Raw genomic sequence first — 56,219 nt, forward strand, 5'->3', positions numbered from 1 at the left:
TGAAATCAGCCGGGTGTGAAAACAGGATTCCCCAGGAATCGCCTAGCCATTCATGAAAGCGGATTTCACCTTCAGTTGACTGCTGCACAAAATCAGGGGCGGTATCGCCCAAATGGATACTCATAATATGGTTTCTCCCAATAGTGGTTTAATAATAGTGGCCGGTATTTCATTGATGTTGCCTTGCAACAAATAGGACGTAGCCTGCTGCAATTGCCGAAACAGCTCCAGCCCAGCAGGCCACGGCCCAAATCCTGACTCAACATTGATATGGCCTGCCGCGCCGACATTAATCAAACGGCTTTCCCAGCGCTCCGCCCATACCGCCGCAGTGTCAAGGGGCATCCACGGGTCATTGGCGCTGGCGACCACAACGCTGGGAAACGGCAGGCTGTGTTGCGGCAACAGCGAGGCAATGCTGTAAGCCGCTGCAATATACGGCGAACCCGAGAGAAAGCCATTGGCGTTGAAGCGTGCCGGGTCAGCCGGAGCAACCAGCATGGCACCAACAATCCTTTCAGGGCGCTCCATGGCGGCGGCAATACCAGCCAGACAGCCAAAACTATGAGCCAAAAGCCATACTTTGCCGGGTAACCTGTCCATATAATCAAGAATGCTGTTCCGCCATAATGGGAGCGCCGGGTTATCCCATTCCGGCTGCTCAACCCTGACTGTATTGGGAATACGACGCTGAATCCAAGTTTGCCAATGCTGCAATTCACTGCCGTACAAACCAGGAATAATCAATGTATGGTTCATGCAGCCCACCCCTTCTGCCCAAGCGTAAACAAAGCAGCAGCCTTATCAGATGTGTGCGCGTGGTTTAAAAACCAGGTCAATAATGGTTGTTTGATGAAATCATGTATTTCCCATATATTGCGCCGTGTTTTCCATCTTCCGATATACCAGGCAAGCTGCTCCAACGCACGCTGATGCTGATGCCGGTGCTGAAGGAGATCAGGGTAAGCCGCCAATTTCATAGCCCGTTCTTCTTGGGAAAACTGCTTGCTGAGATGTTCCGCCAAGTCCCCGAGCACAACATTGATGCACTCGAAATTAGGCTTGGGTTCCGTAAGCAATTGATCCAAGTCGTGGTATAAGATAGCGAAACAATTATAATTTTGTTCCATATACGCTATACCAAAACGGGGATAATCGATTAAGGCTTCAGGGGCTTCATCACTCCCCATCAAAGAAAATGCTGGGTGCATACCGTATATCTCATCATACGTAAACAACGCTGACACTATAAAACGCCATTCCACCGCACCCAACCAAGAAAAACTGCAATGCTTATGAAGGATATTGGCAAAAATGAAAAATCAGGGCGACGCAGACGGCCTCAACGGACGGCGGCGGCATGCCCGCAGGCCGCATCCTCACACAGGATGACCTCAACCGTGACATGGCTCAATTCCCTGAAATCCGCCAGCAGGTTCCGGTAATGCTGGGCCGGGCGCGGATTGCCCGTCACCAGCGACACCATCAGCGCGTAATCGTCCGCCCCCACTTTCCAGGCATGCAAGTCGGCCACACGGTTGTCCGCATCCTGCTCCAGCGTGGCGCGGATCGCCTGTACCTTCCCGCTGTCCAGCGACCTGTCGAGCAGGATGCCGCTGGTTTCCAGCAACAGGCCATACGCCCAACGGCTAATCAGCACGGCACCCACCAGCCCCATCAGCGGATCCAGCCAATTCCAGCCCAGGTATTTGCCTGCCAGCAAGGCGACAATCGCCAGCACCGAAGTCAGCGCATCCGCCAGCACATGCATATAGGCCGCCCGCAGATTGTGGTCATGAGGGTGCCTATGATCATCGTCATGATCATGGTGCTCATGAAGATTGTGGTCATGGTCATGGTCATGGTCGTGGCCGTGGCCGTCATGCGCCGCCTGCCCATGCCCATGATGATGATGGTCATGCCCCTCGCCGCCCAATAGCCAAGCGCTCACCAGATTCACCGCCAGCCCGACCGCCGCCACCAGGATGGCTTCATTGAAATGGATGTCGACCGGGGAAAACAGGCGGCCAACCGATTCCGCCGCCATCATCAGCGCCACCGCCGCCAACGCCACGGCACTGGCGAACCCCCCCAGCACACCGACCTTGCCGGTGCCAAAGCTGAAGCGCGCGGATTGTGCATATTGGCGGGCGTAGCGGTAAGCGAACAGGGCGATGGCGAATGCCGCCGCGTGTGTCCCCATATGCCAGCCATCCGCCAGCAGGGCGACGGAGTTGAAAACGCTGCCTGCAACGATTTCCACCACCATCATGACCATGGTCAGCCAGAACACCATCTCGGTGCGCTTCTCCCCTGCCTGATGGTCATGAAAAAAGTCGTGCGGGTGCCGCCAACGTTGCAGGGTTTCAGAATGCATGGCTTGTCCTCTGTCCATCAAATGCCCATACCGGCAAGTGGTTTCCACACCACCCGCCGAAACAATTTCCCCCTACCGCTTGGCGCACTGATAAACACGCATGCCTTTGGGGGCAAGATAACTTTTTGCCGTCGTGTGCATCGCCATTCCAGAGACGCCTGACGGGTTCGGCGTCGGGTCAATGCAAAATTCGACGGCGTTTGGCCCAACCGCAGTATAACGGTAATTGCCGAACGGCGGCCCGCCATCCAGCAACTGCACCACCACCAGATCATAGCGGTTGAAATCGACTGCCTTACTGACCCGCTGCGCCATAATATCGGCGGCTTTTTGTGTATTCTTTACCCCCTGTAACCACTGGCCACGCAGCACCGTATCCTTGCGCAAACTTTCAGCCGAATCATAGCTGAAAACGCGTTCGCCGGAACCACCATCCGGGGTCGCCGCAAATGCAAAGCGCCAGTCCGTCAATTCATTGACCGCCTGGGGCAGGGCTGTATCCAGTTGGATTTCCTGCAACTGCGCCTGCGCGCCCCCGGACGGGCCGGAACCTGTAGAGGGGCCGTTTGTGACAGGCGGTGCTGCGCACGCGCCAACCAGAAGGCCTATGCCAATTGTCAACCCAATATGCTTCATAACCTTTTTCTCCTTGCGTGTTTAACATTGGCTTAGGAGCAGGATTCACGGCAAAAGTTCATCCATCCAGGTCACTTCCGGTTTTCCAGCAACGGTTCGTAACGCCGGTCAGTCAGGGTGCGCAGGAAAGCGACCAGCGCATCCACTTCCTTGTCCTTCAGCGCCGGGGCTTGGAAATCCTTTTCCTCCAGGGCAAGGTTGCGCGCCACTTCCGGCACCTCCCACGGCTGGCTGGTTTCCGGGTTGAGCTTGCGTCCGCTGTTGTTGAATTTGTCGTAAAACAGCACCACGGTTTTCAGGTCATGGAACACGCCGTTGTGCATATAGGGGCCTGTAACCTCCACATTGCGCAGGGTGGGAACCTTGAACTTACCGGCTTCCTTGTCGTCCTTGATGCCTTCCTGCCCCAGCAAGCCATTGTCGATGAAATCCACGCCCTTGCCATTGGCTTCCCGCACCGCTTTATTGGTCGGCACACCGAGGTTGTGGTATTCGTAATTGCTGAAGGTTTCGCCTTCGCTGCCGGGGAAAGTCTTCAACTGGTGGCAACGGTTGCAATTGGTGAACTGGTTGGAAAAAAACAGCGATTCGCCCAGTGATTCCTGATCCGTCAGTTCCACCTCGCCCTTGAGGTAGCGGTCGTACTTGGAATCGAACGGCGCAAACCGGTCAGTTTTTTCAAATTCGGCAATGCTTTCGGTCAGGGCGGCGTAAGCGGTTTCCGGCTTGTCGAACACCGTATCACCAAATAGCTGTTTGAAGGTTTGCACATACGCTGCGTTTTCCTGCAAGCGCGCCACCACGCTGGCCTTGTCGGGCATGCCCATTTCGATGGGATTAAGCGGCGGGCCACCAGCCTGCCCTGCCAGATCTTTTTCACGCCCATCGAGGAATTGCCCGCCAATGTATTTGCCCTGTTTGTTCTGGTGAAAATCAGGGCTGAAGCGGGCGTAAGCCGCCGACGGCGCATTGCGGTCGCCCAACGATTTGCCATCATCGCCGAGGGATACGGCCTTGCCGACAGCGGTTTCACGGTTGTCCACGAAGCCATAATCGGGGTTGTGGCAGGTCGCGCAGGATTGGGTGCGGTTTTTCGACAGGTTGGCATCGAAGTAGAGTTTTTCGCCCAGTGCGGCTTTGTCCGTGGCGAACTTGTCACCTCCCACTGCGGAACCGGCAGTCATTAACAACAGCAGAAAACAAGAAATATCGGCTCGCATGGCTCTGTCTATCAAGGTCATAAGCTTTAGAATATAAATGAGAAGACTTTTCATTACAATGAAGCGACGGGATACACTTGGACAAAAAAGGGGGCTTACGCCCCCGGATGTTTCAAGAGTCCATGAGAGGAACCAGGATTCCGGTCGGGCTGGAGTTATTTTTATCACCACTAAACCTGACCGCACGTACACACATTGACTCAGACAAGCTGCGGCGCATCAAACGCAACAGCGGGAGAATCCGACCGGCGGAATGGCAACACCTCCGCCCTTTGCGGCTGTTGGGAGCGGGAAAACCGCCGACAGTTGTCACTGCATTCCTCAAACAAGCCTTCCACCTGGCAACGGGCGTTGCGCGCGCATTGCGCCAGCAGCAGACATTTCACCAATTCCTGCTGCGCCCGCTGACAAGGGTTGCACAATTCTTGCAAGCAAAAATCCCCTTGATCTAGGCATGCCTGCAATTCATGCCTGTCAAACCGCGCCACAACTTCACCCGTATGGCGGTTATGCAGGCTGATGAACGGGTCTGCCCGATCCAACCACGCATTAATGTAAAAAGTCATCACGCACCTCCGCGTCATCCGGTTGCGAAAAGTGAGTCTGGCTAGCGCGGAGTTACGTGACACATGGCTTGACCACAGTTTGCCGTTTTTGAGGAGGGGCAATCTTGTTTTAACCAGCAATGCTCTCTCCATCCCCTTCCCGCCTGTTCCGGCACCACAGGCATTTGGAATTCATTTCATGAGTCAAATAATAACGATTCTCATTTTTGAGTCAACGACTTTTTAAGAAAACTTCTCATTTTCAAAAATAGGCTGAGAACCCCTTGTATTTGCAAACAAGAATGCTTATCATCCAAAACGTATCAAGAATGATTACTGTTTAGGGGAAGTGTATGTACGTTTGCATCTGCCACTCTGTCACCGACAAAGCCATCCGGAAAGCGGTCAAGCAAGGCCACGAAACCCTGGAGGCCATTCAGCAGGAGTTGAAAGTCGCAACCTGTTGTGGACGCTGCAAACATCACGCCCGCGAAGTAATCGAGGAAACCCTCAACCCTGAAACCTTTGACTTTAACCTGATGCAAGGTGCATTCGCATGATGACCGGAGCCTTGAGAATGACGGATGTGGAACCCCGCCGCATTAACCTGGAAGAACTGATGCGCGGCGGCAAGAAAATCATCCTTCAGCATGGCAAACGCCCTTACTGCCTGACCATTACCCGCCGGGGCAATTTGATCCTCACCTCGGCGGCAGAAGAGGCAGACAAACGGCCTGCCGCTGACGACCCGTCAGAACCCTCCAACCAGTAACTTTCCTGCAAACAAGCCAACGGTCAAGCCAGTCAGCCCTCCTGCTCCAGCCAGACCCGCCCCCTTCGGAGCTTACCCTATGAAACCCATCCGCCAGATCGTGTCCGCAGCCTTGCTGGGGAGCCTGTTAACGTCCGTCCCAACCCTGACGATGGCGGACGCCGTAACCGCCAAAGCCGTGGAGGAAAACTACGTCACCCTCGCCCATGCCGGATTCAGCGACGCACTGGCCGCCGCCAAAACCTTGCAGGAAAAGGTCGACGCCTTCATCGCCAACCCCACAGCGGAAACCCAGCAAGCCGCCAAGGACGCCTGGCTGGCCGCCCGTAAGCCCTATAGCCAGACGGAAGCCTTCCGCTTTGGCAACAAGAACGTGGACGACTGGGAAGGGCAAGTCAACGCCTGGCCGCTGGACGAAGGGCTGATTGATTACGTCAAGCAGGATGTTTACGACCACGAGGAAGGCAACAAATTCGCCAACGCCAATATCATCGCCGGAACCGCCCCCATCGACGCCGCCCTGCTGCAAAGCTTCAATGAAAAAGGCGGTTCCGAAGCCAATGTCGCCACCGGCTACCACGCCATCGAGTTCCTGCTGTGGGGGCAGGACTTCAATGAAAAACCACAGGATTCCGGCCAGCGCCCCTACACCGACTACGCCAAGGGCGATGCCTGCACGCACGGGAACTGCGACCGCCGCGCCCAATACCTCAAGGCAGTCACCGCCCTGCTGGTGGACGACCTGCAAACGATGGCCGACGACTGGGCCGACGGCAAGGACAACTACCGCAAGGCTTTCCTCGCGCTGGATGAAAACGAAGCCCTGCGCCGCATGCTGTTCGGCATGGGCAGCCTGAGCCTGGGCGAGCTGGCGGGCGAACGCATGAACGTGGCGCTGCTGGCGCATTCCCAGGAAGAGGAGCACTCCTGCTTCAGCGACAACACCCATAACGACATCGCGGAAAACTCACGCAGCATCCAGAACGTTTTCAACGGTGCCTACACTCGCATTGACGGAGCCAAAGTGGAAGGTGCCAGCCTTGCCCAACTGGTCGCCGCCAAAGACGCCAAGGCCAGCGCAACCCTGACCGGCAAACTGGCGGACACGCAGCAGAAAACCGAAGCGATTGTCACCGCCGCCAAGAACGGGGAAAATTTCGACCAGCAAATCGCCCCGGACAATACCGCAGGCAATAAGCGGGTCAAAGCCGCCATCGCCGCCTTGCGCAGCCAGACAGGAGACATTGAAGCCGCCGCCAAAGTCCTGGGGATCGACAACCTGAGCCCGGAAAACAGCGACTCCTTTGGTGGATAAATGCGCCCAACCCTAGCCATTGCCCTCGGCCTGCTTGCGACGCCGGGGCTAGCCAGCAGTGATGATGAAATGAACAACCCGCAGCAACATGAAGACTTTGCCGTCGGCGGCGCCTTCTTCCAGCAGCCATGGGTCATTGCACCCGCCTCCACCACCGCCCGCGACGGGCTGGGGCCTTTGTTCAAGGCCAACAGCTGCCTGTCTTGTCACATCGGCCATGGGCGCGGGCACCCTCCCCTGAGCGACGCCGAGCCGTTCCTGTCCATCGAGGTGAAGCTTGCAGTCCCCGCCGCCACCCCCGCGCAACAAGCGGAAGCGGCAACGCTCGGCGCAGCGCCGGTGCCGGTTTACGGCCTTCATCTGCAACCGTTCGGGATCAGGGATTTGCCCGGCGAAGGCACGCCGCACTTCACCTATACGCCCGTCACCGGACAGTTCCAGGATGGGACGCGCTACACCCTGCAAAAACCCGCCCTGCACATCACCGGCCTGCATTACGGCCCGCTCGCCGCTGACACGCAATTTTCCGCCCGTGTGGCACCGCCCCTGCCCGGCATGGGCCTGCTGGCCGACATCCCGGAAGCGGAAATCCTCGCCAACGCCGACCCCGACGACCATAACGGCGATGGCGTTTCCGGCAGGCCAAACACCGTCTGGGACATCGCCCAACAAAAGGACGTGCTGGGGCGCTTCGGCTGGAAAGCCAACCAGCCCAGCATCGCCCAGCAAAGCGCCGACGCATTCCGCAACGACATCGGCATCACCACCCACCTGTTCCCTGCCCAGCCGTGCAGCGCGGCGCAAACCGCCTGCCAGTCGCTGCCGGACGGCGGCCAGCCGGAACTGCCGGACGACCTGCTGGAAAAAGTGGTGTTCCACGTCGCCCACCAACCCGCGCCACCGCCGCGCGACACCGCCGACCCGCAGGTGCAATCTGGCCGGAAACTGTTCCAGCAAGCCGGTTGCGCCGCCTGCCATGTCCCGGCGTTCCCATCCCTGCCGCAATCGCCTTACACCGACCTGTTGCTGCACGACATGGGCGTGGCGTTGGCGGACAACCGCCCTGAATTCGCCGCGTCCGGCAGCGAATGGCGCACCCCGCCGCTCTGGGGCATTGGCCTGACCGAACAAGTCAACGGCCATACCCGCTTCCTGCACGACGGGCGCGCCCGCAACCTGCTGGAAGCCATCCTCTGGCACGGCGGCGAAGGCGAAACCGCCAAGCAACATGTGCTGGCCATGAACCCATCTGACCGGGACGCGCTGTTGCGCTTCCTCAACTCGCTATGACGGGAAAGCTGATGTTGAACAAACTATTGATCGCCCTGCTGCTCTTGCCCGCCCCCCTGCTGGCGGAAGAGGCCGCCCCGCCGCCGCCCGCCCAGGAAACCACTGGCGTTGCGCCCGGCTCCCCCTTGCCCGACGCCGACAAACTGCTGGCAAGCCTGGTGGATGGCGCCATCATCCCGCTGTACCGCGAACTGGACGCCGCCGCCGCCGCCCTGGAGCAGTCCAGCCAGCAATTTTGCGCCGCCCCGGACGCCGCCGGTTTCCAACGGGTGCGCGCCGCCTGGGGCGAAACCCTGCTGGCCTGGAGCCGCACGGACGCCCTGCTGTTTGGCCCAGCGGTGGAAGACCAGATCGATTTCCACATCAACTTCAACCCGCCGAAAAAAGCGGCCATCAACCGCCTGCTGGACGGAGACCAACCCTTGACGCCAGAACAGGTCGAAAAGGCGGGCGTTGGCGGGCAGGGCCTGATGACGCTGGAATTCCTGCTGTTCGACCGGGACAAACCAGAGGCCGAACAACTGGCCGCCTTCCAGGGGGATGCAGGCAAACGCCGTTGCGCCTACACGCAGGCCGCCAGCGCCCTGCTGCGCCGGGACATCGGCACAGTCGCCAACGGCTGGCTGCAAGACAAAGGCAGCTACGCCGCCGCTTTCCGCACCGCGCAAGCAGGCAACGCCACCTTCGCCAGCGCCCGGCAGGCGATCGACCTGCTGGTGGGCAAGCTGTACCAATCCGCCGAAAAAGCCGCCAAAAACCGCATCGGCAACCCGCTGGGCAAAGGCATCGACCTCAACAGCGAAGGCAAGCAGGAAATCCTGCTCCAGTCCAACGCCTATCAGCTCGAAGCCTGGCGCAGCGGCTATTCGGTCAAGGCAGTGCGCGCCAATATGGAAGGCATGCAGCGCATTATGCGCGACGGCGGGCTGTTCCAATGGCTGCGCGGACACAACCAGCACCAAACGGAAAAGCTGGTCGCCGACGCCATGGAGCAACGCTTCGCCAACTACCTCAGCCTGCCCATTCCCGCCACTGACCCGTTCACGCTGGTCAGCACCGGCCAGGGCAAGGAACTGGATGGCTACTATTACCTCGGCAACGACATCCAGATGGCCGTCAAACGCCAGTTGGCCCGGGTCATGGGCGTACAGCTGGGCTTCAACGACAACGATGGGGATTAATGCATGAACCGCCGCCAATTCCTGTTACTCGCCACCGCCGGGACATTGGGGTCCGCCATCGGTGCCAGCGCCTTGATGAAACACGCCGCCGCCGCTGCGCCGCAGTGCTTGTATTCCGCCAGCGACAATCCGGCGGGCGGGCATTTCCTCACCCGGCTGAATTTGGCCAGCGGGGAAATCCGCTCCTGCGCCACGCCGGTGCGCGGCCATGCAGTCCTGCCGCTGGCGGATGGCAGGGTGCTGATGTTCGGGCGACGGCCTGCCTTTGAATGTGTGGCGATGGATTTTGCAGACGGTGGCATGACCCCGATCCAGGCGACGGCGGGGCGGCACTTTGACGGGCATGGCTGCCTGTCCGCTGATGGCGGCGCCCTCTTCACCACCGAAAGCGCCTATGACGAAAAACGCGGCGTATTGGGCATCCGCGACCGCCAGACTTTCCAGCACCTGGGCGAATACGACACCCACGGCCTCGACCCACATGACATACACCTGATGCCGGACGGCAAAACCCTGGTGGTCGCCAACGGCGGCATCGAACAGCACCCGGATTTCGGGCGGCGCAAACTCAACCTCGACACCATGCAGCCCTCGCTGGTGTACCTGGATGCCGCCACCGGCAAGAAACTCGACGAATACCGCCTGCCTGACCATCAACTCAGCATCCGCCACCTGCTGGTCACGCCCGGCGGGGATGTCGGCGTCGCCCTGCAATACGAAGGCGACCTGTACCGCCACCAACCGGCTTCGCTAGTCGCGTGGCAACACCGTGGCGGCGCTCTGGAGCTGCTGGGCATCAATACCCAGGCCATTGCCCCGTTCAACGGCTACATGGCGGATCTGGCGTTTGACCCTGGCCGGGGCATCCTCGCCGTCACCTCGCCTCGCGGCAACCACGTCAGCTTCTGGAGTGTGGCGGAACAGCGTTTCCTGCATGCGGCGCCCTTGCCGGAGCCCAGCGGCATCGCCTTCCTGCCGGAACAGCAGGCGTTCCTGGCATCCGATGCAACCGGCAGCCTCCATACCCTTTCTTCCAACCGTCAACAGGCATCAGCCACTCTGCTACGCCAGTTCCCCGACCAACGTTGGGACAACCATCTGGTGATAACGTAAAGCAACCAGCCACTGCTGTTCACCCCACTGACCCCTTACACTTGCGGAGATTCCTGATGAAAAAACAAATACTTGCTGGCATGATTGGTGCTTTCCTGTCCGTCCCGTCACTGGCCGCCGAAGTCAGCGAGCAGTTGGAAATAACCGGCACGATTGAACTGGAATACGGTGCCAGCCGGGGGGATTCCGGCAACGAATACGGCACGGCGCTGGCGACTGGCGCACTGGGCGCGACCATCAAGCCCAATGACAAGTTCGACATCACCACCACCATGCTTTACGAAGAAGACTTGCATGGCGTCGCCACCCCAATGGGTACGGATGAAGCCTTCGTCGCCTGGCATGCCCTGCCGGATGCAAAGCTGGACATCCACGCAGGCCGCCAATACCTGCCCTTCGGCAGCTTTGACACCGCGATGGTTTCCGACCCGCTGACCCTGGAGCTGGGTGAAACCCGCCTCAACCGGGTGCTGAAAGCCTCCACCCAAAACGGTGCCATCCATGCGGCAGGTTACGTCTTCGCAGGCGAGGCCACCGAGCCGGGCAGCGACGACCAGCAGGGAACCGGCTTCGGCCTGCGGGCGGACTACGCCACCGAACAGATGAGCGCAGGGGTCGATTACCTGTCCAATCTGGCGGAATCCGACGGGCTGGATGGCAAGAACAACAGCGTGGACAAAATCCCCGCCATTTCCCTGCACGGCAGCGCCCAGTTGGGGCGTTTCAAACTGATTGGCGAACACCTGACGGCGATCAAATCGTTCCAACCCGGCGATGTGCTGGATGAGGACGGCAACAGCCTCACCGTGGCGGCCAAGCCTTCCGCCACCCACCTGGAAGCCAATTACGACCTGCACAATGACCGCACCGTCGCCCTGGCCTGGAACCAGACCAAGGAAGCGGAGGAAATCGGCTTGGCCAAGGAATATTACGGCGCAACCTACCGCCAGCCGATTTACAAAGGCATTTCCGGCGCGCTGGAGCTGATCCAGTCCAAGCAATACACCGGCGAACAGGACAAGGCCCTGACCGCCCAAATCGCTTACGAATTTTGATGACGGGGGCAAACCCATGAAACAACTGCTGTGGGGGCTGGTCATCGCCAGCCTGACGGCTCCAGCACTGGCGGAGGGCGAAGTCAACGTCTACTCCGCCCGCAAGGAGCAACTGATCAAGCCGCTGTTCGACACATTCACCGCACAAACCGGCATCAAGGTCAACCTGGTCACCGGCAAGGATGACGCCCTGCTGGAACGCCTGCGTCTGGAAGGCGACAACAGCCCGGCTGACCTGCTGATGACCGCCGATGCAGGCCGCCTGTACCGCGCCAAGGAAATGGAGCTGACCCAGCCGGTCAAGTCCGACGTGCTGGTCAAAGACATCCCTGAACACCTGCGTGACCCGGAAAATCACTGGTTCGGCCTGACCTCGCGCGCCCGGCCCATTTTCTACGCCAAAGGCAAGGTCAAGCCGGAGGAGCTTTCCACCTACGAAGCATTGGCAGACCCGAAGTGGAAAGGCCGCATCTGTGTGCGTTCTTCCGACAATATTTACAACCAGTCCATGCTCGGCTCGATGATCGCCGCCGATGGCGCGGACAAGGCGCAGGCGTGGGCAGACGGTTTCGTCAAGAACTTTGCCCGCCCACCAGAAGGCGCTGACAAAGACCAGTTGAAAGCCGTCGCATCAGGCCAGTGTGACCTGGCCATTGCCAACACCTATTACTACGGGCAGATGCTGGCGGGCAATGACCCCGAAGAACAAGCGGCGGCGGAAAAAGTCGCCATTTTCTGGCCCAACCAGAACGACCGTGGCACCCATATCAATGTCAGTGGCGCCGCCGTCACCGCTGCCGCCGGGCATGTGGACAATGCGGTCAAGTTGCTGGAATTCTTGGTCAGTGACGCATCCCAGCACTGGTACGCCGAAGCCAATCAGGAATACCCGGTCAAAGCGGACGTGGAACCCAGCGCCCTGCTGAAAGGCTGGGGTGAATTCAAGGCGGACAGCCTGAATCTGGCCGAACTCGGCAAACACAATGCCGAAGCCGTCAAGATCATGGATAAAGCCGGTTGGAAATAAAGCGCCATCTGTGGCAAACACTGCTGGTCGGCATGGCGCTGCTCACAGCCCTACCGATCCTGGCGGTGTTCGGCTATGTGTTCATCCCCGCGCCTGAAGTCTGGCGGCATCTGGTGGAAACGGTGCTGGCCGATTACCTGCTCAATACGCTGTGGCTGACGCTGGGCGTCGGCGCTGGCGTGCTGTTGCTGGGCTTGCCCACGGCATGGCTGAACAGCATGTGCCGCTTTCCAGGGCAGCGTTTCTTTGAATGGGTCTTGCTGCTGCCGCTGGCGATGCCTGCTTATATCATTGCCTACACCTACACCGGCATGCTGGATTTTTCCGGGCCGCTGCAAAGCCTGCTGCGCGAAGCAACCGGCTGGGGTTATGGCGATTATTATTTCCCGAATGTGCGCTCGCTGGGCGGGGCTATTCTGATGCTGGCGCTGGTGCTGTTTCCGTATGTGTATCTGCTGGCGCGGGCGGCCTTTCTGGAACAGTCGATCTGTGTGCTGGAAGTCAGCCGCACGCTGGGGGCAAACCAGTGGCAGAGTTTTTTCCGGGTGGCCTTGCCATTGGCGCGCCCGGCGATCATTACCGGACTATCGCTGGCGCTGATGGAAACGCTGGCCGATTTCGGCACGGTGCAATATTTCGGAGTGACAACCTTCACCACCGGCATTTTCCGTACTTGGTTCGGGCTGGGTGATCATGCAGCAGCTTCGCAACTGGCGGCCTTGCTGCTGGGTTTTGTGTTCGTGCTGATTCTGCTGGAACGCTGGTCGCGGCATAAGGCGCGTTACCACCATACTTCCAGCAAGTATTCACGGCTGCCACGCTATCAGCTGCGCGGAGGTAAAGCTGTCGCCGCCGTGCTGGTGTGCGCCCTGCCCTTGCTGCTGGGGTTTGCGGTTCCGGTCGGGCAATTGTTGTACTGGAGTGTGACCACAGCCGCCACCGGACTGAACAGCGATTTCCTGCAACTGGTCGGCAACAGCCTGTCGCTGGCGGGGTTGGCGGCATTGTTTGCCTTGCTGCTGGCGCTGATTCTGGGTTATGGCAAACGCCTGAGCGATGGCCCGCTGATCAATCTGACTGCACGGATTGCGGCGATGGGCTATGCGATTCCTGGCACAGTGATTGCCATTGGTGTGCTGATTCCGTTTGCCTGGGCGGATACGCAACTGAACGACCTCAGCCAGCACTGGCTGGGAAGCAAACCCGGACTGTTGTTGAGCGGCACGGTTTTTACTGTACTGTTTGCCTATAACGTGCGCTTCCTGGCAGTGTCGCTGCAAACGGTTGAAGCCGGTCTGGGCAAGATCAAACCGACCGTGGATAACGCCGGGCGTTCGCTGGGGCTGAATGCCTTTGGCGTGCTGCACAAGCTGCACCTGCCCTTGATGAAGGGCACGCTGCTGACCGCGATCCTGCTGGTGTTCGTCGATGTGCTGAAGGAATTGCCCGCCACCCTGATCCTGCGCCCATTCAATTTCAACACGCTGGCGGTGCGGGCGTATGAACTGGCTTCGGATGAACGTCTGGCCGATGCCGGGTTGCCTTCGCTGATGATTGTGGCGGCGGGGATGATTCCGGTGATTTTACTGAGCCGTTCGATTGGCAAATCACGGGCGGGAGAGCATTGAAGCAACCATGAGCAAACTGACGCTGCAAAACATCCATATCGCTTACGGTGACAATACTGTGGTGCATGACATCAGCCTGAGCGTGGAAGACGGCCAAATCGGCTGCCTGCTGGGGCCGAGTGGCTGTGGCAAGACCACGCTGCTGCGTGCCATGGCCGGTTTCGAGCCGGTCACACAGGGCACGATTACCCTGAAAGATCAGATTATCAGCGCCCCCGGCACGCACCTGCCGCCAGAGAAACGTAATATCGGCATGGTGTTTCAGGATTACGCACTGTTCCCACACCTGACAATTACCGACAACATCAGCTTCGGTATCCGCAAACAATCCGCCCGCGAGAAGGCACAGAGGGTGATGGAATTGCTGGAACTGGTGGACTTGCCCGGTTACGAAAAGCGTTACCCGCACGAGCTTTCCGGCGGGCAACAGCAGCGGATTGCGCTGGCGCGTGCGCTCGCCCCCCGTCCACGCCTGCTTTTGCTGGATGAGCCTTTCGGCAGTCAGGATGTGGAATTGCGCGAAATGCTGGCCCGCGAAGTGCGCGACATCCTCAAGCGCGAAGGCATGACGGCAGTGCTGGTGACACACGACCAGCACGAAGCGTTTGCAATGGCGGATGAAATTGGCGTATTGCAGGCCGGGCATTTGCAGCAATGGGACACGGCCTACAACCTTTACCATCAACCGGCGAATCAGTTCGTGGCGGGGTTTATTGGCCAAGGCGCGCTGCTTGCCGGTACGGTCATGGACGGCAATGCCGTGATGACGGTGCTCGGTGCGGTGCAAGGCGATGTGCCTGAAGCTTGCCCACTGGATTCCCCGGTGGCGGTGCTGATCCGCCCTGACGCGGTGAAACTGGCAGAAGATGCGCCGTATCAGGCCACGGTGCTGTCACAGGCGTTCCGGGGCGCGGAATACCTGTATACGCTGGAACTGGGGGATGGCAGCCGGATACTGGCGCTTGCCCCCAGCCGCCAACCGTATGCGCTCGGGGACAACGTCAGCTTCGGGCTGGACGCGCAGCGGCGGGTGATTTTGCCCAACGACGCTGGGGCAAAACAGGCCAACCCCCGTTAACCAACCGTTTTCTGCCTGATAAAATCTGGACTGCTGACAGTCTGCAAACCCTTGGCGACAAAACTGCCATCATTGGTCAGAATAAGGTCGCATCCAGCCTGTCTGGCCATCACAAACTGCAAGGTGTCTTCTAGGTCAACATAATCAGCATCCTGCTGCATCAACTGGATGGCCTCCGCCAACAATGCATTGTCAAACGGCGCAATCTCAAAAATATCATTCACTTGCGCCAGGGCTTCCAATGCCTTTTGCGCATCCTGGCTTTTGGTGGTGATGTAGTACACCGTCGTCACAATGTCACAACTGGTCACCAAGGCCACATCATGCTTGAGGCAATATTCGAGGCACTGGTAACTGGCCTCATGGAAGCGCCGCTTCTGGTCGTAAATGTCATTGATGATATTGGCGTCAACAAAGATCCGGCGACTCATCACGCACGCTCACTTTTCATCCGTTGAATGGACTGTTCATCCCCAATCAGCCCGGTGAACGCTCCCTTGAGACGCTTCAACTTGGTAAGCCGCAATTCGTTACGGCGTGTTTCAGATTCCTTGTGAATCAATTCCTGAATGATCTGGCTCTGTTTTTTATTCAATAACTTGGCCAGAAAATCCAGTTCGCGCACGGTTTCCTCACGCATGGTGAAATTTTTTCTCAGGGAGGGAAGCGCCTCCGTTTTGCTGGCAAGAGTCATGCTTTAAACCTCACAATACACAAGTTTCTATACACACTCTAACACAGAAAATTCGGCACCAATACAGATACACACTAAGCCAGCGCCACACCTGCACCCAGGCTGCCTGACCGCTGGCATCGCCCGCCAGTTCCCATTATTCATGCCGCAACGCTTCGATCGGGTCCAGCCGCGCCGCCCGTTTGGCGGGCATGTAGCCGAACAGGATGCCGATCCCTGCCGAAAAGACGAATGACAGCAGGTTGATGCCGGTGTTGAAGGTGTAAGGCACGCTCATCACCTGCGCCAGCAGCACCGAAGCCAGCGTCGCCAGGATGATCCCGACCAACCCGCCCAACGCGGCCAGCACCACCGCCTCGATCAGGAACTGCATCAGCACCTCCTGCTCCAGCGCGCCGATCGCCAGCCGGATGCCGATCTCGCGGGTACGTTCGGTCACGGACACCAACATGATGTTCATAATGCCAATGCCGCCGACCAGCAAGCTGACGGAGGCCACCGCCCCCAGCAGCATGGTGAGGATTTGCGTGGTGCCGGACAGTGCATCAGCAATCTGCCGGGTATCCTGCACGTTGAAATTGTCATCCTCGCCGTCTTCCAAATGGCGGCGCTCGCGCAGCAGTTGCGTCAAGTCATCCTTCACCCGGTCGATGTCGTTTTCACTCTGCACCGACACTTGGATGCTGGAAACGTCGCGGTTGCCGATCAGGCGGCGCTGCACGGTGCGGATCGGCATCACCACGATCTCATCCTGGTCGCGCCCCATCGACGCCTGCCCTTTGGAAACCAGGATACCGATGATTTCGCAGGAAAAATTTTTCACCCGCATGGTTTCGCCCAACGGCTGCGCGGTGCCGTACAACTCGCGGCGGATGGTTTCACCGATAATGCAGACCGTCTGCCCGCCCTCTTCTTCCGCCTTGGTGAATTCACGCCCGGCGGCCAGCGTCCAACTGCCTGCCGTAAAGAAATCGTTGGTCGAGCCAGTCACACTGGTGGACCAGTTGTTGGCGGAGGAAACCACGGTGGCGGTGCGGCTGGCTTCCGGCGCAACAGCGGCCAGCCCGGTGACGCGCTCCTGGATGGCCTTGACATCCTCCAGCGTGAACGAAGGCGCCCGCATCCCGCTGCCCGGCGGGCCGAACATGCGCTGGCCGGAACGGACTTGCAACAGGTTGCTGCCGAGGCTGGCGACCTGATCCTTGACCGCCTGGGTGGCGCCGTTGCCCAGCGTCACCATGGTGATGACCGCCGACACGCCGATCACAATGCCCAACACGGTCAGGAAGGAACGCAACAAGTTGCGGCGTATCCCCCGCAGGGCAAGCAAAAAACTGTTCCACAACATTACGCTGCCTCCCGCTTACGGACTTCATCTATCGCCCGGTTGCGCACGTCGGTGTCGACCCTGCCGTCAACGAAATGCACCACGCGCTTGGCGTATTCGGCCATTTCCGGCTCGTGCGTGACCATCAGGACAGTGATGCCCTTCACTTCATTGAGCGACACCAGCAATTCCATGATCTCATGGCTGCGCTGGGTGTCGAGGTTGCCGGTCGGTTCATCCGCCAGCAGCAGGGTCGGGTTGGTGACAATGGCGCGGGCGATGGCGACACGCTGCTGCTGGCCGCCGGAAAGCTCCGCCGAGGTATGGTGCTCCCACCCGGCCAGCCCCACCTGCTTGAGCGCGGCGCTGGCAGCCTCCTGCCTGACTGGTGCCGGTTCGCCCCGGTACAGCAGCGGCAGCTCGACATTTTCCTGCGCCGTGGTGCGCGCCAGCAGGTTGAAGCCCTGGAACACGAAACCGAGGAAGTTGCGCCGCAACAGGGCGCGTTCGTTACGGTCTAGCTGCTCCACATGCACATTGCGGAACAGGTATTCGCCGGTGGAAGGCACATCCAGGCAGCCAAGGATGTTCATGACGGTGGACTTGCCGGAACCGCTGGGGCCCATGATCGCCACGAAATCCCCTTCATCGATGCGCAGGTCAACCCCGCGCAACGCCAGGAAACTCGCCTGCCCCTGCCCGTAGGTCTTGGTGATGTTCTTGAATTCGATCAGCGCGCTCATCGGGAGGCTCCTGCCGGGCCACTGTTACCGGCACCTGCTGCGGCGCTGCCGATGATCACCGGCATGTCCGGCTGAAGGTCGCCGCTGACGACTTCGGTCATCTTGCCGTCGGTAATGCCGGTTTGGACCTTGACTGGGCGTGGATGCCCGTCTTGCAGTATCCAGACCCGCTGTTCGCTGTTGCCAACCGCCGCATCCGGCTTGGAAGGCTGGGTGCGTTGGCGGTTCATGCCGGGCGGACGCGGCATCAGTTTGGAAAGGAAGCCGCCGCCGGACTGATCGCCGGACGGCCTGCCACCGCCATTGCCACCAAACGTAGGCTTGAAGCGCAACGCGGCGTTAGGGACCAGCAAGGCGTTTTCGCGCGAATCGGTGCTGATGGTGGCGGTCGCCGTCATGCCGGGGCGCAAGGTCAGGTCGGCATTGGCGACAGACAGCGTGGTGGCGTAGGAAACCACATTGTCGGCAGTGGTCGAGCCTAGGCTTACGCGGGTGATGGACGCCGGGTATTTGCGGCCCGGCCAAGCGTCGACGGTGAATTCGGCTTTCTGCCCTTCCTTGACTTGGCCGACATCGGCCTCATCCACGCCGACCTCCAGCTCCATCTTCGACAGGTCTTCCGCCAGCGTGAACAGGGTTGGCGCGGACAACGAAGCCGCCACCGTCTGCCCCGTTTCAACTGAACGGTTCAGCACCACGCCATCGATCGGCGAGGTGATGATGGCCTTGCCCAGATTGGTTTCTGACGAACGCAGATCCGCCTCGGCGGAAATCACGGTCGTCTTGGACACCGCCTCATCGGCCAGGGCGCTATCCATCGCGGCTTGCGCGGAATCCAGGTCGGACTTGGCGGGCAACTTGCCGCCGGAAGACTGGTTCAATTGCAGCAGCCGGTTGAGGTTGGTGCGCGCCTCCTTGGACTTGGCGGCGGCCTGTTTCACCTTGGCCTGCGCGGAAGCCAGCGACGCCTTGCCCTTGGTGATGGTGTCCTTGAGCTGGGTGGTGTTCAGGCGCGCCAGCACCTGCCCTTTCTTGACTTGGTCGTTGTTGTCCACCAGCACCGCCTCGACCGTGCCGGACAGCTCCGTGCCGATGTCAACTTGGTTGAGCGGTTGCAGGTTGCCGGTCGCCGTCACGCTGACGCTCAGGTTGCCGCGCGTGGCGGGTTGGGTCTGGAAGCGTGGCTCACTGCTGGCGCTGGGCGATTGCAGGTAATACCAGCCGCCCGCCGCCACTGCCAGCACCACGACAACGGACAACCAACGCTTCCAAGCGCGGCCTTTGCCTGGGCGGCCCGTTTTTTGTTTCAGGACATCCTCAACGGAAGGGTTGGTGGGTGTGTTCATGGTCATGTTCCTTAGCTCCTTACCAAGCGCCGCCAACGGCTTTGTAGAGACTGATGATTGCCTGGGTGTTGTCCGCCTGGGCCGCCAGCAAGCTTTCTTGCGCACTCAAGGTGCTGCGCTGGGCATCCAGCACGTTCTGGAAATCGGTCGTGCCCGCTTCATAACTCAGCTTCGCCAGATGTTCCGCGCTGCGGGCCAGCTCCACGTTGTTCGTCAAGATCGGCTGTTGCTGACGGTTGGCTTGCAGGCTGGAAAATGCATTGGCCACGTCTTTCAGCGCGGTCAGCAGGGTCTTTTGGTAACTGGCGACTGCCTGTTCACGGGCGGCGTCGCGGCTTTCCACTTGCTGTTTCAGTTTGCCGCCGTCAAACAGCGGCGCACTGATGGAGGCCAGCAGGGAACGCGCCACCGTGGTCGGGTCGATCAGGTCAGCCAGGCTCAGGCTGCTGGCGCTGAGTGAGCCGCCCAGATTGAAACTGGGGTAAAGGTTCGCCTTGGCTTCGCCGACCCGCAAAGCCGCCGCCGTCACCTTGTATTCGGCAGCGCGGATGTCCGGACGCTGCCGCAAGGCGTTGGCCGGAACCGCGTTCGCCAATTGCGCCGCCGCCGTCGGAATTGGTTTGGCCGCCTCCAGCCGCGCCTGCAAGGCTGCTGGCCCCTTGCCGGTCAGGGTTCCCAAGGCGTTTTCGCTTTGGGTGATGCTGTCTTTCAGCGCCGGAATCTGCGCCTGCGACTGCCCCAGGCTCAAGCTGGCCTGGTCAGCCTCCAGCCCGCTGGCCAACCCGGCTTGCTGCTTGAGGGAAACCAGCCGCACGGTTTCGTTACGGGAAGCCAGGCTCTGCTGGGCGACGGCCAGCCGCGCCTGCGCCAGCCGCAAGTTGACGTAATTGCTGGCGACTTCGGCGGCGAGCGAGGCTTTCACATCCTCCACACCGGCTTGGGCGGCCTGCACATCCGCTTCGGAAGCGTCGCGGGCAAGGCGGTTGCCGCCGAACACGTCAGCTTCCCAACTGGCGTCGATGCTGGCGCCGTAATTGTCACTGCCGCTGTTGCGCCGGACTGAGCCGCCCGCCGACACGCTGGGCAGCAGGCTGGCCCCGGCGATCGCCCGTTGCGCCCGCGCCGCCCGCAAGCTGGCTTGGGCAGTCTTGATGTCGGGGTTGGCTTGCAGGGCTTCCTGGATCAGGCTGGTCATGATGGGGTCATTGAAACGCCCCCACCACGCCGCCTGCACCGGCGCACGGCTGGCCACCGCCGCGCTGGCCTGCAATTGGGTGGAAGCGCCCTGCGGCGCGGTATCCCGGATACTCGCGGCAGGGGAACAGGCAGTCAGCGCCACGCATACTGCCAGACTGGTCATCAGGGGAGCCGGTTTACGCAACATTATGTGATCCTTGATCGTTGTGTCTTTCAATGGGGTAAGTGTCGCGCACCTACCCGTAAAGATGGGTAAGGCGAATGTAAAGAAATGTAAAATTCCGCCTTACGCCACATGAACCGCCAAAACCGGGGGGAATTCAAGCAAGCCCACAGAACAACGGGCTTGACCGCCTAGCAGCCAAGCCCGTGTCATAGCCCTATTGGTATCCTGCGCCCTTATTGGGAACGTTTGCCGCCCATGCGTGGTAGACGCATCTGTTCAAACTTGGCTGCCTGCTCCGCCGTCAACGCCTGTTTGATCAGGGTTTGGGTTTCCGTGCGCAGCGCTTCCATTTCCGTGCGTTGCTGCTGCTGGATGGCTGCAATCTGGCTGGCTTGCCCGTCGCTAAGGCCCAGCACAGTTTTCATCCGTTCGGCCATGCGCCCCTGCATCGGCTGTGGAGGCTGGCCGCCCATACCTGGCCCCATCGCGCCATCTGGCGGTGGCGGGTTCTGGCCGTCCATACCCGGTGCCATCGCGCCATCTGGCGGAGCTTGGCGCTGGCCGCCCTTCATCCCTCCCGGTGGCCCGCGGCGTTGCTGGAGTTGCTCAAACTTGGCCGCCTGCTCCGCCGTCAGCAGCGCTTTGATCTGCGCCTGGAAACCTTCATGCAGCGCTTGCATTTTGTCGCGCTGGGCCGTTTCAATGGCGGTAATCTGGCTGACTTGCGCCTCCGTCAACCCCAGTTCCGTTTGCATCCGCTCCATCTGACGCCCCTGGCCCGGCGGCACATCGCCTTGCGAAGCCGCAATGGCCGCCCCGCTGCTGATCAGCACGCCAGCCAGCAGCGCCATCTTCAAAAAAGGTTTCATTATTGGTATCTCCTTCATGGATTGAATTATGGAGAGCAGAGTATCCGCCGGTTGTGCGTAAAAATGGGTAAAGCGTTTGTAAAAGAATGTAAAGCCGCTTTTGTCTGTATAAGCAATTGCTGATGATTGCCGCCATCACACAAGCTTTGACAACATGGAGATTAATCAATTATGGACACGACCACCTTACGCCGCTTTGCCACCCCGCTGGTCATCGGCTCTTTCATGCTGATGGCCGTCACTGGCGTCATGATGTTTTTCCACCTGGAGGCAGGCATCATCAAAGCCGCGCACGAATGGCTGAGTTGGATCATGGTGCTGGCGGTGGGCGTGCATGTCAGCATGCACTGGCGTTCGTTCAGCCGTTATTTCACCCAGAAACCGGCAGTGGCGGTGGTCGGCCTGTTCGCCACGGTGTTGGTGGCCTCGATGCTGATCCAGGGCGGCGGTGAGCGCCGTGGCCCTCCCGGTGGACAGATGCAGGCGGCGCGGGTGTTGCTCAACGCGCCGTTGAACCAGTTGGCGGGCGTCACCGGCAAAACCGTGGAAGCCTTGCAAGGCCAGTTGCAGCAAGTCGGCCTAAACGCCAGCGACGCCAACACGTCATTGGAAGACATCGCCCGCCAGAACCAGCGCAACCCTGTTGAAGTGCTGAACAGCGTGCTGGCCAACCAGCCGTAACGGATGAAATGTCCTTCCTTCCGGGTTTGGCTATTCATGGGCCAAACCCGTGTGCGTAGCCTCCCTGCTGGCAATCGCCCGGTCAATGATCCCGAACAGGGCATCAGCATCAAACGGCTTTTCCAGAAAATCGAAAACACCCGCTTCCTTGGCCTCATTCCTGGCTGACTGGCCGCCATGCCCGGACATAATAATGACGGGAATGTCTTGTTCGCGCCGCCGCAAGCGCTGCACCAGTTCAATGCCGGTAATCCCCGGCATCCGCAAATCCGCCAGCACGCACCCCGCCTCCGCCAAATCAAGCCCACCCTCAAAGGCGGCTTCAAAGGCAAGGGCGGATTCATACGTGGACACGGTGAAATCCCCTGCTTCCAGCAGGAACTGGATCGAGGCGCGGACTGCATCGTCATCATCAACGATGTAGACAGTTTTTTTCATTGGCATGCACCTCATGCAGACATCTCAAACAGGCAACACAATCCGGAAGCTCATGCCGCGGTCAGGGTTCGGAAACGCGGACAACACGCCTCCATGCGCCTCAATGATGGTTTTGGAAATGGAAACACCCAAGCCCATCCCTTTCGTTTTGGTAGTAAAGAAAGGGTGAAACAGCTTTTCCAGCTCCTCCTCCGACATGCCGGGGCCTGAGTCCCTGATAATTATCTCAATATTTCCGTCCTGATTCTGCCGGGTCTGCACGGCCAATTCCTGTGGCTGCCCCTTGCTTTCCGCCATTGCCTCAATGGCATTGTGGATGAGGTTCAGCAGCACCTGCTGGATCTGGATGGCGTCCACGGCAATGCCGGGCAGGGCCCCGTCCAGCTCATAGCTGACCTGGATGCCAGCAAGCCTGGCCTCGGGCTGCCATAATTGCGCGCTGTCACGGATCAGCTGGTTGATGTCCTCCGGCTTTTTGGCCGGATGCCCGGTCTGGATGAACTCCCGCAAACGGTGAATGATGTCACCCGCCCGGTTGGCCTGGACACTGAGCTTGTCGAGCACGGGGATCAGTTTGTCCACCGCCACGCCATCGTGCTCCAGCAAACGGCGCATCCCCTGTGCGTAGTTGGAAATGGCCGCCAGCGGCTGGTTGATTTCATGCGCCAATCCGGATGCCATTTCGCCAGCGATGGCGACCCGCCCCAGATGGCTCAACTCGGCCAAATGCCGCCGCGCCTGCTCTTCGGCTTCCTTCCTGGCGGTTATGTCAATACAGGTGACGATGTAACCCAGGAAATGCCGACTGCTGGCCAGGCGAGGCACGCCGCGCCCCAGCAGCCAGCGATAGCCGTTATTATGCTGGTGCAGCCGCCATTCCACCTCAAACTCCGCCCTTGCCTGCACAGCACCCTGGAAAATCGCCAGAAAACTGTTGCGGTCATCAGGGTGGATCAACTGCGTCCAGTCATTGCCCAACTCCTCTTCCAACGAACGCCCGGTGAAATCAAGCCAGCGCTGGTTGAACCACTGGCTGTCGCCGTCCTCGTCACACAGCCAGATGAACGCCGGGGACTTGTCGCTCATGTGCCGGAAACGCTCTTCGCTTTCGCGCAGCAACGCTTGGTTGCGCGCCCGCTCAACCACCCGGCCCAGTTCAGTGCCGACCTGCTCCAGCACATCCAGCAGCTCCACCTCTTTCGCCAGCGGTTCCGGGTGGAACAATTCGATGACCGCAAACGCCTCCCTGCCCACCAACACCGGGAACGCCGCCAGCGTGTTCAGGCCGAGCTGGTGCAGGATGACGGAGCGGCTACAGCTTTCATCCAGTTCGCCGCCGCTGAGCCAGTAGCTCTGCTTGTCGCGCAGCACCCGGGCCGGCATGGATTTTTCTTCCCCCAACGCCAGTTCCTGGGTCGCCTCCAGCAATGGCCGGTAACGCTTCTCCGCCTTGGCCGACCACAGGCCCGCGTGTTTGAGGTTCTGCTCCTTGTCGACCGTCAGCATGTAGGCGTGGGCCAGCGGCCAGCCCAATGCGGAACACAGGCGGTTGATGATGGCCTCCACCGCTGGCGCAATCGCCTCGGCGTGGTTGGCGAGCTTGGCCACATCGCGCAACAGGTTGGCGTAACCGGCGCGTTTCGCCACCCGCACTTCCAGCGTTTGGTTCATTGCCTGAAGTTCGTTTTGCGCCTGCTTCAACTGGCTGACATCCGTCCAGGTGATCAGCACGCCATCAATGCGGTTGTCCTGGGTGCGGTAAGGCACCACCCGTTGCAGGAACCATCTCCCCTGCGTGGTCTGCACTTCCCGTTCAACCGTTTCCAGCCTGTCCAGCACCCGCTGCGCATCCTGCAACAAACCGGAATCGATCACCAGGGTGGCGATGTCCTCCACTGAACGGCCAATATCGGAGGGGATCAGCTTGAACAAGCGCGTGGTGTAAGGCGTGTAACGCTTGATGCGGAACTGCGTGTCCAGGAACAGGGTGGCCAGATCAGTGCTGCTGAACAGGTTGCTCAGGTCGTCATTGGCGGCGGCCAGCTCGGCCACCTTGTCCTGCAACTGGGTGTTGACGGTATTGAGCTCTTCGTTGACCGACTGCAATTCTTCCTTGGAGGTTTCCAGTTCCTCATTGGTGGATTGCAGTTCCTCATTCATCGACATGACTTCTTCATTGGAAGCCTTGAGCTCCTCGTTGGAGCTTTCCAGCTCCTCGATGGTGCTCTGCAAATCCTCGCGGGTGCCCGCCAGCTCCGCTTCCAGTTGATGCACGATGTTTTCATCGATATCGCCATCGTGATGCTGTTCACTGACACCGCTGCTGATGTGCTCTCCCGGAATGAAAGCCACCAACAGCAGGCCATCATCCGGGCGCGAGGAACTCATGACCGGGCTGACCACAATGTCCGCCTGATGGCGGCTTTTATCCGCATGCTGATAATCGGCCGTCACCTGCACCCGGCAGCTTTCACGGCGCGCCTTGAGCACCGCCGAACGCAGCTTGGTGCGCAAACCGTCGCGCGCCATGTAAACCAGGTTCTGGGTCGGCTCCCCCGTCGGCTGGATAAGATACTCGCCGGTAGCGCCGTAGTAATACAGGATCTGGTCATTGCGGTTGACCAGCACCGCAGCAGGGGCAAACTCTTCCAGCAACGCTTGTTGCGCCAGGGCGGCGGAGGTCAATTGCGGCGTATTGGCGCGGATCGGCAAAACCGGCCCCTTGCCCTGCTCGGACAAAATCGGGAACTCCAGCCCACCGGGATGCCGTGAGCCAATACGCTGGTAGACACGGAATTTCTTGTTGACGGTATCGAACAGGCCGCTCTGCTGGCCGATGGTTTCCGAGCCGCCCAGGAACAGGTAGCCATCCGGCTTGAGCGCGAAATGGAATAGGGAAAACAGTTTCTTCTGGATTTCCGGTTTCAGGTAAATCAGCAGGTTGCGGCAACTGATCAGATCCAGCCGGGAAAACGGCGCATCCCGCACCACATTCTGCGAGGCGAACACGATCGATTCCCGCAGCGGCTTGACCACCCGGTAATGCTCGCCGACTTTCTCAAAAAACTGTTCCAGCCGCCGGGGCGAAACATCCGAGGCGATACTGTCGGGGTAAACGCCATTGCGGGCGGTTTCCAGCGCCACTTCATCGATATCCGAGGCGAATATCTGCAACTGCGCATTACAATTCCTGGCCTGTAGGCGCTCCATGAACAGGATGCCGATCGAATAGGCCTCTTCCCCGCTGGCACAGCCCGGCGCCCACACCCGCAACACATCGTCGTTGTGGGCATACTCCACCAGCTTGTCGACAACGTCCTCTTCCAGAATCTTGAAGGCGTCCTCATCGCGGAAAAAACTGGTGACGCCGATCAGCAAATCCTTGAACAACTGGGTCACTTCATCCGGCTGGGAACGCAGGTAATGGATGTAGTCTTCCGGCTTGTCGATCTGTTTCAGCCCCATGCGGCGCTGGATGCGGCGGGTCAGCGTGCCTTTCTTGTAGCAGCGGAAATCGTAATTGGCGCGCGCGCGCAAAATCCCCAGGATGGTTTGCAGGTAATCCTCCTCATCCTCTTTCAGGGAAGAGGAGGCGTGGCTGACATACGGGTGCCGGATGTACCGGACCAGGGTCGCGGCCATGTCCTCCACATCCAGCACTTCGTCCACCACGCCGGTATTGATCGCATTGCGCGGCATGCCGTCATACTGGGCGCTGGCGGGCGACTGCACCATCACCATGCCGCCATTTTCCTTGATGGCCTTGATGCCCTGGGTGCCGTCGGAACCCGTGCCGGACAGGATGATGCCGATGGCTTTTTCCTGCATGTCCTCCGCCAGCGAGCGCAGGAAAAAATCGATGGCCATGCGCATGCCGCGCCGCTCCACCGGGTCGGAAAGCTTCAAGGTGGCATTGCTGAGGAAAAGGTATTTGTTGGGGGGAATGACATACACATGGTTCGCCTGCACCACCGTTTCCTCCCGGATCTGCACCACCGGCATGGAGGTGTAGTTCGACAACAGGTCGGCCATCAGGCTTTCATGATTGGGGTCAAGATGCTGGATCAGGACGAAACAGACCCCGGTATCGTCCGGCAAAGTCCGGAACAGGCGTTTCAGCGCTTCCAGCCCACCTGCTGACGCGCCTATCCCTGCGACAACGGGTATGGCTGCTCGGGTCGTATGATAATCATTGGGGGGTTTGTTGTCCGGCATGACGCATCTTGTCTCGCTTACCCGCTACACTACGGGCCGACAAATCAATGTCTGATGAAAATGAGCTTGCTTCAAGAATAGTCGATCGCCTAGCCGCGAACCAGCCAAATCCTCTTTTTGGAGAAACAACAGGCACCTGCCTGCCTGTGCAGCAAATCGCCGCTGACTGTCACGCGGCCTTGCCCGGAAACCCAGCCAGCAGTTTTTCCAGTTCATCTATATCGACAGGCTTGGGCATGTGGCGGTCAAAACCGGCTTCCTGTGATTTTTTGCGGTCTTCCGCCTGGTTGTAGCCGGTCACGGCGAAAATCGGAATGTCGCAAAAACCTGCGCCACGGATCGCCCGGCAAGCGTCATAGCCATTGATGCCGGGCAGGCCAATGTCCAGCAAGATGGCGGTGGGCTTTTCCTGCAAGGCCAGGGCGATGCCTTCCTTGCCGTCAAACGCCATCAGCACTTCGTGGCCAAACAACCGCAATAGCATGGCCATGCTGTCAGCCACGTCCGGGTTGTCCTCCACCAGCAAAATACGGTGCCCCATACGGGATTTCGCCGCCTTGCTGGCGCTTGAATCCGGGCAAGAAGCCGGTTTCCTATAAAGCTGCTGTCCCACTAACAAAGCGACCCTCCTTACCAACGACCTCGCAGTAATCAACGGAATACTGACGGAAAAATTATTGTTGTTCCGACCGCTCCACCATCCGGAGCCAATATTCCCAGCAAAATATTAGACAATAACATCGCTTTTTGCCCAATTCATTTATACCGAAAAAAATTATCACCAAGTGGCCAGCAATTCCTCCAGCACATCCACGTCAACCGGCTTGGCCAAATGCTGGTTGAAACCGGCCTCCTGGGCTCTTTTACGGTCTTCTTCCTGCCCGTAACCGGTCAAAGCCACGATCATGGCGCGGGTCAGGCCAGCCTTGCGCATGGCGCGGCAGGCTTCATAGCCATTCAGGTAAGGCAGGCCAATGTCCAGCAGCACCACGTCAGGCTGTTCGCGCAAGGCGATGCTCACCGCTTCCCGGCCATCGTAAGCAATGATGATTTCGTGGCCAAACAACTTGAGCAGCATGGCCATGCTGTCGGCCACATCCGGGTTATCGTCCACCAACAGGATACGTTTGCCGCGAGTCGGCATCTCCTCTGCATCAACCGCCATACCTTCCCCTGATTGTTCGGGCCGCAGGCATGGCAAATGGATGACAAACTCGCTGCCCTTGCCACGCCCCTCGCTGAAGGCTTCCACATGGCCACCGTGCATGGCGGCCAGGCTTTTGACCAGATACAGGCCGATTCCCAAACCGCCTTCAGCGCGGTCGAGGTTGCGGTCCACCTGGTAGAACATGTCAAACAGGTTCTCCAGTGCGGCTGGCTCCATCCCCCTGCCGTTGTCCTTGACGCGGATGAGGGCTTTCCCGCCAACAGAGCCAGGGCGTTGCTCCAGCATCAGGGAGATATGGCCGCCTGCATCGGTGTATTTCGCGGCGTTGTTCAGCAAATTGCTGATAATTTGCGCCAGACGGGTGGAGTCCCCATCGACGCAGATTTCCGCCTGCGGCAGGCGGACCTTGAGCTGGTGGTTGCGGGCGTCGATCAACGGGCGGCTGGTTTCAATGGCCTGACGGATAATGTCCGCCAGGTTGACCCGCTCTTTTTTCAGCTTGATCTTGCCACGGGTGACCCGCGACACATCCAGCAGGTCGTCCACCAGCCGGACCAGATGCCTGACCTGCCGCCCGACCATATTGGTGGTCTGTTCTATCTCCGGATTGCCCTGCTGCGTGATGCGCAGGATCTGCACAGCGTTGCTAATGGGTGCCAACGGATTGCGCAACTCATGTGCCAACATCGCCAGGAATTCATCCTTGCGGTGATTGGCCTCCAGCAGGGCCAGCTCCGCCAGCTTGCGCTTGGTGATGTCCTGGGTGATGCCGAAACCGCCCAGCAGGACACCACTGTCATCCAGCTCCAGATAGGCTTTTTCCCGCACCCACTTGACCTCGCCATACGCCACGATCCTGTGCTCAATGTCGTAAGGTTCGCCATGCATGCCCGCCTGCCATTGGCGGTCGACATAATCCCTGTCATCGGGGTGGATGGCGTTGAGGAATGATTCATAGGTCAGCGCCGTCCCTTCCGGGACGCCAAAAATGCGGTAGTTTTCATCCGACCAGGTCAGCACGTTATTTCGCACGTCCAGACGCCAGCTACCGATCTGCCCGACCGCCTGGGCGCGTTGCAGATCTTCCCGGCTTTCCCGCAACGCTTCCTTGGAGCGCATCCATTCGGTAATCTCCTCCGTCGCCACCAGGATGCCGCCCACTTGCCCGTTGCTGCGCTTCCACGGGATGATTTCCCACTTCACCCATTGGGTGGAACCGTCTTGCCGGACAAAGGAGTCCTCATCCCCGCGCAAGGTTTCACCGTTCAGGCCGCGCTGGTGCACCGCCTTCCAGCGCTCAGGGATGTCAGGGAACACCTCGTAATGCGAACGCCCCAGCAATGGCTCATCCAGCGGCAGCCGGAAATCCTGCTTCCAGCGGTTGCTGACCGCCAGATAACACATGGCATGGTCAAACATGGCGATGCTGGTTGGTGCATGTTCAATGAACAGCCGCAGCAGCGCCTCGCTTTCCTTCAGCCGGTCTTCGGTGCGCTTGCGTTCGGAAATGTCGCGCAGGATCGCGGTGAAAGATTTCTCCCCATTGATGCTGACCTGGGAAATGGAAGCCTCCACCGGAAACTCCTCCCCATTCGCCCGCCGCCCGACAACAATGCCCAGATTGCCCATTTTGCGGTTGGCCGTCCCAGTCCGCCCGAACATGGCGATATGCTCCCGGTGGCCATGTTGAAAACGCTCAGGAATAAAACGGTCCACCGCATCGCCGATGACTTCAGCGGCAGTGCAGCCAAACATCTTTTCGGCAGCGGCGTTGAAAAACACAATCTGCTGGCTGGCGTCGATAGTGATGATGGCATCCATCGCCGACTCAACAATCCCGGCGTAACGGCGCTGGCTTTCCTTTAGCGCGCGTTCGGTTTGCTTCTGCCGGGTGATGTCCTGGGCAAGGCCAATCAGGTGCGCCGGTTTGCCCCCTTCATCAAACTCCACCCGGCCACTTTCATGCAACCAAACGGTGGAGCCATCCGGCTGGAGAATACGGAATTCGTTTTCGTACAGGCCATCCTGCCGCGCCAACGCCGCATTGACATTGGCGATGAAACGTTCACGGTCATCAGGGTGCACCGCTTGGCAGACGTCCTCAAACGTGTCTGGCCGCCCTTCCGGCGTCTGCGGCAACGCGGGTGAAGAGGAAACAGAGCGGCGGATTTCGTTACGCCGGATATCCCATTCAAATGAAATCATGTAGGCGGATTCCAACGCCAGCCGCAAGCGCAGCTCATTCCGGCGCAAGCGGGCTTCTTCCGCAGCCGGTTGCTGCCCCTCCCCGCCCTGGGCGGGCGGCTGCCCAGACGATGAAACATGCATTTGCTCAGGCGGGGCTGCGGCATCCTCTCTCATAGTATGCTCCCATAAACACCAACCGGTTCGTCGCCAACAATACCAGCATACTGCCACATTCCGCCAACCCAACAAAAAACACCCCATTAACCACCGGCCAGTGAGGGTGCCCATGCATTTATGCCCCAGCGAACACGCTTACCACTGCTGGTTGCGGCCACCGCCAAAACGTTGCGGCGAACGCATCTGCTCATACTTCGCTGCCTGCGCAGGCGTCAGCACCTGGCGGATTTGGGCGCGGGTATCATTCTGCAATGCTTCCATTTGCGCCCGGTCACCCTGCTGGATGCTGACGATTTCCCGCGCCTGCCCGGCGCTCAGGCCGAGTTCCTGCTGCAAGCGTTGCGCCATGTCGCCGCGCCCACCCTGTTGCCGCCATTGGCCATCCTGGCGCGTGCCGCCACGCGGGAACTGCTGGCCGTCATTGAAACCACGCTGGCGCTGTTGCTGCATCTGGTCGTAGCGTGCCGCCTGTTCAGCAGTCAGCAGGCCCCGGATGCGCGCTTGGGAGCTGTTGCGCAAATAATCCATCCGGTTGCGTTGCGCCTGCTCAATCGCATTGATTTGGCTGGCCTGCATCGGCGTCAGCCCCAATTCAGCCTGCATCCGCTCCAAATGGCGGGAGGCTGGCGCCCCATCCTGCGTGGCGGGTGCCACACCGCATCCAACCAGCGCCGCCGCCAGCAAACTGATGCCGAGTAACTGTTTCATTGATGATTCTCCAGTCTTGTTATTGGAGTTCATAGTATCCATCCCCTGCCTGTAAAGATACGTAAAGCCACATGTAAAGAAATGTAAAACCCTGCGCCTCCCCCATAGGTTCGCCGTATCATCCAAGCTATGCAGAAACCCGAAAAGGCAGCCATGAGCAAGTTACTACTGGTCGACGACGACATTGAACTCACCAATATGCTGAAAGAATACCTGGAACGCGAAGGTTTCAGCGTGGACGCCGTGCATGATGGTGAATCGGCCGTCCGCGCCGCCATGAACGGCGGTTACGCGCTGGCGGTGCTGGACGTGATGATGCCCGGCATGAGCGGCATCGAAGCCCTCAGCCGCATCCGCACCCACAGCCAGATGCCGGTGCTGATGCTCACCGCGCGCGGCGACGACATCGACCGCATCATCGGCCTGGAGCTGGGCGCGGACGATTACGTGCCAAAGCCCTGCATGCCGCGCGAACTGGCCGCCCGCATCCGCGCCATCCTGCGCCGTTCCAACCCGGAAACCATCGCTGGCGGGCACGACCCCTTGCAGGTGGGGGAACTGATCCTATGGCCGGAAAAACGGCAGGCCGCCTGGCAGGACGCGCCGCTGGAGCTGACCAGCACCGAATTCAACCTGCTGGAAGTGCTCGTCCGGCAGGCAGGCCAGACCGTCAGCAAAACCGATTTGTCATCCCTTGGGCTGGGCCGCAGCCTGACCCGTTACGACCGCAGCATCGATGTGCACATGAGCAGCATCCGCCACAAGCTCGGCAACCTGCCGGACGGGCGTTCCTGCATCCAGACTGTGCGTGGCGTCGGCTACCAATTGGTGTGGGAGTGAGGGATGGGAAGGCTGTTCTGGAAAATCCTGCTCACCTTTTGGCTAACCCTGCTGGCGGCAGGCGGCGTGGCCGGAGCCACGGTCTGGATGCACCGCAGCGCCCTGCAAGACGTGGAAAAGGATGTTGTCATCCGCCCCAGCTCCATCCTGGCGGTGAAGGCGGCCGCCAACACCTTCCTGTATGGCGGCGCGGCGGCCTTGCACAACATGTTGCAAGAACAACGGGATGAAGCCCCTGGCGACTTGCAAATCTACGCGGTCGACGTCGACGGCAAGGAATTGCTGGGGCGCGCCGTTTCCAGCGACACCCTGCAACGGGTGCGCGACAGCCTGAAAGGCAACCTCAAACTGCCGATCGTGCGCCAAGTGCAATCCGGCGTGGAAAATTTCATCCTGTTTGCGCCGCTGGCCGGACAGTTCCCCCAATTCCAGCAAAAGCAGCGCCTGCCGCCTGCGTATCACTTCCCTCCGGCAGTCCTGATTGTTTCCGGCATCGTCATCAGCTTCATCTCCAGCTTCCTGCTGGCGTGGTACTTCTCCAAGCCCGTCCAGGTGTTGCGCCAGGCATTCGGCGCGGTCGCAACCGGCGACCTGAGCCAACGGGTCACGCCTGCCATCGGTTCGCGCCGGGATGAAATCGCCGACCTGGGCCGCGCATTCGACGACATGACCGCGCAATTGCAGAACCTGATGGCCTCGCAGCGCCGCCTGCTGCATGACGTTTCCCACGAATTGCGCTCCCCGCTGGCGCGCCTGCAAGTCAGCATCGGGTTGGCGCGCCAGCAGCCGGAAAAAATGAGCGGCAGCCTTGACCGCATTGAACACGAAGCGGCGCGGCTGGACACATTGGTTGGTGAAGTGCTGACCCTTTCCCGCCTTGAATCCGGCACACCGCAGGCTAAGGACGAGTACATCGACATACTGGAACTGGTGGATGCGGTGATTGACGACGCCCGTTTTGAGGCCAAAGCCCTGGACCGGCGCGTCTCCTTCCATTCGGATCTGGAGGAAAACCCCATCATTCAGGGGCATGGCGAACTGCTTTACCGGGCGCTGGAAAACGTGGTGCGCAACGCCATCCACCATACCCCGCCAACCACCATGGTCACGCTGTCCATCCACAAGGACACCGCTTCCGCCCTGCACATCACGGTCGATGACCAAGGGCCGGGGGTGCCGGAAAGCGAGCTGGACAGCATTTTCAACCCATTCCAACGCAGCAGCGCTGGCAGCTCCACCCGCAACGGGCATGGCCTTGGCCTGGCAATCGCCCGCCGTGCGATTGAAAGCCATGGCGGCAGTATCCGTGCCACCAACAGGCCGGAATGCGGGCTGCGGATCGCCATCACCTTGCCCTTGCAACAACAGCCAGCACTATAAACGCAAGTCCCTTACCCTAGTTTCCATACGAAAAAGGCGGGTTTATCACCCGCCTTTTGCAACTGTATCCCCTGTTTTGCCGATTATTTTTCGGCAATTGTCACGGCTGGCGCCACCTGCGCTTGCTGTTGGACAGAGGCCTGCTGCGTTTGTGCATTGGCCTGCACCTGCGCGGTTTTCTGGATCTTGGCGTTAGTTGCCGCACCCATGCCGCCGATTGCGATAGTCAGCAGGAAACCAAGCGTCAATGGATCAATAACCCCACGCATTTTTTTCATATTCATGATATTCACCTATTTGTTACAATTTAAGAAGATTCTGAAAAACTAATATTCTTCAGCGATTGGCAGGCAGCTTACCGTGCAATCGTCAAAGCAAAGTCAAAAAACACAGGCTTATGGAAAAATTCCGGCTCACATTATTCGGGGGGTTCCAACTGGCAGACGCCGCAGGCAAGATGCTGACCCCTGCCACCCGCAAAGCCAGGGCACTGCTGGCGTGGCTGGCGTTGACGTCTGACCGCGAACATCCGCGTGAAAAAATTGCCGCCCTGTTCTGGCCCGACAGTGACGAATCCCAGGCGCGTCACAGCCTGCGCCAAACACTGGTTGAACTGCACCGGTTGATTCCGGAAGATTACGCAGCGTTGCGCACCACGCGTGACTGGATCAGTCTGGACAGTCAGTTGATCAGCATTGATGCGCAAGCGTTCAACACTGCGCTGGCGCAGGGCGATGAGCATTCACTGGACAAGGCGTTGGAACTGTATCAGGGGGAATTGTTGGAAGGCTGCAACCCGCGTTCCGATATGTTCAGCGCTTGGCTGGAAACCTACCGCAACGATTACAGCCTGCGGGCGGCCGCCACCCTGCGGCAACGTCTGAACATGCTGCTGGAACAACAGGATTATCCCCGCAGCCTGCATTACGCCACCCAACTAATGGCGCTGGATCCCTTGCAGGAATCGGCTTACCGGGCGCTGATGCAGGCCCACCACGGGCTGGGCGACCCCGCCGCCGCGCACCGCTGGTATCAACACTGCCGAAACGTGCTGCAACAGGAACTGGGGGTTGCCCCTTCCCCTGAAACCGAGGCGTTGCTTGAGAAAATAGCGGCCTCGCAGGCAAGCCCCACCGCCAAAATGGATTCCCACATCCCGCAGCAATGCGGTTGCGCCTCCCCCAAGATTAGGCCCGACAGCAGCGAGCGTATCTTGTGCCTGGTGAAAAACGCCCTCAATGGCATTGTATGCAACCGCTTGGGGCACAGTTTCCTGATCCGGGGCGGCAATGCCCAGACCAAACACCAATTGGTGGAAAGTATCCTGACCGTCGCCCAAGAACATGGCTTCAACTGCCAACGCAGCGAAATCCCCCCTTCTGGCGCTGGCGGCCTTATTCCTGCGGGATGCCCCAATACAGCGCAACCTTGCCTATTTGTTGTGGAGCATATTCATTTGGCGAAATTGGCCACCCTGAAAGCATTAGCCGCCCTGATTTCTGCGGCGGGTGGCGGCGGAGCCTTGTTGGTGATGACGTCCCGTTTGGAAGGGGAGCCGCTTGACCCGGCTTGGCGTGGCGCAATGCGGGGTGCGCCCCTCACCACCATCGATTTATAAAACCTTTTGGAAAACCGATTCCCCTGCAATAACCCCAGGGCAGCAATCAGTAAACAGAATGATAAAAACCTGCGGCACATCCGGTTATTGTGCAGTGCCGTAATTTAACCCGTGCGCATATTAACTTACATTTTGCTAAAAGCTGCGGCAATATCATCCACAGTCAAAGGACGCGGCTGGTTAAGCACCTCCTGCGGCACTTGATATTCTTCGGGTATATCCAGCGTCAAACTCCAGGTTTTGGCATTGAAAGACGCCAGCTCCTTAGAAAGCTCCACTGATTTGGGAAATTTGAATAGCGCCGAATAAAAACAGATTTTGTAGAATCCGGCTTGCTGTTTTATTTTCCGGGCGTTAAACAAGGTTTCGGATGATTCTTCGACTTGCCTGAAGGAAATTTTCCCCGGCTCGCTGGTGTCGAACTCCAGCCAATCCCCTGATGACCAACCCAACTTCCTGAATAGGCCAGCGCCAAACGACAGACACAGATTGTTTCTTCCTCCGATATGCTCCATACCCAGGAAAATATCAAAACTTCCTGACGAAGGTTTTTTGCTCATTTAGTTCCTCAACTGACCTAATTCAAAAACAGAATTATGGGGATTTATAGATTTTGTTTTAAGCTGAATGCAACGTTGAATATTATTGAAGGGAATACTGCCAAAAAAAGACCGGCAATACTTGAATTAAACATAGGTGGCTGCTTCAGCAAGAAACCTGGTTAGATTAACAGGCATACGTAAAAAATAAAAGGGCTTGTAGAATTGCTACAAGCCCTTTCACTTTTATATGGTGCCGGCACCCGGACTCGAACTGGGGACCTACTGATTACAAGTCAGTTGCTCTACCAACTGAGCTATACCGGCTTAAGGAGTGCAAATTCTATAGAATAGATTTTTGGCGCGCAACAACTTTTTACACCACTTGCCGCCAATATTCCACCCTTCATCATAAAGAACCAACCCTTCCCCATCCGGGTCAGTCACATGCACCGCGCAGGCAATGTGAACATTGGTGATGTTGTCCTCCCAGCAGAACCATCATTATGCTTATCCTGTATTGGAGCCAGCACGGTTGCAGGTACACAGCATTGCGCTGGCCAGCGGCGCTCCTTTTTTTGTCAGACCGGGAGGATACGATGGAAAATAATAGAAATTATGATGAGTTACCGATGAATTGGGTCGGGGACTGGGCGGGTCGGCGGGCAGCCCTGACCCCTGAACGTACCGCTCTCTACGATTCAGCGACACAAAAATCCTACACTTTTCAGGCGATGAATGAGCGGGCCTGTCGGGTAGGGAGCTATCTGGCTGATGTGTTGGGCCTGGGCAAAGGCGATGTGGTCGCGCTGATCTGCCGCAACCGCATTGAGGCCATTGATATTTATCTGGCCTGCGGCAAATTGGGCATCATCCTGGCACCCTTGAGCCAACGCCTGAAAAAGCCGGAACTGGGCGATTTGCTGTCGCGCCTGAACCCCCGCGCCCTGTTTCACGAAAATCAATTTGCTGAACTGGTATCGGCTTTACCGATGCCCGCTTCGGTCAAAGCCGTGATCAATGTCGATGGCGAACAAAACGCCTTTGAGGACATCATCCTCAAGACCGAACCGAGGGAAGTGAATATTCCCCTGGCGCTGAGTGATCGCTGTCTATACGTCCATACCGGAGGCACGACGGCTGTACCGAAGATCTGCATAGTGTCCTATCGGCAGATGGTGTGGAATTCCTTCGACATTCTTACGACCGGCTTGGTGGGAACCTTCCGCAAGGTGCTGATTACCTTCCCATTCTTTCATATCGGCGGCTGGAATACCTTTACCCCAGTGTTCCACGCCGGGCTTACCAGTGTCCTGCTGCGCGAATTCGACCCTGGCCTCATCCTGCAACTGATCCATGAAGGACGGGTCGAGAACTTCGGCGCGGTGGAGGCTATGCTGCAATTCCTGATCGCGCATCCGACATTCAGGGAAACCGATTTTTCCCAGGTGAAAGCCATTACCACCGCCGCCGCACCCTGCTCAAAAGCGGTGATGCAGGCTTTCCTGGACAAAGGCGTCCCCATCAGCCAGACCTATGGCATGACCGAGGCAGGCCCATCCAATTTCGCCTATATCGCCCGTTCGGAATCGCTGGAAGAGTTGTTGACGAATGCAGCCAGCATCGGGACGCCCATGTTCCATTGCGACGCCAAGATCATTGACCGGGAAACGCGGCGCGAGGTTGGAACGGGCGAGGTGGGCGTGTTGTGCCTGCGCAGCCCGCATAATTTTGATGGCTATCTCAATGATCCAGAGCGGACGGAGACGGTTCTGGACGCAAACGGCTGGGTCTACACCGGCGATCTGGCGATGCGCGACCAGAATGGCATGGTTTTTATCCAGGGTCGGGCCGACAACATGTTCATTTCCGGTGGGGAAAACGTGTCCCCGGAAGAGATCGAGCAGACGCTGATGAAACACCCGGCGGTCGCAGGCGCGATTTGTGCTGGCGTGCCTGATCCCCAGTGGGGGCAAACGCCGGTGGCGTTGGTGGTGTTACATGCCGACCAGAGCGTGACGGAAGCGGAACTGAAGGATTTTTGCCGGGACTATTTGGCAGCTTACAAGGTTCCCAGGCAAATCCGGCAGGTGTCCCAGTTGCCGCTGACTGGAGCTGGCAAGCTGGATCGGCAGGCTGTGGCAGGGATGTTTGCGTATTGAGCAGTTTTCAGTAGCCAACAAAAAAGAGGGCGCACACTGGGTACGCCCTCTCCTTTCAGCACCAGACCAGCAACGGCTATCCTCTCCTCAAACTAGCCACCACCCGCCTGATAGCAAAAAACACTAGCCCAACACGGCATTCAACTTATCCATGTGTCATTACCGCACTTGCACCTTGATCAGCTCTTCCCCATCCGGGTCGGTCACATGCACCGCACAGGCAATGCACGGGTCGAAACTGTGGATGGTGCGCAGGATTTCCACCGGCTGTTTCGGATCGTGCAGTTCGTGACCCGCCAGCGAAGCTTCATACGCACCCGGCTGGTTCTGCACGTCACGCGGCCCGGCATTCCAGGTGCTGGGCACGACCGCCTGATAATTGTCGATCTTGCCATCCTTGATCACGATCCAGTGCGCCAATGCGCCACGCGGGGCTTCCATATAACCCACGCCCTGCGCCTTGGATGGCCAACTGGAAGGCTCCCACAAGGTTTCGTTGAAAGTCTTGGTGTCGCCCGCCTTGATATTGGCGACGAGATTGTCGAACCAGGTCTGCATCTTGTCGGCAATGACCTTGGTTTCCAACGTGCGCGCGGCAGTGCGGCCTAAGGTGGAATACAAAGCTTCGATCGGCGCATCCAGATACTTCAGGCTGTAATCGACCAGCGCCTTGGTGTGTTCGTGGCCGGTGGCATACAACATCAGCACCCGCGCCAACGGCCCAACCTCGACCGGCTGGCCTTTCCAGCGCGGTGATTTCATCCAGGAATAGGATTGATCCACTTCCAGTTGGGTATACGGCGGTTTCGGGCCGGAATAGTTGAGTTCGGTTTCGCCCGCGTAAGGATGCAAACCCTGCTCCTTGCCACCGCTGTAGTCGTACCAGGAATGCGCGACGAATTCCTGAATCTGATCATCTGCATTCAGATCAACCGGATGAATCGTCGACAGATCACGGTTAAGAATGACACCGGACGGAATCAGGAAGGAAGCCGGGTCATCCATGCCCTTTTCCGGGAAATCGCCGTAGGTCATGAAGTTGCCCAAACCTTCACCCTGCTTGAACCAGTCCTTGTAGAAACTGGCAATGGCAAGCGTATCCGGCACGTATACCTTGTCGACGAAATCCTGCATTTGCTTGATGATGGTCTGCACCTGCGCCAGACGTTCCATATTGATGGCAGAGTCGGAATTCACATCAATCGGGCAAGGCACACCCCCTACCAGGAAGTTCGGATGCGGGTTCTTGCCGCCGAAAATGGCGTGCAACTTGACCACATCACGCTGCCAAGCCAGCGCTTCCAGATAATGCGAAACTGCCATCAGGTTAGCTTCCGGCGGCAGCTTGTAGGCCGGGTGCCCCCAATAAGCCTTGGCGAAAATACCCAGTTGCCCGGACTCGACGAACTTCTTCAGCTTGGTCTGCTGATCAGCGAAATAACCAGCGGAAGAATTCGGCCAGCTCGGGGAAATCTTCTGCGCCAGCTCCGAGGTCGCTTTGGGGTCAGCCTTGAGCGCAGATACCACATCCACCCAATCCAGTGCGTGCAAATGATAGAAATGCATCACATGGTCATGCACGTATTGCGCGGCGATCATCAGGTTGCGGATCAGTTGCGCATTGGGCGGAACGGCGTAATTCAGCGCATTTTCCACCGAACGCACCGAAGCCATGCCATGCACCAGCGTGCACACACCGCAGATGCGCTGTGCATACGCCCAGGCGTCACGCGGATCACGCCCGCGCAGGATAATTTCGATACCCCGCACCATGGTGCCCGCAGAGTAGGCCTGCTCGATGGTGTTGCCGTTCATTTGCGCCTCAATGCGCAAGTGGCCTTCGATGCGGGTGATGGGGTCTACAACGACACGGTCTGCCATATTCTTGTCCTCAAATGTCGTTCAGGAACTGCTCAAGGAAGCGGTACTGTGCCTCGCTTTCCTCGTGCATGGTGGCGTCAGCGGACTCGATCATGCCGCAGGTGCGCGCCATGCGTGCATTGGCGGCGGCTTCCCAAGCGGGAGCCTTGGCTTGCTTGGCTGGAGCAACCAGCGCCGAAGCTGCCCGCGCAACGAAGTAACCTGCCTGCGCCTGCCAATCACTGTCAGCCCCGCAACGGGTATGGCTTTCCAACGCAGCCGCCTTGGCATTCTTGAACGCCAGCGCCAGTTCATCCTCGCCTGCTTCTTCGGCATTGGCGGCAACATCCACCACCTTGGCGACAGCAGGGTCAGCCGTCAGCGCCAGCACATTGCGCACAAAAACCGCCCCTACCCGGCGCTGCTGAACCAAGCTCAGTTGTTCCAGTTCCTTGCGGAAATCGGTGTCACTCATGATCATGATGCACCTCCCTTGTCCTCGCGTTCCACCAGATGCTCGGCAATCATTTCGGTCAGGCCGACCACCGGGAGATCCATCTCGTTCTCTTCCAGGCCTTCCTCCAACTGGATGCGGCAGTTGGCGCAAGCGGTCACCAGCGTGTCGACCTTGAGCTCATCCAGCTGCTTTTTCTTGCGCTGGAAAGCCTTCATTTTCACTTCGTTGGCGTCCTCGTTGGCGGAAACGCCGCCACCCGCGCCGCAACACCAGTTCATGGCACCTGCATCCGACATTTCCACGAAGTTTTTCGCCACCAGATTGAGCAGGTTACGTGGCTGCTGGATAACCCCACCACGACGCACCAATTGGCACGGGTCGTGGAAAGTCAGCTTGGCCTCTTCAAAGCCTTCGGTTTGCAGCAAACCTTGGACACGCAATTCGTCCAGCACTTCAACAATGTGCTTGGCGGCAAATGTATAAGGCCGCCCAATAAGGTTGGGGCCCTCCCAACGCAGGGCCGTGTACGCATGACCACACTCAGGACTTATGACAGTCTTGACTTTCAGCTTCTCGGCAGCATTTACCACTCGGCTGACAAGCTCCCTCGCAATGTCTGACGATCCTATTTGGATGCCCGAGTTGGTGGCTTCGAAACAATCTGTGCTCAACGTCCAGGTTTTGCCTGCGTTGGTGAGGATTTTACCAACAGCCTCCAGGTACTCTGGATAATTCATGATTTCCATCGACGACAGCATCAGCAGGTATTCCGCGCCCTCCTTATCGAAAGGCACTGCCATGCCGGTCGCTTTCTCGATGTGTTTGACCTGCGCCTGCAAGGCAGGCAATTTGACCCCCATCGGGCTACCGATCTGCACCGCGCGGGTGGATGCGCCAATCAGCCCTTCCGGGGCGTGGCCGGAAGCCACCATGCCTTCGCGCATCTTGCGGATCATGTAGGTGATGTCATTGCCCACCGGGCAGACTGCGGAACAGCGCCCGCATAAGGAACAATTGTTGTAAACCAGCTCCTGCCATTCGGCGAGTTCGGCGTCCGTCACTGGCTTGCCCAGCCCCAAGGCTTTTTTCAGCTTGCCGACCAGGGTGTATTCCTGTTCCCACACCCGGCGCATCGGCTCCAGCTTGTAGATGGGCGTATGCCGTGGGTCGGGGTTTTCGGTGTAGAACAGGCAGGCTTCCGCGCACATCCCGCAGGACACGCACGAGGAAAAGAAACTGGCCATCGGCGCGTCGAGTTGCGCCTTGAATTCGTTGATGCCGCGTTCGAGAGTCAGTGCGCTCATGACTTCACCCCCCGCATCCCCATGGATGCGCCGTTATACCAGCGGGACAGGAACAGCGTGAACGTGTGCATCAGCTTGGTGAAAGGGAAAATCACCAGCAGGAATTCCACGCTCAGGATATGCAGCGCCAACATCAGTTGCGGCGACAGCAGCAGATGGTGGTAAGCCATGTAGCCGGTCAGCAGCGGCAGGAAAGTCGCCCCCCACACCACATAATCTGTCGGCGTGGACAGGAACCGTTTCACCGGATGGCGCAGGCGATGCGCCAACACCGCCAGCAACGCCAGCATGGTGATCACGGCGAACGCATCCACCAGCGGCGTCGGCAAATTCGGCCAGCCGAAGCCGATGACGCTCCTGATCAGCGCGATATGCGCCCCCAGCAGCAGGATCACCACGAACAGGCCGATGTGGAACACATACCCGCCCACGATGGTGAACAAGGAGCGCTGGAAGGTAGGCTTGTCCACCGGCAGGGAACGCCGCCAGATTTCGCGCAGGCCGCCCTGCATCGGGTTGCCCTTGGGGACGGCGAAATTCTGCTTGCGCCCCAATGACAGGATTTCAAACAAACGCAGCGCCACGCCCGCGATGAAAACCACAGCCGCGAACGTAAACGCAGGCCCTTTCACCCACAACAGGAAATCGACCTCGTTCATGACTGTGACTCCTGGTTCAGCTCCTCGACGGTGACGGTCTTGTGCAAACCGACGGCGTCCGTCTTGCCCTTCTTGTTCATGGCACCGACGGCGACCCCGGCAGCAATGCCGGTTGCCGCCGCATACACCACCGTTTTGCCCGACACCCCGGACGGGATCGACAACGCCCGGTAAAAGCCGCCAAAATCCCAGAAATCAGGTTCAGAGCAACCCAGGCAGCCATGCCCGGACTGGATCGGGAAACTGACGCCCCCGTTCCATTTGGTGGTCGCGCAGGCGTTGTAGGTGATCGGCCCCTTGCAACCCAGCTTGTATAAACACCAACCGGCTTTCGCCCCTTCGTCATCGAAGGTTTCGGCAAACAGGCCGCGCTCATAGAACGGGCGGCGGTAGCAACGGTCGTGGATATTCTGCCCGTAAAAAGCCTTCGGGCGACCCAGACTGTCCAGCTCAGGCAGCCCAAAGGTTAGGAAATGGGCAATCACGCCGGTAATCACCACCGGGATCGGTGGGCAACCGGACACATTGATGATCGGCTTGTCCTTGATAATGTCGGCGACGGACACCGCCCCAGTCGGGTTCGGGTCTGCCTTGGGCAAGCCACCAAACGCAGCACAAGTGCCGACCGCAATGATGGCCGCCGCACCCGCCGCCGCTTCTTTCAGCATATCCAGGTTGCTGACCCCGGCAATCGTGGAAAAGCCGGGGTTATCCAACGGGATGGAACCATCCACCACCAGCACATAATTGCCGTAATTGTCCTTGATCGCCGCTTCACGCGCCTCTTCCGCACCATAACCGGCAGCCGCCTGCAAGGTGTGGTGGTAATCCAGCGAAATGGCGTCAAAGATCAGCCCTTCGATGCTGGGGCTGTGGGAACGGGTCAACGATTCAGTGCAGCCGGTGCATTCCTGGAAGGACAACCAGATCACCGACGGGCGCTTGGCCTGCTCCAGCGCAGCCGCGATTTTCGGCACCATCGCGGGAGCCAGCGCCATGCTCGAGGCCAGCAGGCCGCAGAATTTCAGGAAACCGCGCCGCGAAATCCCCTGGGCGCGCAGGTGCTCGCCAACCGTTTGCGGGAACAGGGAATCAGGCTGTTTCGTTCTCATTTTCTTCCTCCATTGCCAGGACAGTCGTCATGACGGCCAGCCCTTCCTGGATGTCATCGCATTGGGAACGCAGGATTTCAGGGACATGGCCAACCTCGATAAAGTAACCAATGCGCTGGCCATCATCGTCAAAATGCTCCACCCGCCAGACCCCGGCGTAACCGCTTTCGCGCAGACGGGTTTTGCCCAGCACCGTGAGGGTGATGTCCACCTCGCCATCGCCTAGAAATTCCTCCAATTGGGTAAATTCCTGCGGGGAAAACGGCAGGCCGTGCAGGTCAATCATGCCGTGGGTTCCGTGCGCCGCCAGCTCGCCCAGCGCATGATGGATTTCATGCAGCAGCGGACGCAGGTTGCCGGTTGCAACCGTTTCAGTGTGGACGGGAATAGCGTTCAACGTCATTTGGCGAGCTCCAATTTGGGTGCGTGGCGTTGCTGGCAGGGAAGGTGTTCCTCCACCGCCCACTTCTGCAACAGGTTGGCGGCAAGCCTTCCGGCCAGCGGAATGTTTTCTTTTACGGTTGGCGTCGGCTCTTCGCCCCAGCCAAAGACCCCATACTGGATGCCGACCAAGGCGCGGCGTTTTGGCAGATGGCCGGACAAGCGGGCGATGTCCATCAAATCCAACAGGCCGACTTCATGGGCACTGCGTTTGGCGGTGCCGAGAAAATAATCCATCGCCTCATCCTCGTAACAGCACAAGGCACCGGGCGGGGCGTGCAGCTCCACTGCGTCCAGCACCAGCAGGTGGTCATGGGTTTCAATTTCACCGGCAAGGGTGAAACTCAAGGTTCCGCCATCCAGGTAAGTGACGCCCGGCAGGGCGGCAAAATGCTTTTCCATAAATTTCAACAGGTGAATCCCAATGCCCTCATCCTGTAACAAAATATTGCCAACGCCTAACACCAACATTGTTTTTCATTTACCAGTTCCATTGTGAACAGCCGTCATTGTCCACCCATTTCCCCGCAATCATTTGACATGGGTCAACACAATCCAGCTTCAGGCCGGTAAGATCGGGAAACATTGACCTGAACGGGGAAAAACACCATGTGCCTGGCCATTCCGATGCAAGTGACCGCCATCGGCGGCGACGGCCTGAGCGTGCGCTGCGAAGCCCGCGGCGTCGTGCGCGAAGCGGGCCTGCTGATGCTGCCGGAGGAAACCGTAGCAATAGGCGACTATGTCATGATCAGCCTGGGTCAGGTCATGCAAACCGTGACGGCGGAAGAAGCCGCCGCCGTATGGGCGCATTACGATGAAATTTTTGCCGCCCTAGATCATAAATCCGGCTAAAAAACTGTACTTTCCTCCTATATGCGTAAATTCTTATATGCTAAGATGCGCCCCCATTCCGGCTTACTGAGGCGCACGCACGATGAAACACCTCTTCCTGCCCTTTCTGGCTTGGTTTAAGCAAGTCAATGGCGATACGCTCAAAGCCGACCTGTTCGCCGGATTGACCGGGGCGGTGATTGTGTTGCCGCAGGGCGTGGCGTTTGCCGCCATCGCTGGCCTCCCGCCCGAATACGGCCTTTACACCGCGATGATCACACCGATCATCGCGGGTTTGTTTGGCTCCTCGCTGCACCTGATTTCCGGGCCGACCACCGCCATTTCCCTGGTGGTGTTTTCCACCATCAGCCGCTACGCCGACGCAGGCTCGCCGCAATTCATCCAACTGGTGCTGACGCTGACCTTCCTGGCGGGCGTCTACCAACTGGCGCTGGGGCTGATGAAAATGGGCAAGGTGGTGAACTTCGTCTCCCACACCGTGGTGATCGGCTTCACCGCAGGCGCCGCCATCCTGATCGCCACCAGCCAGACAAAACATGTGCTGGGGATCAAGATCCCACAAGGCGAATCCTTCCTGCATACTTGGCTGGACATCGCGCTCGGGTTTCCCCAGATCAACCCTTACATCCTGAGTGTGGCCAGCTTCACCATCCTGTCCGCGCTGGTCATGAAACACTACCTGCCCAAAATGCCGCACCTGCTGTTCGGCATGGTCATGGGCAGCCTCGCCAGCATTGCGCTGGGCGGGGAATACCACGGCATCAAATACGTGGGTGAAATTCCCGGCCATCTGCCGCCGTTCTCACTGCCTGAACTGTCGTTCGAAACCTTGAAGCAACTGGCCTCCGGCGCTTTCGCCGTCGCCCTGCTGGGCCTGATCGAAGCGGTTTCAATCGCCCGCTCCATCGCCACCAAAACCCACCAGCGGCTGGACAGCAACCAGGAATTCATCGGCCAGGGCTTGTCCAACGTCATCGGCAGTTTCTTTTCCAGCTATGCAGGCTCCGGCTCCTTTACCCGTTCCGGCGTCAATTTTTCATCCGGGGCCAAAACCCCCATGTCAGCGATCTTCGCCGCCATCTTCCTGGCGCTGATCGTCATCCTGGTCGCGCCGCTGGCCGCCTACCTGCCAGTGGCCGCCATGGGCGGCGTCATCCTGCTGGTGGCCTACAACCTGATCGACACCCATCACATCAAGCACATTCTGGAAAGCAGCAAATCCGAAACCTCGATCCTCGCCACCACCTTTTTCGCCACCTTGTTCCTGGAGCTGGAATTCGCCATCTACATGGGCGTGATCCTGTCGTTGGTGATTTTCCTGATGCGCACCTCCCTGCCCAACATCTCCACGATGGCACCTGACCCCAACGAACCCCGCCACAAAATGGCGGAAGTCGCCGACATTGGCCTCAAGGAATGCCCCCAGCTCAAGATCATCCGCATCGACATGTCCATCTACTTCGGCTCGCTGAACAAGGTGCAGACCGAACTCGCCATGATCTCCGAACAGCAAGGCATCAAGCACATCCTGATCATTGGCGAAAGCATCAACTTCATCGACCTGGCCGGGGCGGAAATGCTGATCCAGGAAGCCAAACGCCTGAAAGCCATTGGCGGCGGCCTGTACATCCAGGGCGTCAAGAACAAGGTTTTCGACTTCATGGACCGGATCGATTTCCTGGCGGACTTTGGCGACGGCAACGTCTTCTCCAGCAAGGAAGCCGCCATCCATTCATTGACGCTGCGCCTGAACCATTCCATCTGCTCCAACTGCCGCCTACGGATTTTCCGCGAGTGCCGCCAGTTGCCTGGGGCTGCTGCCTGAGGGCACACCGCATCTGGTTCCGACCCGAATTCGGGAGTAAACTTCATTGGGAGGGTTAACTGAAAACAACAGTTGGAGCTTAAATCATGCACGTAAAGCAAACAGTTCTCTGCGCGGCCTTGGTCGGTGGGTTCGCAGCGGCAATTCCCAATGGTTACGCCGCCTCGCTCTACTTCGAAAAAACTCCAGTCAATGCATCGTCGGAGAAGACATGCCTCTCGTTTGCCAGTAACGTGAGCAGAGACATGCACTTCGCTAATGGTCACAAGAGTCCAGAGGAGGTTGCGGGAGAAACAGGCGGTGCTTATGTTGCGATCACATGTGTGGCCCGACCCAGCCAAAAAGCGACTGCCATCGTGATGTCGGTAGCGGATACTTTCGATGTTGCAAAGCGTGTTGGCCAGGATGCCGCGAACCGGATCAGAAAAGTGGTTTGCTTCGATAGCCCATGCTGAGTATGACCAAGCCGCTGCGGCTGGCTGGTTTGAAAAGACAGCATATGAGCTGGCGGGGCTTGCACCATCACAGTAACGGCTGTTGATATTCAAACAATAATCCACCTGTTTCCCGGTTTATGAGCCGGACACGTCCGCCCAACCGTCTGGCAATTTCCTGACTGATCGCCAGCCCCAGCCCATTGCCCGGTTCAATACTTACACCCACCCGGTAAAACGGCTCGAATACGCGCACCAACTCGGCTTCCGGAATACCGCACCCCGAATCTTCCACCTGCAAAATCGCCTGCCCCGACTGTGCAAACAGGCTCACATCCACCTTGCCGCCAGCAGGCGTATAGCGAATGGCGTTTTCCAGCGCATTGCGCACCAACACCCCCAGACTGCCCGTTATATCCTGTACGGAGAGCGACTCGTTGCGCAGCATGCCGAGGTCAATGGATTTGCTTTCAGCCAACGGGTACAACTCGGCAATGGCAAGCTGCACGACTTGCCGGAAGTCCGTTGTCTCAGGTTCAGCGCGGCTTTCCCCCTGCAAACGGGCCAGATCAAGCAAGTGGGCAACCAGAATGCGCAACCGTTCCAGCCCCTCCTGCACAGGGGCAAGCCGCTCGCGGGACTCCTCCAGTGTATGGGCGTTAGCCAGGTTTTCAGCTTGCAGGGAAATGGCCGCCACCGGCGTCCGCAGCTCATGCGCGGCATCCGCCACAAACCGCTGCTGCTGGGTAATAGCCGCCCGCAGCCGCGCCAACAGGCGATTGATGGAATGGGTGAAAGGCAACAACTCCTGCGGAACCCGCTGTTCCGGCAAATCGTCAAGGCGGTTTTCGTCACGCTTGTCCACAGCACTGGCCAGCACCCGCACCGGCCTGAAACTCCGATTGACAGCGAAACTGACCATTGCCATCAAGACCGGGGCCAACAGCAATATAGGCAGCAATGTGCGCAGACCACTGCCCCAGGCCACCTCGTCGCGGGCTTCGGTTTGCTGGCTGACAGCGAAGCGCCCTCCCTGACTACTTGCCGCAGGTGATGCGGTGTAGACATACACCCGCCAGCCAATACCCGCAAAATCCAGCGTATGCAACCCATCCGGCAAATTCGGCGGGATAGGCAGACTCTGCCTGTCAGTATCCCCCAGGCGCTGCACCACCAGCGTATCTTCCGGGTCAACATCCACCGGCAGGCTGATACTGCGTGCCCGGTTGGCAACCAGCGCCGCTACCTGTTGCAACAGGGAATCCTGCAACTCCCGCGCCTCATCGAATGCTGTCCAGCCGGATACAGCGCCAGCCAGCAGGGAAAACACCAACACCGCTGACAGCATCCAGCGGTTCAGATTCTGCTGGAGCGAGCGGTTTACCGGCCTTTGGCTACCATCCATCCCACACCCCGCACATTCTTGATGGCGTCACTGCCCAGCTTTTTGCGCAGGGAATGGATGATGAATTCAACGGCATTGCTTTCCACCTCTTCGTTCCAACCGTAGATACGGTCTTCCAGCTCCGTGCGGGAAAGTATGGTGCCGGGGCGCATCATCAACGCCTGCAACAGGGCGAATTCGCGGGCGGACAGGGTAACGGCATTTCCTTCCCGTGTGGCCAAATGGGTGGCGGGGTCCAGTTCGATCACACCATTGTCCAGCACAGGCTTCCCGCTACCCTGATGACGGCGGGCAACGGCGCGGATGCGGGCCAGCAGTTCATCGACTGCAAACGGTTTGACGAGGTAATCATCCGCCCCGAGATCCAAACCCTGAATCCGGTCTTCCAAAGCATCACGGGCAGTAATGATGATAACCGGCACAGCCTGCTGGTGTTGCCGCAACCGGGTCAGAACCGCCACGCCATCCAAGCGCGGCAACCCCAGATCAAGCAGCATCAGGTCATAGGTTTGTGCGGCAATGGCAGTCAGGGCGGACTCGCCATCTTGCACCCAATCCAGCGCATAGGCTGCATCTTTCAGAGCCTGCTGGATAGCTGTGCCGATTAGCCGATCATCTTCGGCAAGCAAAATTCGCATGGCTGGAATTCCCACCTCAATCCAGTTCAGGAATGGCCTTTCTGGATGTCTCCAGTTGAGTCTCCCGGTAAACCGCCGCCACCAGAATGACCGCAAAAAACAGGGATGAACTTACTGTACCAAGATCAAGCCCGCCTTTCTCATGCGTCTTGGTGAGCAAATCACCGAAGGTTGCGCCAAATGGCCGGGTCAACACGAACGCCAGCCAGAACAGCAAGGTTCCAGATACCTTGGTATAGAAGTGCAGCAAGGCAATCACGACCAACATCCCGGTGATCAGCATGGCGCTATCGGCAAACCCCAGGCCCAGCTGATCCGCCACGAAATCGCCTGCCGCCGTGCCCAGCGTGTTGGCGATCAGGAACGCCAGCCAGTAAAACACTTCAGAAGGCGTATTGGTGATGTATTCCACATTGATGGATTTTTCCCGCACATACCACACCAGCAGCACCATCAGCAGTAAACTCACCAGCAAGGCGGAGCCTGCCGCATAACCCAGACCCAGTGTGCGGTCGATAAAATCAGAAATAGCCGTTCCGGCGATAGCAGTAGCTGTAAAAGTCAGCCAGTACGTCACCGGCCCATAGCGTTTCATGGCCAGTTTGACGCCGAGCAATACCACAAACAGACCCATGAACAGCAGGATGGTTGCGCCATACCCCAGGTCATAGGTCATCGAAAACATATCCGCCCCGGTTTCACCCAGCGTGGTGGAGGCAATCTTGATCACCCAGTACAGCAGGATAATGTGCGGCACACGGTTGATGAGGGTATCCGCCATGTTGGCGTCCAAAGTTGTCGCATTCGTATTCATCGTGATGGTTTTTCCATGGCAGTTGTGGAAATCAGGCAGCGTTTTTGGCTTCGGTCAACCGGGGCGCATCTACCTGGGAAATAGTCAGGTAGCCCACCAGCCCCAGGATGGCTGCCAGAAAGACGGCAGTCGTTCCGACCGTTCCTAATCCCAAACCACCGTTGGCCACATCCTGCGACAACCAGTCACCAATGGATGCGCCCAGCGGGCGGGTAATGACATAGGCCAGCCAGAACGCCAGGACTCCGTTCAGATTGAACGCATAGTAAGCAGTCGTAATCAGGGCGATTACCGCGCCAAAAATCAGCGCCGACAAGGCATAACCCAGCCCGACAGATTCCGCCATCAGGTCGCCTGCGGCAGTCCCCAACGCAAAGGTGAACAGGATGGCGGCCCAGTAAAACAGTTCGCGGCGCAGGGTAAAAATGCTGTGAATGGACAAAGAACCTTCCACGCGATGCCACAACCAGAAGGTGACGACCAGCAAGGCGCTGAAAGCGATGGTGGAAACTTCCAGCGGTACGCCCAGGTTATCCGTCAGGTTATCGGTAATCAGCGTGCCGACGATGCTCACCATAACGACGGCCACCCAGTACAACCCTGGAATGTAACGCCCGGCTTTGACCTGCGTATACAGAATGACTGCCAGCAGCACACCCATCAGCGCGGAGGTGGCGGGCAAACCGAAGTGAAGGTTGAAAATCAAAAAATCCGCACCGGTTTCACCCACGGTGGTGGCGAGGATTTTGATGATCCAGAAATAGAGGGTAATGATGACCGGCACCTTGACCAGCGCCGAATTTATGCCTGTTTCGTTCATATTGCAGAGCTCTCCTGTGACGGATTTATCTTTTGGTTGAAAACAGTAAGGAGCTTAACTGCCGAAACTTAGCTGTGACTTAGGTTGGAACGGGTCACCATTGACGCCTTATATGCCAATCTTGGCGAAGATGGCGGTAAGCGCTGCAAACCCCGCCGATAGCGCAGCCCAGAAAAACCAATTGCCTGAAGCATTCATCCCCTGCAAATCCCCTGTCCCAATAGTGGCCATTTGGTAATCTGCCTCCCCTTTCCGGTCAGCAAAAAAGGGGGTATTGTCCCCCAATGACACCAAAATGGACATCCTATGCGCCTGTTGCTGGTTGAAGACGACCCCATGATCGGGGAAAGCCTGGAAGAAAGCCTGCATAACGAAAACTACGCCGTCGACTGGGTGCGTGACGGGCACAGCGCGGAACTCGCCCTGGAGCATGACCTGTACGACCTGGTGCTGCTGGATCTGGGCCTGCCCGGCAAACAGGGGCTGGAGGTGCTGACGGCTTACCGCAAACGCAAAGGCCCAGCCGCCGTGCTGATCCTGACGGCGCGCGACGCCCCGTCTGACCGGGTAAAAGGGCTGGACAGCGGCGCGGACGACTACCTGATCAAACCTTTCGACCTGGACGAGCTGCTGGCGCGCATCCGCGCCCTGTTGCGGCGCAAATCTGGCCGCATCCAGACCGAACTGAGCAGCGCCGGGCTGGTGCTGAACCCCGCCACCCACGAAGCCGTCTTCCGAGGCCAGCCGTTGCACCTGTCCGCGCGCGAATTCGGCCTGTTGCAAGTATTGCTGGAAACGCCGGGCGAAGTCGTTTCCCGCGCCCGCCTGGAAGAAAAGCTGTACGGCTGGAATGAGGAAATCGAAAGCAACACGGTCGAGGTCTACATCCACATGTTGCGCAAGAAACTGGGGACTGACTTCATCAAGAATGTGCGCGGCGTGGGCTACAAGGTCGCCGCCAGCCCGGCATGAAAAGCATCCAGCGGCAACTGCTGTGGTGGCTATCCGGCGGCATCCTGCTGGCGACCAGCAGCGCCGGGTTCGCCATCTATTACCAGGCGCGCCATGAAGCCAACCAGCTGTTCGATTACCAGTTGCAGCAAACTGCCCTCTCCCTGCCAGCCCATGTCGACACCGCAGCCATCCACCAGAATGAAGAACTGGAGGAAGACATCCTGATCGAAGTTTGGAACCCGCAGGACAAGCTCATTTATACCTCCAACCGGGCCTTTTCCCTGCCCCGCTACAAGCAGCAGGGCTTCCAGACCGTGCGGGCGTTTGACGAAGACTGGCGCTTGTACATTGAAAACCGGCGCAGAAATTTCATCCAGATCGCCCAACCGCTCAGTGTGCGGCATGAACTGGCGGCCAGCTTGGCCATCCGCTCGCTGGCACCGTTTTTCCTGCTGGTTCCGGCCATGCTGATTTTGGTCGCCGTCATCGTGCAGCGCAGCCTGGCACCGCTGGAAGGCATTGCCCAAACACTTGGCAAACGCAGCCCGACCGACTTGCAGGCGTTGCCCGACCAGAACCTGCCGCTGGAGCTGGCCACCATCGTCCGCGCCCTCAACAACTGGCTGGAACGGCTGGACAAAGCCCTCTCGGCGCAACGGGATTTCATTGCCGACGCCGCCCACGAATTGCGCTCCCCCCTCACCGCCCTGAAGCTGCAACTGCAACTGACGGAACGGGCGAAAACCGACGCCCAGCGGCTGGCCGGATTCGCCAAGCTGCACGACCGCATCAACCGCGCCATCCACCTGGTGGAACAACTGCTGACGCTGGCCCGCCACGAAAGCGCCCGCAATCCTGTCGCCGATGACACAACAGCATTGGGCGAACTGGTACAGGAAATCAGCAGCGACTACGCCGCCACCGCCAGCCAGAAACAGGTCGGCCTCACCACCACCGTCCCCTTTCCCGACATCATTGTCCGGGGAAATCCGCACAGCCTGCGCATCCTGTTGAAAAACCTGCTGGAAAATGCCTTCAACCACACGCCTGCCGGTGGCGGCGTCCATCTCCAGGTTTGCCAGGAACAAGGCACCCCCATCCTGCGGGTCACAGACAGCGGCTGCGGCATTCCAGCGGAAAGCCGCCAGCGCGTCTTCGACCGTTTCTACCGTTGCCCCGGCGACAACGCACCCGGCACCGGCCTGGGGCTGGCGATTGTCAAAAACATCGCCGACCAGCACCAGGCCTGCATCAGCCTGGAAGACGCCCCCTCCGGACAAGGGCTACAAATCAGCGTGGCTTTCCCGCCTTACAACACGTCTGCACATACTTAAACAAAAATTAATTTTCCGGCCGATTTTCTTTAAGAAAGCTTTAATTCTCCCCTCCCTAGAATGCCCCCCATGCACTGCAAACACAGTGTCAGGACATAAACCTCTGCTAATGAAAGGAATGAATAGTATGAACGTCAAATTCAGCACAATGATCGCTTCCCTGCTCATGGTTTCCGCCCTAAGCGCCACCGCCATCGCCGACAACAAGGTCGACCTGATGGAAGGCAAAGGTGCCGCCCAAACGCAGGAAAAAGGCATGCCTGACAAAGCCATGCAAGAAAAAGGCGCGCCTGAAGCTGACCAAGCAAAACAGGAACCAAAACCTGTTGCCCAGAAAGCCCCAGCCCATAAAAAAGCGCATAAAAAAGCACACAAAAAGGCAGCCAAGAAACATCATGTAAAGCACAAAAAAGTGACCAAACACAAAGCCAAGGCCAAAGCGGCCAAAACCAGCGCCAAACCCGCAGCAAAACCGGCCAAATAATTTCATCACGCTCTCTGAACGAACACTATTATCCGGTTGTTCAGCTTCTCCCTGCCCCAAACGGCAGGGGGTTTTTCAGAGACAGCCACACAGTCAAAACATCCGAACGACTTAATCTGGAAATATCGCCATGAAAACAACCATTGCAGCCACGCTGAGTGGCATGTTACTTGCATCAACCATGGGCTATGCAGCAGCAGCCCCCACAACGCCTGCTCCAGCGCCAGCCAAACAAGACATTTTCGCCACCTTGTCCACCACCAAGATTTCCCTGGATGACGCCATCAAAACTGCCGAACAAACCGTCTCCGGCAAATTGGTCAAGGCTGAACTGGATAGCGACAGCAGCCCGAACACCTACCGGGTCGCCATTGCCGACAGCGGCAACCGCACCGTGACCTTTATGAAAATCGACTCCAGCACTGGCAAAATGCTGGGTTCCAAGGTTTACCGCCCCGATAACCGCGCCGCCAGCGCCGCAGGCAAAACAGGCGCGGCCACCCCAATGAAAGCAGCGCCTGCCGCCAGCACGGCGAAACCAGCCGCCAGCGCCACCAAGAGCGTTGCGCCTGCCGCCAGCGCCCCCGCTGCCTCCAGCCCACTGAAAACAAGCGCCGCCCCAGCCGCAGCCAAACCAGTGGCACCAGCGGCAGCGGCACCAGCAGCCACCAACCCGCTGAAATCGACCACAGCAACCACTCCGGCCGCAGCCAAGCCGTAAACTTTCACAGCGGAGCACGATTTGCCCCTTTGGCTCCCTGCTCAAAGGGGCTCTTTTTGCACAGTCCGCCGCGGCGGCGCACGCACTTCAGACTCGCCGCCTAACTGCAAAACTTCCCGCCCTGCCAACAATCGCCACAGGGTTTTTCCCGCCAGCAACGCAAACACCGGCGCGCCCGCGATCAGATACCAGTGGAATGTCACGAAACGCCATAGCAGGATTGCCGAGGTGGCGGCGGCGACGCCAATGTGGGGGATCAGCAATAAACTGCTGCTGACCTCAATGCCCCCACTGCCGCCGGGCAATATGGTCAACTGGCCAGCCGCCTGCGCCAGCATCTGCACAATAAAGGCGTAATCCCAGGTAATGCTTTCCCCCACCGCCAGGATGGCAAAATACAAGACGCTGTAACGCAGCAGCCAGTGGCCGGAGCACAGCAGGAAAATGGCCGCCAACCGCATTTTCGAATAGCCCCTGATCAAATGCAGGCTACGGAAGAACTCCAGCGAATGGCGGGCCAGCCGCCAGCGCCAGCCAGCGCCCACCCCCAAACGCAGTAGCGAGCGGCCCGCAGCATGGAAAACCTTGCGGAAATTTTCGATCAGCAGCCACAGCAGCAGCAACGGAACCACCAACAGCATGGCCGTCACCCCCAATTGCCAGCCCAGGTAGGTGAACTGTGTCGCCGCCAGCGAATGCAGCAACACAACGCACAAGGCGGCCAGGAAAAACAGCATGTCCATCACATGGTCTGCCGCATACAGCGCCAGCCCGCGCGATTTCGCCAACCCGTGACGGCTGAGCAACCACGGGTAAACCACCGCGCCGCCGCCGCCCGCCGGGGTCACGCAAACCGCAAACTCGGTCGCCACGATGTAGGCCAGCGCCCTGCCCTGCCCCAGGCCAAGCCCGTATCCGGCGGATAGCAGGCGCAACCGGCCCGCATTCAGGTTCCAGCCGATGACCACCATGCCCAGCAGCAGCGCCAAAGTCGCCGGTTTGACTGTTGCCAACAAAGCGAACACATCCTGCCCGCCCAATAGCAGCGGGATCAGCACGGCGACGCCAAGGCTGACGGCGAGCAATGCGCCCAAACGTATTTTCATGCTTGCTGCTCCAGCCACGCGGCTTTCGTCATGGGTTGGCGCGTTGCCGCCAATTCGTGCACAGTTTCCAGCCAGTAAGCCTGCACCGCCGGGTATTGCATGTCCACCGGATGCAGCCCCAGCCTCAGGAAAGGCGCAGTGCGGGAACGTGCCAGCATCCGCTTGCCCCAGATGCGCGACAACCCCCGCCGCCACGCGCTGCGGGAGCTCCACACCAGGGAAGGGGCAGGCAACTCAGCGAACGTCGGCAGCCGGATCAGCGTATGGATGGTGCTGGCGTAGCTCAAGGACGATTGCTGCAACGCCCGCCGTGCGCCCGCACCCAGCAACCACGCGGGAGGGGTGAAGCCCTGCGTCCGCCAACCCAGCCGTGCGAACATGTCCAGCCCCTGCTGCAAACGCCGGAGCGCTTCGGCCTCCGCCAAACGGTAAAACTCCCCTTCGTAGGTATAGATCCGCCGCATGAACCACTCTTGCGGCGCAAACCCCAACGGCCCTGGGTCGTCATGGTAATAGCCGTGCAACACGACCTCATCCCCGCTCTCCAACCGCTGGCCGATCGCCCGCACAAACGCGGGGTGGCGCTCCACCGTCCCCTGGCGGTGGTAATCCGGCGTCACCAGCAAGGTGAGCGGGATATTCAGCCGCCCGATCGCGGCGACAAACCCGGCGTAGGCGTCCCAGGTGGAAGGCGCGACATCATGCAGCGCCACACAGAACGCCGGTGGGGTTGGATTCGTTTCAGGCATGGTTGCTTCTCAGACTGCTTGGCGACACTGGCGTTTGGCCGTGGATCAATTCCTGATAATGCCGCCAGAGGGCGGGCAAAACACTTTGCCAGTCATAATGGGCGACAACATGCTGGCGGGCGCAGTTTCCCATAGCCCGATAGTCTTCCGCAAACAACGCCCGGATCGTGCGCACCAAGGAGTCAGCGGATTGCGGTTCAGCCAGCAGGCCGGTGTGCGGGGCCACCAGTTCCGGCACCGCCCCCGCATTGACGCCGACCACGGGCACGCCGCAGGCCATCGCCTCCAGCACCACCAGGCCAAAGGTTTCTATATCCCCCGCATGCACCAGCGCATCGCTGCTGGCCAGCAAGCGCGCCAGTTGCGCATGGTCGAGAAAGCCATCCGTGCGGCTGACATTGGCGGGCAATTGCTGCGGCATATTGGAGCCAGCCAACCGCAGGTGGTAGCCCGGCCCCAACTGCTGCATCGCGTCCAGCAGGACAGGCAGGTTTTTTTCGCGGGAATTGCGCCCGGCAAAGATCAGCAGGCGGGTATTGTCGGCAAGCCCCAGTT

General features: G+C 58.8%; 55 protein-coding genes, 1 tRNA gene and 1 pseudogene (1 of these 57 running past the window's edge). 22 read left to right on the top strand and 35 right to left on the bottom strand.

Going from position 1 to position 56,219, the window contains the following annotated elements; genetic code table 11:
* Positions 1-120: 120 nt before the first annotated feature.
* The 6 genes from VSS37_RS11230 to VSS37_RS11255 all read right to left on the bottom strand — a co-directional run bounded on the left by VSS37_RS11230 (position 121) and on the right by VSS37_RS11255 (position 4,799).
* Entirely contained in the window at positions 121-759 is a 639-nt protein-coding gene (locus VSS37_RS11230; protein WP_324695258.1) for an RBBP9/YdeN family alpha/beta hydrolase, read from the bottom strand.
* Complete coding sequence (locus tag VSS37_RS11235; RefSeq protein WP_324695259.1) at positions 756-1,211, bottom strand: hemerythrin family protein; 456 nt, start codon at positions 1,209-1,211, stop codon at positions 756-758. The genes VSS37_RS11230 and VSS37_RS11235 overlap by 4 nt, the downstream gene beginning before the upstream one ends.
* Before the next feature lie 131 nt (positions 1,212-1,342).
* Positions 1,343-2,377 (bottom strand): CDF family Co(II)/Ni(II) efflux transporter DmeF, encoded by a 1,035-nt coding sequence (gene dmeF, locus VSS37_RS11240; protein ID WP_324695260.1) that lies wholly within the window; start codon positions 2,375-2,377, stop codon positions 1,343-1,345.
* Between the two features lie 72 nt (positions 2,378-2,449).
* Positions 2,450-3,013, bottom strand: coding sequence for a hypothetical protein (locus tag VSS37_RS11245; RefSeq protein ID WP_324695261.1), 564 nt, complete (start codon positions 3,011-3,013; stop codon positions 2,450-2,452).
* 71 nt (positions 3,014-3,084) lie between these two features.
* Positions 3,085-4,197, bottom strand: coding sequence for a cytochrome-c peroxidase (locus VSS37_RS11250; protein WP_324695263.1), 1,113 nt, complete (start codon positions 4,195-4,197; stop codon positions 3,085-3,087).
* A gap of 236 nt (positions 4,198-4,433) precedes the next feature.
* Positions 4,434-4,799: a hypothetical protein gene (locus tag VSS37_RS11255; protein ID WP_324695265.1), complete on the bottom strand. Its 366-nt coding sequence runs from the start codon at positions 4,797-4,799 to the stop codon at positions 4,434-4,436.
* 332 nt (positions 4,800-5,131) lie between these two features.
* On the opposite strand from VSS37_RS11255, the gene VSS37_RS11260 reads away from it, so the two are divergent.
* From VSS37_RS11260 to VSS37_RS11305, 10 genes are all read left to right on the top strand, one after another.
* Positions 5,132-5,338 (top strand): bacterioferritin-associated ferredoxin, encoded by a 207-nt coding sequence (locus tag VSS37_RS11260; protein WP_324695267.1) that lies wholly within the window; start codon positions 5,132-5,134, stop codon positions 5,336-5,338.
* Positions 5,335-5,550 carry a hemin uptake protein HemP gene (gene hemP / locus VSS37_RS11265; protein WP_324695269.1) on the top strand — a complete coding sequence of 72 codons (216 nt, stop codon included), beginning with the start codon at positions 5,335-5,337 and terminating at the stop codon, positions 5,548-5,550. Before VSS37_RS11260 ends, hemP begins: the two co-directional genes overlap by 4 nt.
* 79 nt (positions 5,551-5,629) lie before the next feature.
* Complete coding sequence (locus VSS37_RS11270) at positions 5,630-6,865, top strand: imelysin family protein (protein WP_324695271.1); 1,236 nt, start codon at positions 5,630-5,632, stop codon at positions 6,863-6,865.
* Positions 6,866-8,155: a di-heme oxidoreductase family protein gene (locus VSS37_RS11275; protein ID WP_324695273.1), complete on the top strand. Its 1,290-nt coding sequence runs from the start codon at positions 6,866-6,868 to the stop codon at positions 8,153-8,155.
* A gap of 11 nt (positions 8,156-8,166) precedes the next feature.
* On the top strand, positions 8,167-9,336 hold the full coding sequence (locus tag VSS37_RS11280; protein WP_324695274.1) for an imelysin family protein: 1,170 nt from the start codon (positions 8,167-8,169) through the stop codon (positions 9,334-9,336).
* Positions 9,337-9,339: 3 nt separating this feature from the next.
* Positions 9,340-10,449, top strand: coding sequence for a DUF1513 domain-containing protein (locus VSS37_RS11285; protein ID WP_324695275.1), 1,110 nt, complete (start codon positions 9,340-9,342; stop codon positions 10,447-10,449).
* A 56-nt stretch (positions 10,450-10,505) separates the two neighbouring features.
* Positions 10,506-11,504 (top strand): LbtU family siderophore porin, encoded by a 999-nt coding sequence (locus tag VSS37_RS11290; protein WP_324695276.1) that lies wholly within the window; start codon positions 10,506-10,508, stop codon positions 11,502-11,504.
* A 16-nt stretch (positions 11,505-11,520) separates the two neighbouring features.
* The gene (locus VSS37_RS11295; protein ID WP_324695277.1) at positions 11,521-12,531 is read left to right on the top strand and encodes a Fe(3+) ABC transporter substrate-binding protein; all 1,011 of its coding nucleotides are present in this window, start codon (positions 11,521-11,523) and stop codon (positions 12,529-12,531) included.
* Between the two features lie 32 nt (positions 12,532-12,563).
* Positions 12,564-14,159: an ABC transporter permease gene (locus tag VSS37_RS11300; protein ID WP_324695378.1), complete on the top strand. Its 1,596-nt coding sequence runs from the start codon at positions 12,564-12,566 to the stop codon at positions 14,157-14,159.
* A 7-nt stretch (positions 14,160-14,166) separates the two neighbouring features.
* On the top strand, positions 14,167-15,237 hold the full coding sequence (locus VSS37_RS11305) for an ABC transporter ATP-binding protein (RefSeq protein ID WP_324695278.1): 1,071 nt from the start codon (positions 14,167-14,169) through the stop codon (positions 15,235-15,237).
* Here the strand turns inward: VSS37_RS11305 and VSS37_RS11310 are convergent.
* The 7 genes from VSS37_RS11310 to VSS37_RS11340 all read right to left on the bottom strand — a co-directional run bounded on the left by VSS37_RS11310 (position 15,234) and on the right by VSS37_RS11340 (position 21,579).
* A complete protein-coding gene (locus VSS37_RS11310) occupies positions 15,234-15,668 on the bottom strand; it encodes a type II toxin-antitoxin system VapC family toxin (RefSeq protein WP_324695279.1) in 435 nt (144 codons plus the stop codon). The genes VSS37_RS11305 and VSS37_RS11310 overlap by 4 nt on opposite strands.
* Positions 15,668-15,877, bottom strand: a complete 210-nt coding sequence (locus VSS37_RS11315) for a hypothetical protein (protein ID WP_324695280.1) — start codon at positions 15,875-15,877, stop codon at positions 15,668-15,670. Before VSS37_RS11315 ends, VSS37_RS11310 begins: the two co-directional genes overlap by 1 nt.
* Positions 15,878-16,067: 190 nt before the next feature.
* Positions 16,068-17,279, bottom strand: coding sequence for an ABC transporter permease (locus tag VSS37_RS11320; RefSeq protein ID WP_324695282.1), 1,212 nt, complete (start codon positions 17,277-17,279; stop codon positions 16,068-16,070).
* Positions 17,279-18,001, bottom strand: coding sequence for an ABC transporter ATP-binding protein (locus VSS37_RS11325; RefSeq protein WP_324695284.1), 723 nt, complete (start codon positions 17,999-18,001; stop codon positions 17,279-17,281). Before VSS37_RS11325 ends, VSS37_RS11320 begins: the two co-directional genes overlap by 1 nt.
* Complete coding sequence (locus tag VSS37_RS11330; protein ID WP_324695287.1) at positions 17,998-19,347, bottom strand: efflux RND transporter periplasmic adaptor subunit; 1,350 nt, start codon at positions 19,345-19,347, stop codon at positions 17,998-18,000. The genes VSS37_RS11325 and VSS37_RS11330 overlap by 4 nt, the downstream gene beginning before the upstream one ends.
* A gap of 19 nt (positions 19,348-19,366) precedes the next feature.
* Entirely contained in the window at positions 19,367-20,731 is a 1,365-nt protein-coding gene (locus VSS37_RS11335; protein WP_324695288.1) for an efflux transporter outer membrane subunit, read from the bottom strand.
* A gap of 212 nt (positions 20,732-20,943) precedes the next feature.
* Positions 20,944-21,579 (bottom strand): hypothetical protein, encoded by a 636-nt coding sequence (locus tag VSS37_RS11340; protein WP_324695290.1) that lies wholly within the window; start codon positions 21,577-21,579, stop codon positions 20,944-20,946.
* Between the two features lie 171 nt (positions 21,580-21,750).
* Between VSS37_RS11340 and VSS37_RS11345 the strand changes: the two genes are divergently transcribed.
* Positions 21,751-22,260, top strand: a complete 510-nt coding sequence (locus VSS37_RS11345; RefSeq protein ID WP_324695293.1) for a DUF4405 domain-containing protein — start codon at positions 21,751-21,753, stop codon at positions 22,258-22,260.
* A 30-nt stretch (positions 22,261-22,290) separates the two neighbouring features.
* Here VSS37_RS11345 and VSS37_RS11350 read toward each other — a convergent pair whose 3' ends face one another.
* The 5 genes from VSS37_RS11350 to VSS37_RS11370 form a co-directional block, all read right to left on the bottom strand.
* On the bottom strand, positions 22,291-22,698 hold the full coding sequence (locus VSS37_RS11350; protein WP_324695295.1) for a response regulator transcription factor: 408 nt from the start codon (positions 22,696-22,698) through the stop codon (positions 22,291-22,293).
* A 24-nt stretch (positions 22,699-22,722) separates the two neighbouring features.
* Positions 22,723-26,913 carry a chemotaxis protein CheB gene (locus tag VSS37_RS11355; protein WP_324695297.1) on the bottom strand — a complete coding sequence of 1,397 codons (4,191 nt, stop codon included), beginning with the start codon at positions 26,911-26,913 and terminating at the stop codon, positions 22,723-22,725.
* Between the two features lie 169 nt (positions 26,914-27,082).
* On the bottom strand, positions 27,083-27,454 hold the full coding sequence (locus VSS37_RS11360; RefSeq protein ID WP_324695299.1) for a response regulator: 372 nt from the start codon (positions 27,452-27,454) through the stop codon (positions 27,083-27,085).
* Positions 27,455-27,691: 237 nt separating this feature from the next.
* Positions 27,692-30,442 (bottom strand): PAS domain S-box protein, encoded by a 2,751-nt coding sequence (locus VSS37_RS11365; protein WP_324695301.1) that lies wholly within the window; start codon positions 30,440-30,442, stop codon positions 27,692-27,694.
* 138 nt (positions 30,443-30,580) lie between these two features.
* Positions 30,581-31,153: a hypothetical protein gene (locus VSS37_RS11370; protein WP_324695303.1), complete on the bottom strand. Its 573-nt coding sequence runs from the start codon at positions 31,151-31,153 to the stop codon at positions 30,581-30,583.
* 153 nt (positions 31,154-31,306) lie between these two features.
* Between VSS37_RS11370 and VSS37_RS11375 the strand changes: the two genes are divergently transcribed.
* Together VSS37_RS11375 and VSS37_RS11380 are read left to right on the top strand one after the other, a co-directional pair.
* Positions 31,307-31,993, top strand: coding sequence for a response regulator (locus VSS37_RS11375; protein ID WP_324695305.1), 687 nt, complete (start codon positions 31,307-31,309; stop codon positions 31,991-31,993).
* A gap of 3 nt (positions 31,994-31,996) precedes the next feature.
* Positions 31,997-33,373, top strand: a complete 1,377-nt coding sequence (locus VSS37_RS11380) for an ATP-binding protein (protein WP_324695306.1) — start codon at positions 31,997-31,999, stop codon at positions 33,371-33,373.
* 83 nt (positions 33,374-33,456) lie between these two features.
* On the opposite strand, the gene VSS37_RS11385 is transcribed toward VSS37_RS11380, so the two are convergent.
* Positions 33,457-33,657 (bottom strand): hypothetical protein, encoded by a 201-nt coding sequence (locus VSS37_RS11385; RefSeq protein ID WP_324695307.1) that lies wholly within the window; start codon positions 33,655-33,657, stop codon positions 33,457-33,459.
* Positions 33,658-33,770: 113 nt separating this feature from the next.
* Here VSS37_RS11385 and VSS37_RS11390 point away from each other — a divergent pair, with 113 nt between their 5' ends.
* A complete protein-coding gene (locus tag VSS37_RS11390) occupies positions 33,771-34,991 on the top strand; it encodes an AfsR/SARP family transcriptional regulator (protein WP_324695310.1) in 1,221 nt (406 codons plus the stop codon).
* Positions 34,992-35,116: 125 nt separating this feature from the next.
* On the opposite strand, the gene VSS37_RS11395 is transcribed toward VSS37_RS11390, so the two are convergent.
* On the bottom strand, positions 35,117-35,551 hold the full coding sequence (locus VSS37_RS11395) for a hypothetical protein (RefSeq protein ID WP_324695312.1): 435 nt from the start codon (positions 35,549-35,551) through the stop codon (positions 35,117-35,119).
* Between the two features lie 230 nt (positions 35,552-35,781).
* Positions 35,782-35,857: transfer RNA gene (locus tag VSS37_RS11400), tRNA-Thr, on the bottom strand.
* Between the two features lie 272 nt (positions 35,858-36,129).
* Between VSS37_RS11400 and VSS37_RS11405 the strand changes: the two genes are divergently transcribed.
* On the top strand, positions 36,130-37,692 hold the full coding sequence (locus VSS37_RS11405; protein WP_324695314.1) for a class I adenylate-forming enzyme family protein: 1,563 nt from the start codon (positions 36,130-36,132) through the stop codon (positions 37,690-37,692).
* A gap of 267 nt (positions 37,693-37,959) precedes the next feature.
* On the opposite strand, the pseudogene VSS37_RS11410 reads toward VSS37_RS11405, so the two are convergent.
* From VSS37_RS11410 to VSS37_RS11440, 7 genes and pseudogenes are all read right to left on the bottom strand, one after another.
* A pseudogene (locus VSS37_RS11410) lies at positions 37,960-39,573 on the bottom strand (nickel-dependent hydrogenase large subunit); the annotation flags it as partial.
* 10 nt (positions 39,574-39,583) lie between these two features.
* Positions 39,584-40,033: a hypothetical protein gene (locus tag VSS37_RS11415; RefSeq protein WP_324695319.1), complete on the bottom strand. Its 450-nt coding sequence runs from the start codon at positions 40,031-40,033 to the stop codon at positions 39,584-39,586.
* Entirely contained in the window at positions 40,030-41,313 is a 1,284-nt protein-coding gene (locus VSS37_RS11420) for a (Fe-S)-binding protein (RefSeq protein WP_324695321.1), read from the bottom strand. The genes VSS37_RS11415 and VSS37_RS11420 overlap by 4 nt, the downstream gene beginning before the upstream one ends.
* Positions 41,310-41,972, bottom strand: coding sequence for a hypothetical protein (locus tag VSS37_RS11425; RefSeq protein WP_324695323.1), 663 nt, complete (start codon positions 41,970-41,972; stop codon positions 41,310-41,312). Before VSS37_RS11425 ends, VSS37_RS11420 begins: the two co-directional genes overlap by 4 nt.
* On the bottom strand, positions 41,969-43,084 hold the full coding sequence (locus tag VSS37_RS11430) for a hydrogenase small subunit (protein WP_324695325.1): 1,116 nt from the start codon (positions 43,082-43,084) through the stop codon (positions 41,969-41,971). The genes VSS37_RS11425 and VSS37_RS11430 overlap by 4 nt, the downstream gene beginning before the upstream one ends.
* A complete protein-coding gene (locus VSS37_RS11435) occupies positions 43,065-43,487 on the bottom strand; it encodes a hydrogenase expression/formation C-terminal domain-containing protein (protein ID WP_324695327.1) in 423 nt (140 codons plus the stop codon). Before VSS37_RS11435 ends, VSS37_RS11430 begins: the two co-directional genes overlap by 20 nt.
* Positions 43,484-43,996, bottom strand: a complete 513-nt coding sequence (locus VSS37_RS11440; protein ID WP_324695329.1) for a HyaD/HybD family hydrogenase maturation endopeptidase — start codon at positions 43,994-43,996, stop codon at positions 43,484-43,486. Before VSS37_RS11440 ends, VSS37_RS11435 begins: the two co-directional genes overlap by 4 nt.
* Positions 43,997-44,134: 138 nt before the next feature.
* On the opposite strand from VSS37_RS11440, the gene VSS37_RS11445 reads away from it, so the two are divergent.
* The 3 genes from VSS37_RS11445 (at position 44,135) to VSS37_RS11455 (ending at position 46,660) form a co-directional block, all read left to right on the top strand.
* A complete protein-coding gene (locus VSS37_RS11445) occupies positions 44,135-44,380 on the top strand; it encodes a HypC/HybG/HupF family hydrogenase formation chaperone (protein WP_324695331.1) in 246 nt (81 codons plus the stop codon).
* An 82-nt stretch (positions 44,381-44,462) separates the two neighbouring features.
* Positions 44,463-46,205, top strand: a complete 1,743-nt coding sequence (locus tag VSS37_RS11450) for a SulP family inorganic anion transporter (protein ID WP_324695333.1) — start codon at positions 44,463-44,465, stop codon at positions 46,203-46,205.
* Positions 46,206-46,291: 86 nt separating this feature from the next.
* Positions 46,292-46,660 (top strand): hypothetical protein, encoded by a 369-nt coding sequence (locus tag VSS37_RS11455; protein WP_324695335.1) that lies wholly within the window; start codon positions 46,292-46,294, stop codon positions 46,658-46,660.
* Positions 46,661-46,727: 67 nt separating this feature from the next.
* Here the strand turns inward: VSS37_RS11455 and VSS37_RS11460 are convergent, their stop codons facing one another.
* From VSS37_RS11460 to VSS37_RS11475, 4 genes are read right to left on the bottom strand one after another with little or no spacing between them, the layout of a single operon-like run.
* Complete coding sequence (locus VSS37_RS11460; RefSeq protein ID WP_324695336.1) at positions 46,728-48,044, bottom strand: ATP-binding protein; 1,317 nt, start codon at positions 48,042-48,044, stop codon at positions 46,728-46,730.
* A complete protein-coding gene (locus VSS37_RS11465; RefSeq protein WP_324695338.1) occupies positions 48,020-48,682 on the bottom strand; it encodes a response regulator in 663 nt (220 codons plus the stop codon). Before VSS37_RS11465 ends, VSS37_RS11460 begins: the two co-directional genes overlap by 25 nt.
* A 16-nt stretch (positions 48,683-48,698) precedes the next feature.
* Positions 48,699-49,496 (bottom strand): COG4705 family protein, encoded by a 798-nt coding sequence (locus VSS37_RS11470; protein WP_324695340.1) that lies wholly within the window; start codon positions 49,494-49,496, stop codon positions 48,699-48,701.
* A gap of 31 nt (positions 49,497-49,527) precedes the next feature.
* Positions 49,528-50,316, bottom strand: coding sequence for a COG4705 family protein (locus VSS37_RS11475; protein WP_324695342.1), 789 nt, complete (start codon positions 50,314-50,316; stop codon positions 49,528-49,530).
* Between the two features lie 306 nt (positions 50,317-50,622).
* On the opposite strand from VSS37_RS11475, the gene VSS37_RS11485 reads away from it, so the two are divergent.
* The 4 genes from VSS37_RS11485 to VSS37_RS11500 all read left to right on the top strand — a co-directional run bounded on the left by VSS37_RS11485 (position 50,623) and on the right by VSS37_RS11500 (position 53,809).
* Entirely contained in the window at positions 50,623-51,288 is a 666-nt protein-coding gene (locus VSS37_RS11485) for a response regulator (protein WP_324695343.1), read from the top strand.
* The gene (locus VSS37_RS11490; protein WP_324695345.1) at positions 51,285-52,604 is read left to right on the top strand and encodes an ATP-binding protein; all 1,320 of its coding nucleotides are present in this window, start codon (positions 51,285-51,287) and stop codon (positions 52,602-52,604) included. Before VSS37_RS11485 ends, VSS37_RS11490 begins: the two co-directional genes overlap by 4 nt.
* A 127-nt stretch (positions 52,605-52,731) precedes the next feature.
* Complete coding sequence (locus tag VSS37_RS11495) at positions 52,732-53,088, top strand: hypothetical protein (RefSeq protein ID WP_324695347.1); 357 nt, start codon at positions 52,732-52,734, stop codon at positions 53,086-53,088.
* A 130-nt stretch (positions 53,089-53,218) separates the two neighbouring features.
* A complete protein-coding gene (locus VSS37_RS11500) occupies positions 53,219-53,809 on the top strand; it encodes a PepSY domain-containing protein (RefSeq protein WP_324695349.1) in 591 nt (196 codons plus the stop codon).
* Positions 53,810-53,850: 41 nt separating this feature from the next.
* Here the strand turns inward: VSS37_RS11500 and VSS37_RS11505 are convergent, their stop codons facing one another.
* The 3 genes in view from VSS37_RS11505 to gpgS are tightly spaced (each overlapping or abutting the next) and all read right to left on the bottom strand, a layout consistent with a single transcriptional unit that may run on beyond the window.
* Positions 53,851-54,915: a lysylphosphatidylglycerol synthase transmembrane domain-containing protein gene (locus tag VSS37_RS11505; RefSeq protein ID WP_324695351.1), complete on the bottom strand. Its 1,065-nt coding sequence runs from the start codon at positions 54,913-54,915 to the stop codon at positions 53,851-53,853.
* Complete coding sequence (gene gpgD, locus VSS37_RS11510) at positions 54,912-55,664, bottom strand: N-acetylglucosaminyl phosphatidylglycerol deacetylase (RefSeq protein ID WP_324695353.1); 753 nt, start codon at positions 55,662-55,664, stop codon at positions 54,912-54,914. Before gpgD ends, VSS37_RS11505 begins: the two co-directional genes overlap by 4 nt.
* Positions 55,657-56,219: the end of an N-acetylglucosaminyl phosphatidylglycerol synthase gene (gene gpgS, locus VSS37_RS11515; protein ID WP_324695355.1), read on the bottom strand. Its footprint extends 595 nt past the window's final position; the window shows 563 of its 1,158 coding nt (coding positions 596-1,158); its start codon lies beyond the right edge, outside the window; its stop codon occupies positions 55,657-55,659. The genes gpgD and gpgS overlap by 8 nt, the downstream gene beginning before the upstream one ends.

This window comes from Candidatus Thiothrix phosphatis (assembly GCF_035668035.1).
Classification (GTDB): Bacteria; Pseudomonadota; Gammaproteobacteria; order Thiotrichales; family Thiotrichaceae; genus Thiothrix; species Thiothrix phosphatis.

Excerpts from the sequence above, each read along its gene's own strand:
- VSS37_RS11230 (WP_324695258.1), bottom strand. The coding sequence starts at position 759 with ATGAACCATACATTGATTATTCCTGGTTTGTACGGCAGTGAATTGCAG.
- VSS37_RS11235 (WP_324695259.1), bottom strand. The coding sequence starts at position 1,211 with ATGCACCCAGCATTTTCTTTGATGGGGAGTGATGAAGCCCCTGAAGCC.
- dmeF (WP_324695260.1), bottom strand. The coding sequence starts at position 2,377 with ATGCATTCTGAAACCCTGCAACGTTGGCGGCACCCGCACGACTTTTTT.
- VSS37_RS11245 (WP_324695261.1), bottom strand. The coding sequence starts at position 3,013 with ATGAAGCATATTGGGTTGACAATTGGCATAGGCCTTCTGGTTGGCGCG.
- VSS37_RS11250 (WP_324695263.1), bottom strand. The coding sequence starts at position 4,197 with ATGACTGCCGGTTCCGCAGTGGGAGGTGACAAGTTCGCCACGGACAAA.
- VSS37_RS11255 (WP_324695265.1), bottom strand. The coding sequence starts at position 4,799 with ATGACTTTTTACATTAATGCGTGGTTGGATCGGGCAGACCCGTTCATC.
- VSS37_RS11260 (WP_324695267.1), top strand. The coding sequence starts at position 5,132 with ATGTACGTTTGCATCTGCCACTCTGTCACCGACAAAGCCATCCGGAAA.
- hemP (WP_324695269.1), top strand. The coding sequence starts at position 5,335 with ATGATGACCGGAGCCTTGAGAATGACGGATGTGGAACCCCGCCGCATT.
- VSS37_RS11270 (WP_324695271.1), top strand. The coding sequence starts at position 5,630 with ATGAAACCCATCCGCCAGATCGTGTCCGCAGCCTTGCTGGGGAGCCTG.
- VSS37_RS11275 (WP_324695273.1), top strand. The coding sequence starts at position 6,866 with ATGCGCCCAACCCTAGCCATTGCCCTCGGCCTGCTTGCGACGCCGGGG.
- VSS37_RS11280 (WP_324695274.1), top strand. The coding sequence starts at position 8,167 with ATGTTGAACAAACTATTGATCGCCCTGCTGCTCTTGCCCGCCCCCCTG.
- VSS37_RS11285 (WP_324695275.1), top strand. The coding sequence starts at position 9,340 with ATGAACCGCCGCCAATTCCTGTTACTCGCCACCGCCGGGACATTGGGG.
- VSS37_RS11290 (WP_324695276.1), top strand. The coding sequence starts at position 10,506 with ATGAAAAAACAAATACTTGCTGGCATGATTGGTGCTTTCCTGTCCGTC.
- VSS37_RS11295 (WP_324695277.1), top strand. The coding sequence starts at position 11,521 with ATGAAACAACTGCTGTGGGGGCTGGTCATCGCCAGCCTGACGGCTCCA.
- VSS37_RS11300 (WP_324695378.1), top strand. The coding sequence starts at position 12,564 with ATGGCGCTGCTCACAGCCCTACCGATCCTGGCGGTGTTCGGCTATGTG.
- VSS37_RS11305 (WP_324695278.1), top strand. The coding sequence starts at position 14,167 with ATGAGCAAACTGACGCTGCAAAACATCCATATCGCTTACGGTGACAAT.
- VSS37_RS11310 (WP_324695279.1), bottom strand. The coding sequence starts at position 15,668 with ATGAGTCGCCGGATCTTTGTTGACGCCAATATCATCAATGACATTTAC.
- VSS37_RS11315 (WP_324695280.1), bottom strand. The coding sequence starts at position 15,877 with ATGCGTGAGGAAACCGTGCGCGAACTGGATTTTCTGGCCAAGTTATTG.
- VSS37_RS11320 (WP_324695282.1), bottom strand. The coding sequence starts at position 17,279 with ATGTTGTGGAACAGTTTTTTGCTTGCCCTGCGGGGGATACGCCGCAAC.
- VSS37_RS11325 (WP_324695284.1), bottom strand. The coding sequence starts at position 18,001 with ATGAGCGCGCTGATCGAATTCAAGAACATCACCAAGACCTACGGGCAG.
- VSS37_RS11330 (WP_324695287.1), bottom strand. The coding sequence starts at position 19,347 with ATGAACACACCCACCAACCCTTCCGTTGAGGATGTCCTGAAACAAAAA.
- VSS37_RS11335 (WP_324695288.1), bottom strand. The coding sequence starts at position 20,731 with ATGTTGCGTAAACCGGCTCCCCTGATGACCAGTCTGGCAGTATGCGTG.
- VSS37_RS11340 (WP_324695290.1), bottom strand. The coding sequence starts at position 21,579 with ATGAAACCTTTTTTGAAGATGGCGCTGCTGGCTGGCGTGCTGATCAGC.
- VSS37_RS11345 (WP_324695293.1), top strand. The coding sequence starts at position 21,751 with ATGGACACGACCACCTTACGCCGCTTTGCCACCCCGCTGGTCATCGGC.
- VSS37_RS11350 (WP_324695295.1), bottom strand. The coding sequence starts at position 22,698 with ATGAAAAAAACTGTCTACATCGTTGATGATGACGATGCAGTCCGCGCC.
- VSS37_RS11355 (WP_324695297.1), bottom strand. The coding sequence starts at position 26,913 with ATGCCGGACAACAAACCCCCCAATGATTATCATACGACCCGAGCAGCC.
- VSS37_RS11360 (WP_324695299.1), bottom strand. The coding sequence starts at position 27,454 with ATGGGGCACCGTATTTTGCTGGTGGAGGACAACCCGGACGTGGCTGAC.
- VSS37_RS11365 (WP_324695301.1), bottom strand. The coding sequence starts at position 30,442 with ATGAGAGAGGATGCCGCAGCCCCGCCTGAGCAAATGCATGTTTCATCG.
- VSS37_RS11370 (WP_324695303.1), bottom strand. The coding sequence starts at position 31,153 with ATGAAACAGTTACTCGGCATCAGTTTGCTGGCGGCGGCGCTGGTTGGA.
- VSS37_RS11375 (WP_324695305.1), top strand. The coding sequence starts at position 31,307 with ATGAGCAAGTTACTACTGGTCGACGACGACATTGAACTCACCAATATG.
- VSS37_RS11380 (WP_324695306.1), top strand. The coding sequence starts at position 31,997 with ATGGGAAGGCTGTTCTGGAAAATCCTGCTCACCTTTTGGCTAACCCTG.
- VSS37_RS11385 (WP_324695307.1), bottom strand. The coding sequence starts at position 33,657 with ATGAATATGAAAAAAATGCGTGGGGTTATTGATCCATTGACGCTTGGT.
- VSS37_RS11390 (WP_324695310.1), top strand. The coding sequence starts at position 33,771 with ATGGAAAAATTCCGGCTCACATTATTCGGGGGGTTCCAACTGGCAGAC.
- VSS37_RS11395 (WP_324695312.1), bottom strand. The coding sequence starts at position 35,551 with ATGAGCAAAAAACCTTCGTCAGGAAGTTTTGATATTTTCCTGGGTATG.
- VSS37_RS11405 (WP_324695314.1), top strand. The coding sequence starts at position 36,130 with ATGGAAAATAATAGAAATTATGATGAGTTACCGATGAATTGGGTCGGG.
- VSS37_RS11415 (WP_324695319.1), bottom strand. The coding sequence starts at position 40,033 with ATGATCATGAGTGACACCGATTTCCGCAAGGAACTGGAACAACTGAGC.
- VSS37_RS11420 (WP_324695321.1), bottom strand. The coding sequence starts at position 41,313 with ATGAGCGCACTGACTCTCGAACGCGGCATCAACGAATTCAAGGCGCAA.
- VSS37_RS11425 (WP_324695323.1), bottom strand. The coding sequence starts at position 41,972 with ATGAACGAGGTCGATTTCCTGTTGTGGGTGAAAGGGCCTGCGTTTACG.
- VSS37_RS11430 (WP_324695325.1), bottom strand. The coding sequence starts at position 43,084 with ATGAGAACGAAACAGCCTGATTCCCTGTTCCCGCAAACGGTTGGCGAG.
- VSS37_RS11435 (WP_324695327.1), bottom strand. The coding sequence starts at position 43,487 with ATGACGTTGAACGCTATTCCCGTCCACACTGAAACGGTTGCAACCGGC.
- VSS37_RS11440 (WP_324695329.1), bottom strand. The coding sequence starts at position 43,996 with ATGTTGGTGTTAGGCGTTGGCAATATTTTGTTACAGGATGAGGGCATT.
- VSS37_RS11445 (WP_324695331.1), top strand. The coding sequence starts at position 44,135 with ATGTGCCTGGCCATTCCGATGCAAGTGACCGCCATCGGCGGCGACGGC.
- VSS37_RS11450 (WP_324695333.1), top strand. The coding sequence starts at position 44,463 with ATGAAACACCTCTTCCTGCCCTTTCTGGCTTGGTTTAAGCAAGTCAAT.
- VSS37_RS11455 (WP_324695335.1), top strand. The coding sequence starts at position 46,292 with ATGCACGTAAAGCAAACAGTTCTCTGCGCGGCCTTGGTCGGTGGGTTC.
- VSS37_RS11460 (WP_324695336.1), bottom strand. The coding sequence starts at position 48,044 with ATGGATGGTAGCCAAAGGCCGGTAAACCGCTCGCTCCAGCAGAATCTG.
- VSS37_RS11465 (WP_324695338.1), bottom strand. The coding sequence starts at position 48,682 with ATGCGAATTTTGCTTGCCGAAGATGATCGGCTAATCGGCACAGCTATC.
- VSS37_RS11470 (WP_324695340.1), bottom strand. The coding sequence starts at position 49,496 with ATGAATACGAATGCGACAACTTTGGACGCCAACATGGCGGATACCCTC.
- VSS37_RS11475 (WP_324695342.1), bottom strand. The coding sequence starts at position 50,316 with ATGAACGAAACAGGCATAAATTCGGCGCTGGTCAAGGTGCCGGTCATC.
- VSS37_RS11485 (WP_324695343.1), top strand. The coding sequence starts at position 50,623 with ATGCGCCTGTTGCTGGTTGAAGACGACCCCATGATCGGGGAAAGCCTG.
- VSS37_RS11490 (WP_324695345.1), top strand. The coding sequence starts at position 51,285 with ATGAAAAGCATCCAGCGGCAACTGCTGTGGTGGCTATCCGGCGGCATC.
- VSS37_RS11495 (WP_324695347.1), top strand. The coding sequence starts at position 52,732 with ATGAACGTCAAATTCAGCACAATGATCGCTTCCCTGCTCATGGTTTCC.
- VSS37_RS11500 (WP_324695349.1), top strand. The coding sequence starts at position 53,219 with ATGAAAACAACCATTGCAGCCACGCTGAGTGGCATGTTACTTGCATCA.
- VSS37_RS11505 (WP_324695351.1), bottom strand. The coding sequence starts at position 54,915 with ATGAAAATACGTTTGGGCGCATTGCTCGCCGTCAGCCTTGGCGTCGCC.
- gpgD (WP_324695353.1), bottom strand. The coding sequence starts at position 55,664 with ATGCCTGAAACGAATCCAACCCCACCGGCGTTCTGTGTGGCGCTGCAT.